Source organism: Streptomyces sp. NPDC051662, assembly GCF_040681655.1.
In the GTDB taxonomy this organism is placed as follows: Bacteria; Actinomycetota; Actinomycetes; order Streptomycetales; family Streptomycetaceae; genus Streptomyces.
In genome coordinates, this window is sequence record NZ_JBFAZD010000015.1 from 115,344 (window position 1) to 172,073 (window position 56,730).

The following is a 56,730-nucleotide window of genomic DNA, read 5'->3' on the forward strand; positions in this document are numbered from 1 at the left end:
GTGGAGAGGAGCTGGCATGAGTGAGATCACGGGTACAGCCGTTGCCCACGAGGCATATGCCTTTTGTTGCATGCGTTGTGGGCACGGCTGGGAGCAGGCGTACGACATAGAGCACCACGTCGACGGCTCGGGCCACAATTTCGTCGTCTACAAGTCCGAGGGCGTGCGGGTACCTTCCCCGCTGTCCAGCCCGAACTGCGTCAACTGTGGGGGGCATGTCGTCCGCATCATGCGTTCCGGCCAGGTCTCATCGATACGGGCGCTGATGGGGGAGCAGCACCACCCCGCGAAGGCGGGGCGCGCCGCGGCGGCCGAGGAGATACCGGCGGGGGCGGGCGAGGAGATACCCGCCGGAGCCGCCCCGTCGGGGGAGGACGGGGCGATCACGACGGGGGCGACGGCCATGGGGGCGGACAAGGCGGCCAGGCACCACCACTGGCACCTCTCCGACCTCCTGCACCCCTTCCACCACCGCACGTGACCCACCCGCGTCATCACGTACCACCGCATGTGAGCCCCGGGGCGCGGCCCTCGTAGGATCGCGTCCATGAGTGCGAAACAAGCCCCGCCGCCGCTGCCCGAACCCCTCAGGGTGCCGGTCGCGGACGCGCACACCCACCTGGACATGCAGGACGGCACGGTCGAGGACGGTCTCGCCAGGGCTGCTTCGGTCGGTGTGACGACGGTGGTCCAGGTGGGGTGCGACATCAAGGGCTCGCGATGGGCCGCGGAGACGGCGGCGGCGTACGAGAACGTCCACGCGGCGGTCGCGCTGCACCCCAACGAAGCGCCCCGCATCGTGCACGGCGACCCCGACGGCTGGTCGCGTCAGGGGGCCCGCGAGGGCGGCGGCGACACCGCGCTGGACGACGCGCTGGCCGAGATCGACCGGCTGGCCGCGCTGGAGCAGGTACGGGCCGTCGGCGAGACGGGGCTCGATCACTTCCGTACGGGTCCCGAGGGCGTGGCCGCCCAGGAGCGCTCTTTCCGCGCCCATATCGAGATCGCCAAACGCCATGGCAAGGCGCTCATGATCCACGATCGCGAGGCGCACGCCGATGTGCTGCGAATCCTCGCGGAAGAAGGCGCTCCGGAACGCACGGTGTTCCATTGTTATTCCGGTGACGCGGAAATGGCCGGGATATGTGCGGCGGCCGGTTATTACATGTCCTTTGCGGGCAATGTCACATTCAAAAACGCTCAGCCGTTGCGTGACGCGCTCACAGTAGCGCCATTGGAGCTTGTTCTCGTCGAGACGGACGCGCCCTTTCTGACACCGGCGCCGTACCGCGGCCGGCCCAACGCGCCCTATCTCATTCCGGTCACGCTGCGCGCGATGGCCGAGGTGCGGGGGATCGGCGAGGACGCCATGGCCGAGGCGGTTTCCCGCAATACGGCGCGAGCGTTCGGTTACTGACGCATCACGGGCCGGGGGCCCGGGCGGGGCTTCGGAACTGCGCGTCTCGCCGGCGGCGCCGTGGGCGGGAGGGCGAAGGGTAGCGTCGGCACGCAGCGTAGTCGAGTCGCTTTGGAGAGTGACGGAGCCTCCATTAGTCTCCGGGGGCACCGCGGCCGTGGGCATCAGGGCCGCGACGGACCGGACCGGATCTCGTGGAGCGTCGTGAGCAATGCGCAGGGCAGTCACCGAGCGGCACGGGGCGGGCTGGGCCGCCGTAAACCCGCCCAGCGAGCCACCCCGCCCGCCCAGCGAGCCACCCCGCCCAAGGCCGCACCGCCCGGACCCGCCGCCTACGGAGCCGCTTCGGCGCCCCGGGCCGTGCTGCCGGAGGCCGCTTCGCCCGAGGCGGCTCCGCCCGGACCGGCCGCCTCCCCGGAGACGCTGCGCCGGCTCGTCCCACAGGCGCTCGTCGTCGCCTTCCTCGCCGGTGGCACCTCGGCGTTCGTCGTCAACGACAAGGCCGTGGAACTCACCGTCGACGGCGGCGAGCCGCGCACCCTGCACACCTTCGCCGGAGAGGTGGAGGACCTGCTCGCGCACGAAGGCGTGACGGTCGGCGCGCACGACATCGTCGCCCCGGCGCCCGGCGCGGAGCTCACCAACGGCGACGAGGTCGTCGTCCGCTACGGGCGGCCCGTCCTGCTCACCCTCGACGGACACCGGCGCCAGGTGTGGACGACGGCCCGCACCGTCGAAGGCGCGCTGCGCCAGCTCGGCGTCCGCGCGGAGGGCGCGTTCCTCTCCGTCTCCCGCTCGGCCGCGATCTCCCGTACCGGACTGGCCCTCGACGTACGGACCGAACGGACCGTGACCTTCATGGCGGACGGCCGCGAGTACACGATCCGTACCAACGCGGCGACCGTCGCCGAGGCGCTGGCGCGGGCCGGCCTCGCGCTGCACGGGCAGGACACCACGTCCGTACCGCCGGACGCCTTCCCGCGCGACGGCTCGACGATCACCGTCATGCGGATCACCGACGGTGAGCAGGTACGCGACGAGCCCATCCCGTACGACACCGTACGGACCCGGGACCCCGGACTCTTCCGGGGAACGGAGGTCGTCGACCAGCAGGGCAGGCCGGGCGTGCGCCGGGTCACCTACGCGCTGCGCACGGTCAACGGCGTCAAGAAGAAGCCGCGGAAGATCCACGAAGAGGTGGTGCGCCGGGCGGTCACCCAGCGGGTGAGGGTGGGCACGAGGGCGGCGCCGGCCTCCGTGGCCGGCGCGGACGGGCTCAACTGGGCCGGGCTCGCCGCCTGCGAGTCGGGCGGCCGGCCGGGGGCCGTCGACGCGTCGGGGAACTACGGCGGGCTCTACCAGTTCGACACCGGCACCTGGCACGCGCTCGGCGGCAGCGGACGGCCACAGGACGCACCGGCCGAGGAGCAGACGTACCGCGCGAAGAAGCTCTACGTGCAGCGGGGGGCGAGTCCCTGGCCCCACTGCGGCCGTAGGCTGACCGGGTGAGCACCACTGAGCCCGACGCCCCTGAGCCCCATGACGCCGAGTCCGCCGCGCCCGACGCCCCCGACGGCCTTCTGGGGCCCGCGGACATCCGCGAACTCGCCGCGGCACTGGGCGTGCGCCCGACCAAACAGCGCGGGCAGAACTTCGTCATCGACGCCAACACCGTCCGCAGGATCGTCCGCACCGCCGCGGTGCGCCCGGACGATGTCGTCGTGGAGATCGGCCCCGGGCTCGGCTCGCTGACGCTGGCGCTGCTTGAGGCGGCGGACCGGGTGACGGCCGTGGAGATCGACGACGTCCTCGCGGGCACGCTGCCCGCGACGATCGAGGCGAGGATGCCGGCGCGCGCCGGACGCTTCTCGCTCGTGCACTCGGACGCGATGCGGGTCCAGGAACTGCCCGGCCCCGCGCCGACCGCGCTGGTCGCGAACCTCCCGTACAACGTGGCCGTCCCCGTGCTGCTGCACATGCTGGAGCGCTTCCCGACGATCGAGCGGACGCTGGTGATGGTCCAGGCGGAGGTCGCCGACCGGCTGGCCGCCGCGCCGGGCAGCAAGGTGTACGGGGTGCCGTCCGTGAAGGCCAACTGGTACGCGGACGTCAAGCGGGCCGGCGCCATCGGCCGTACGGTCTTCTGGCCCGCGCCCAATGTGGACTCCGGTCTCGTCTCGCTGGTACGCAGGGCCGAGCCGGTGAGGACGACGGCTTCCAGGGCCGAGGTCTTCGCGGTCGTCGACGCGGCCTTCGCGCAGCGCCGCAAGACACTGCGCGCGGCGCTGGCGGGCTGGGCGGGCTCGGCCCCGGCGGCGGAGGCGGCGCTCGTCGCGGCGGGCGTCTCGCCGCAGGCGCGCGGCGAGGCACTGACAGTCGAGGAATTCGCGCGGATCGCGGAGTCGCGGACCGTCGAGTCACGGATCGCGGAGTCGAAGGGAGCGGGCGCGTGAGCGCGGCCGAATCGGTACGGGTACGGGTGCCCGCGAAGGTGAACGTACAGCTGGCGGTGGGCGCGGCCCGTCCCGACGGCTTCCACGACCTGGCGAATGTCTTCCTCGCCGTGGGTCTGTACGACGAGATCACGGTCACCCCGGCCGACGAACTGCGGATCACCTGTACGGGCCCTGACGCGGCACAGGTCCCGCTCGACCGCACCAACCTCGCGGCCCGCGCGGCGCTGGCGCTGGCGGAACGCCACGGCATCGACCCGCGCGTCCATATCCATATCGCCAAGGACATCCCCGTCGCGGGCGGCATGGCGGGCGGCAGCGCGGACGGCGCGGGCGCCCTGCTGGCCTGCGACACCCTCTGGTCACTGGGCTCCTCGCGGGACGAACTGCTCGCCATCTGCGCCGAGTTGGGCAGCGACGTCCCCTTCAGCCTGATCGGCGGCGCGGCCCTGGGCACCGGCCGCGGCGAACAGCTCACCCCGCTCGATGTGGGCGGCGACTTCCACTGGGTGTTCGCGGTCGCCGACGGCGGCCTGTCCACGCCGACGGTGTTCCGCGAGTTCGACCGCCGGACGGAGGGCACACCGGTCCCCGCCCCGTCCGCCGACCCCGCACTCCTGGACGCCCTCCGCACGGGCGACGCCACCGCCCTGGCGGGCACCCTGTCCAACGACCTCCAACCCGCGGCCCTCACGCTCCGCCCCTCCCTCGCCGACACCCTCGCGGCGGGCATGACGGCGGGCGCCCTGGCATCCCTGGTCTCGGGCTCGGGCCCGACGACGGCCTTCCTGACGAAGGACCCGGACACGGCGGCGGAGGTGGCCCAGGCACTGCACGCCTCGGGAACCTGCCGCACGGCACGGGTGGCGTCGTCCCCGGCGCGGGGGGCGACGGTGGTGGAGCGGACCGGCGCCTGACGTCGGAGCGGCGGGTGGCGGTGGGTATCGGCGGGTATCGGAGCGAAAACGGCTCACTGTACGTGGACTTGGCCAACACCTACTGTGATGCGGCACACCGCGCTTTCACGGAGGGCTACGCGTATGGAACCGGAGCTGGCCGCTTTGGCGGGCACGGCGGGAACGACACTTGTCACCCTGCTGGCGACCGATACCTGGCAGAGCATGAGAGACGGACTGCTGCTGCTCTGGCGACGGGCACGGCCCGACCGGGCGCAGGCCATCGCCGGCGAACTCGACTCGTCCCGGGACGAACTGCTCCTCGCCCAGGGGGCGGGTGACCGGGAGACCGAGGCGGAGATCCGGGCGGAGTGGCAGGGCCGGGTGCGGCGGTTGCTGACCGCGCACCCCGAACTGGCCGAGGATCTGAGGGCGCTCCTGGCCGAACTGGCCCCGGGCGTCAGCGCCCGGCCGGTCCCGACCCAACAGGCCATCGCCTCCGGCGAGGCACGGATCTACCAGGCAGGCCGTGACCTCCGCCTCGATCAGCGGTGACCGGTCGCAACGACGGCCGGGCCGCAGACCATGGGCGGGTCTACCAGGCCTCGGGCGACCAGCACATCACCGAGCACCATCATCACAGCCCGTCGTGGTCCGGACCGGACTCGGTACGCCACCCCGCCGTGGGCCGGGCGCCCGCGATACTCCGTGACCGCGGTGAGCTCATGGAGCGCCTGCGGGCCGCTGTCACCGAAGGCGCGGGAAACGGGGTTCTCGTGCTCCACGGTCTCGGGGGCTGCGGAAAGACGGCCGTCGCCCACACGATCTTCCGGCACGCGGTGGACGAGGCCGGTCGGCTGGGCCTCTGGGTCAACGCCTCCGACCACGCCTCCTTACGCGCCGGCATGCTCGCCGTGGCCGCCGACCGGGGAGCGGGCGAGGGCGAGCTCATGGCCGCGCGCAACGGTCTTCGCGCGGCGGCGGACCTGGTCTGGGACCGGCTCGACGATTCCGGCCCGCCCTGGTTGTTGGTCCTGGACAACGCGGACGATCCGGCGGTGCTGCGCGACGGTGGCTGGTTGCGCACGAGTCCGCGCGGCACCGTCCTCGTGACCACCCGTCAGTCGGCGAGCCACTGGTGGCCCGCCGCCGAACTGCTCCACGTCGGTGTGCTGCCACGTCCCGAAGCCGCCCAGGTGCTCTGCGACCTCGCGCCGGGCACCGGGACCGCCGAGGAGGCCGGCGCCATCGCCGACCGGCTCGGGCGCCTTCCGCTCGCGCTGACCCTCGCCGGCGGATTCCTGGCCCACCAGGTGATCGATCCCTGGACCATGGCCGAGTACGGCCAGCGCCTCGAAGACCGTCAGGACCCCATCGAACTGATCGACCAGGGCGCGGGCACCAGCGGCAACGACTCCCGCCATCTGATCAGCGGCACCTGGCAACTGTCGCTCAACGCTCTCGTCAGACAGGGGCTGCCGGACGCCACCCCGCTGCTGAGACTGCTGGCCTGCTGGTCGAGCGACCCGCTCCCGCTCTCACTGCTCGGCGGCCTCGATCTCGGCCCGGAACTGCCGTCCGCGCGCGTCGAACTGACGCTGCGTGGGCTCCTCGACCACTCGCTCACCGAGCTCGTGGCCGACGGTGGCGTGCGCTGCCTGCGCACCCACGCGGTGCTGCTCGACAGCGTTGCCCGGGGGATGCCCGACGACCAGCGCGAACGGCTCGCCGCCACGGCCGCGGGCCTGCTGGCGTCGGCCCTTCCCGAATTGCCCGAGCGCGGGACACGGGACGCCCGGCTCAATCTCCTCACCTCGCACGTCCTCGTACTCCTTCGGCGCGTGCGGGACTGGTCCACCGTGCGACAGCCCACAGCGGAGGCAGCGACCGCGTGCGCTCTGCGGCTGGTGACGGCTCAGCACCGTGCCGGTGACTACGCGTCGGCGCTCGCCGTCGCGAACCAGGCTGTGGAACTCGCGAGGCCCCGGCTGGGTGAGAACCACCTCCTCGTGCTGAGACTCCGTCAACGCGTGGGGAAGTCCCTCGATCGTCTGGGACGCCTCGCCGAGGCGGCGGAGCTGCACCGCCGGGTGCTCGCCGATCTGGAGCGCGTCCACGGCGCGGACTCTCCGGACACACTGACGAGTTGCCTGCATGCCTCGCGCCCTCTCAGCTGGCTCGGTGACACGGCGGAGGCCGTGGCGCTGATGCGCCGGGCGGCGAGGGGCCGGACGGCGCTACTGGGCCCTTCGCATCCACTGACCCTGGAGGCGCGAGCGTGCCTGCTGGAGTTGCCGCCGGGAGCCGAGTTGGACGAGGAAGCCCCGGAAGGACCCGGTGTGGTCGCGGACTGCCGCCGTGAGCTCGGCCCCGATCACCCGATCACGCTCTCGGCCGAGCTCAACTGCGCCCACGCCCTGCTCAACACCGGCAGACCGGTGGAAGCGCTGCCACTGGCCCGCAGGGCGCTGGCCGCTCATGAGCTGCGTTATGGAGCCGAGTATCCGATCACCATGGCTTCCCGGAGCCTGCTGGGCGGTGTCCTCGCCGCGCTGGGCGAACTTTCGGAGGCTGTCGAACAGATCCAGACCGTCATCGAGGGGAGAGAGCGGGTACTCGGCCCGAGTCACCCGTGGACGGTGGTCGCCCGGGAGAAGCTCGCCACCTACCGGGACCTTCAGGGGAACTCATAGCGACGGGTCCGGGTCCGGCCCGGGTCCGGCCCGGGTCCGGTCCGGGTCCGGAAGGACCTGCGCGCGATCCGGCGGCGGGCGCACCTGGCGCGAACTCGTCACTCAGCGTTGCACCGCGATGTGTGCTGGGTCATAATCGCGCCAACTCACCTGGAGGAATCGCGTGATTCGAGCGTGGGAAGCAGACCCCTCTTCGCCGCTGGTGCGTCGTCTGGGCCGGTCCCCCGAGGAGTTGGGGACAACGGGCGGTGAGTCCGGCTGCCCGGATATCTGGGAGCTGGAGAACGGCGATGTCGCGGTGATCGGCAGGGATCTCACCGATTCCTACCGGGGGCGCCTTCCCGACGGGTTGAAAATCGCCCCGGACGAGCGGTTGGTCGTCATTCCGCGCACGACGGCCGTGGCCGCGAAGGGGGACCTTCCGGATGCGTAGCGCCCTGGCGGACGCGACCGGCGACCGGCTTGAGTTGGACGCGTACCTGGAAGACTTCGACAAACACTTCTGGCACGCGGGCGGCGCGGGCTTCTGGAAGCTCGAACGGCAGCAGACTTTCCGAGAGCCCGGGGTGGAGAGCTGGGAAGCGTTCTACCGCGGGGATTGGGGCAAGGCTCTTTCGCTCATCTCGGAGCAGCGGGGCCATTACGAGAGATACTTCCGCAAGATCGCGGACCACGGGTTCGGCCTCCACCGTGTCCGTGTGGTCGAGGAGCCCATCGCCCCCTATTTGCAGTGGGAACTCCACCTTCTGCACCTGAAGGAACAATGCGGAGAAGATACGCGGGTCGTGGGGTTGGGTGACATCGCATTACTTGAATCCGGTGACGCGTTACCGGAAATCGCCATCATCGGATCCTCCGTGCTGTACGAAATCATTTATGATGACGACGGAAACCTTGCCGGCGGCAGGAAATACACCGACAGTGGGGTGATCGCCGAGTGCAAGCGAATCATTCTGGATCTGCATGAATCCGGAGAGCGGCTCAACAGCTTCTTCGAGCGCCGCGTCGCCCCCCTGCCCGCCCCTGCCGTGCACCATATTCAAGCGTAGAGGCCGAGTGTCCGGTCTCGTGAAATATTGGGCGGATCGATGCGTGTCATCCTGGTGTCCTATTCGGCGCAAGGATTCGCGGTCCTGCAGGCTGTCTGTGAACGGGCCGGGCACACGCCCGTGGCGTACGTACACGCGCGGTCGCTGACGCCCGGCGGGCCGACCAGGTCCGGCGCGGGACGGGTGATCGGCGAGATCGCCGACCGGATTCCGCCGGGGGTCGACCTCTTTCTGCCCGGCAGCAAGAAGGTGCTGGCGAAGACCCTGGGCGGCTATGGCGCGGACCTCGTGATCTGTTACGGGTTCCCCTGGAAGTTCCCACCTTCCGCCTTGCGGGCCACGTCGCTGGGGGCCATCAACGTTCATACCTCGATGCTGCCGAAATATCGTGGTCCCATCCCCGTGAACTGGGCGATCAGGAACGGTGACCCGGAAATCGGAGTGAGTATCCACTGGATGGATGAGGAATTCGATTCCGGTGGAATCCTGATCCAGGAATCCGGAATCGCGCTGGATGACGATGTGCTTCCTGAGTGTATCTGGGGTGCGGTCGACGAATTCATTTCGCGCCTTCTCCCCACGGCTCTTGAGCGTGTGGGCGAAGGGTTTCCCGGTACCGCACAGTGCGCCGCACATGCCTCTTACGCGGGGTGGATGGAGCCCGGCTTCTCCCGTATCGACTGGGAGCACACCAGAAGCCGGATCCACCATCAGGTACGCGCCACACGATTCGGCAGTTCGGGCAGGTCCGGTCCGACCGCGTTGGTGGCGGGCGAGTGGATCAGGGTGTTGCGGACCTCCCTCGAACCCGCCGACGGCGTAGAGGTGACGTGCGCGGACGGTCCTCTCTGGATCGTGGAATCGATGCCTGCCTGAGCCCGCGCCAACTCGTCCGGCCGCACGGCGGATCCGGTGGCCGGGCGGGGAAAGGCCGGGGGCGGGCCGCCCGGACGCCCGGACGCCCGGAGCGGCGTCGCCGGCCGACCTCTCGCATACGCGTTACGGCGGTCTCAGTTGCGGAACCCGCCGTCCTTGGCGCCTGTGAGGAAGCTCTGCCACTGGGTGGCGGTGAAGTGCAGGGACGGTCGGGTCCGGTCTTTGCTGTCCCGCACGCTGCGCCCGCCGTTGGCTGTCGGGGCCACCTCGACGCAGTTGTTGTTCTGGCCCGAGTAGGACGACGTCCGGTAGGGGCCTACAACCTCAGGGGTCACGATGCTTCTTCCTTGGTGCCTGTGAGGAAGCTCTGCCACTGGGTGGCGGTGAAGTGCAGGGACGGTCGGGTCCGGTCTTTGCTGTCCCGTACGGCGCGGCCGCCGTTGGCGGTCGCGGCAATCTCGACGCAGTTGCCCTGCTGCCCGGAGTACGAGGACTTCTGGTACGGGCCTATGACGTCAGGGGTCACGATGTGTCTTCCTTGCTGCTCCGCAGTACGCCCCGGATGAGCCGTGCGCTCGCCTCGGGTGCCAGTGCAGCCGATCGTAGTTCGTCGAACATGTTGGCGTAAGCCGTCAAATCGTCATAAGCCTCAAGGATTGATGTCCCCCTCAAGTTCTCCAGGGTCACTGCTTGCACGGTCGGCTCGGAGTCGAAGCTGAAAGAAGCGAAGGCCGACGTCACGCCTGCTTTCAACCCTGCGGTGAACGGCAGGACTTGAACGGTTACGTTCTTCCGCTTTCCCACCTCAAGCGTGCGGGCCAGCTGTTCCCAGTGGACATCCGCGCTGACCAGGGTGTGCCTGATGACCGGCTCCCAAATGATGGCTGTGTAGGTGGCCCCGCCCTCCTCAATTTTCGCCTGCCGCTCCTGTCGCACTCTGACCAACTGCTCGACCAGTTCGGGGGTGACGTAGTCGTGGCCTGCCGCGATGACCGCCTCCGCGTAGGCGGGAGTTTGCAGAAGGCCCGGAAACAGGACCGGCTCCCACTCCCGGATGTACGTGGCGTCGTCCTCCAGAGAAATGTGTTCGAGGTAGTCCGCGTGGAGGTGTGCGGCGTGTTCGAGCCACCATCCTCGCCGACTCGACCCTTTGGCCAACTCCTCAAGGCGGGCGACCTTCTCGCGGTCGGTCACTCCGTAGGCGCCCATGAGCAGGCGGACGTCGATCACGCGGCAGGACACATGCCCGCTCTCCATGCGGCTGATCTTGGCCGTGGACGCGGCGATCACCTCGGCGGCCTGCGCCTGGTCCATCCCTGTCGCCTGCCTGTGCTGCCTGAGCGCCGTGCCGAGCCGCCTGCTGCGCACCGTCGGTTTACCGCCTGCGGGCATGGGTTTCCCCTCTCGTTGGGTGTGCCCAGTCTGCAACTTGAGCTGCCGTGAAGCTAGTCACTCGATAGCGTGACTGACGCAAGTTTGCATGAGATGGGGTTGTGCAGGTTGGAATTGCGGCTCTAACTTCAAGGTGCACGTCACGGCATTTCGGGCCGCATGGCGTCACTTTGACCACGCATCAGCTTGGGGGTACGTCATGCCCGCAGCCCATACGGCGGAGCCGCTCCGCGACACCTTCCGCATTCCGAAGCGCAGGAGACATGTGCCTGCTGTGCGGGCACGGGTCAGGGAGACCCTGGAGAAGTGGGGGCTCAACGACCTGGCTCGCGACGTTGAGTTGGCGGCCTGCGAGCTCGTCACCAACGCCGTCGTCCACTGTCGCCTCACTTTCGCCGAGATCGAGGTCACCGTCCATGTCGACGGCGAAGACGTGGTGTTGGAGATCTCCGACCCTGACCGGGACAGGTTCCCGGTCCTCCGCGTGGGCAGCCCCGGGGCCGAGGAAGGCGGACGTGGCCTGCTTCTCGTCGCGGCGCTGTCCAACACCTGGGGCTGCCGGGAACTGGAGTACGCGAAGTGCGTGTGGGCGCGGTTCGCCATCACCGGGGAGTCGGCATGAGACGCCTTCTGCGGCGCGTGTTCGGGCACCGCGAGCGCGTCGAGCCGACCGTACCCGTAGGCGTACACGCAGTCGTTCTGCCGACGCCGACGCCCACACCGGAAATGTGGGACGCGCTGCTCACGCTCGCCCGTCATCACCGTCGCCGACGGGCGCGGGGCCGAGTGGAAGGGAGGCGGGTATGGACGGGCTGACGATCGGGATGGTCGTGTACGACCGCGTGCACGACATGCCCGCACGCGTCATCGGCATCGGCGGGCACCTCGTCTACCTGGAGCGCCCCACCGGCCTGACCTGGGCCTCACGCTGGACCTCCGTTCGCCCGGCGACCGATTGGGAGCAGCGCCAGCTCAGAGCCATCGCCAAACTCCATGCACAACGCCGCCTCCCAGCACCTGCCCAGCGGCACGGGCCCGCGCGAGTCGCCGCGTGCGGCATCTGTCACGGCAACCGGCTGTTGCGGTCCCTGCGCCGGGGCAAGGCCGTGATCATCCCGTGCCGGTCCTGCCGGGCGACCGGATGGGCCCAGGTGCAGTGAAGGGCCTGCCGGACGTGGCACCGGCGTGTGTCCGGTGCCGCCGAGCTCCAGACCGAGGAGGTCACGGCCGCGGTTTGGCGCGACGCCGAGACCATCGCCGACGACACGCTGCGCAGCCGCGTCCTCCAGGCACTGAGCTGACACGACCGAGACCGTTATCGAGGGGAAAGAGACCGGGGGCGGGCCGCCGGATGGCCACGGGGTGGTCCGCCAGGGCGGTGCTGTCGTGGTGGCGATTACCCTGGGATGTCGATCCGTCCCCCCGTACAGGAGTGAAATGGCCGTCAATCTGGTCAATGTCGAGGCAGTCACCAAGGTGTACGGCACCCGTGCGCTGCTCGACGGTGTCTCTCTCGGCGTCTCCGAGGGGGACCGGATCGGCGTCGTCGGGCGTAATGGCGACGGTAAGACGACCCTCATCAGGCTGCTCAGCAGGCTGGAGGAGGCCGACAGCGGGCGGGTCACGCACAGTGGCGGGCTGCGGCTCGGGGTGTTGACGCAGCATGATTCGCTCGATCCCGAGGCCACGGTCAGACACGAGGTCATCGGTGATCTCGCCGATCATGAGTGGGCCGGTAACGCCAAGATCCGTGATGTCCTCACCGGGCTCTTCGGCGGGCTCGATCTGCCCGGGTTTCCGCAGGGGCTCGATACCGTCATCGCACCGCTCTCCGGTGGTGAGCGGCGGCGGATCGCCCTCGCCAAGCTGCTGATCGGCGAGCCCGAGCTGATCGTGCTGGACGAGCCCACCAACCATCTCGATGTCGAGGGCATCGCCTGGCTGGCCGAGCATCTGCGGGCGCGGCGGTCCGCGCTCGTCTGTGTGACGCACGACCGGTGGTTCCTCGATCAGGTCTGTACCCGGATGTGGGACGTCCAGCGCGGTGCGGTGCACGAGTACGAGGGCGGCTACTCCGACTACGTCTTCGCGCGCGCCGAGCGCGAGCGCATCGCGGCGACCGAGGAGGCCAAGCGGCAGAACCTGGTCCGCAAGGAGCTGGCCTGGCTGCGGCGCGGTGCTCCCGCGCGTACGTCGAAGCCGCGGTTCCGGGTCGAGGCGGCCAATGAGCTGATCGCGGACGTACCGCCGCCGCGTGACACCTCCGAACTGATGAAGTTCGCCAACGCCCGGCTCGGCAAGACCGTCTTCGACATGGAGGACGTGACCGTCCAGGCGGGCCCCAAGGTGCTGCTCACCCAGCTGACCTGGCAGCTCGGTCCGGGGGACCGGATCGGGCTGGTCGGGGTGAACGGCGCCGGCAAGACCTCATTGCTGCGGGCGCTCGCCGAGGCCGCCCGTACGCAGGGCGATGTCCAGCCCGCCGCCGGGAAGGTCGTGGTCGGCAGGACCGTCAAGCTGGCGTATCTGTCCCAGGAGGTCACGGAACTCAAGCCGTCGCTGCGCGTCCTCGAAGCCGTGCAGCAGGTACGGGACCGGGTCGACCTCGGCAAGGGGCGGGAGATGACGGCGGGCCAGCTGTGCGAGCAGTTCGGCTTCACTAAGGAGAAGCAGTGGACGCCGGTCGGCGATCTCTCCGGTGGTGAGCGGCGCCGCCTCCAGCTGCTCAGGCTGCTGATGGACGAGCCGAACGTCCTCTTCCTCGACGAGCCCACCAACGATCTCGACATCGAGACGCTGAACCAGCTGGAGGATTTGCTCGACGGCTGGCCGGGCTCGATGGTCGTCATCTCGCACGACCGGTTCTTCATCGAGCGGACCACCGACAAGGTGATGGCGCTGCTCGGTGACGCGAAGCTGCGGATGCTGCCGCGCGGGATCGACGAGTATCTGGAACGCCGCCGCCAGTTGATCGAGTCCGCGGTTCCGGCCGCGCCGGCCGCCGCCGAGGGCCGCTCCACGGGCACGGGTACGGGTACGGGTGCCGGTACGGGGTCCGTGTCGGCCAAGGACGGCCGCGCGGCGAAGAAGGAACTCCAGAAGATCGAGCGGCAGCTGGACAAGATGTCCAGCCGTGAGACGACCCTCCATCAGCAGATCGCCGACAACGCCACAGACTTTGAGAAAGTGGCCAAATTGGATGCGGAGCTGCGCGAACTGGTGGGTGAGCGGGATGAGTTGGAAATGCGCTGGCTGGAGCTCGCGGAGGACGCGTAGAGACGCTGTGCAGAGCGCGTAACGGGCGCATCACGGGCCGGTCCTCCCTTGGGAACAGGGGCGGACCGGCCCGTCCCGTAGGGCTGGCCGAGTGATAGAAAGAAGCCCCGCTCGACTGATATGACGATGCGGAAACCGCGCCCGATTCGCTCCATTCCGGTGGCCGGTAATCATCGGCCACCGGAATCGCGGGGGAGTCCGACCGGGTCGCGGACCGTACTAACAGGGGGAAAGCGCTGATGAGTCAGCCGCCCAGTCAGCAAACGCCGCAGGGGGGCTTCGGAGCTCCGCAGGACCCGCCGCAGGGTGGCGCGCCGGGGCAGGGGGGACCGCAGAGTCCTCCGCCGCCCGCGCAGCCGCCGCAGATGCCGCAGCCGCCGACGGGTCCGCCCGCCGCGCAGCCGGGTTACGGCTATCCACAGGCGGGACCGGGAGACCAGCAGCCGCCGGGTCCGTACAGTCAGCCGGGGCCGTACGGTCAGCAGCAGTCGGGACCGTACAGCCAGCCGGGGCCGTACGGTCAGCAGCAGCCGGGACCGTACAACCAGCCCGGGCCCTACGGTCAGCAGCAGCCCGGACCGTACAACCAGCCGGGGCCCTACGGTCAGCAGCCAGGACCCTACGGCGGCGGCTATCCGCCCCAGCAGTTCCCCGGCCCGCCCACCGCGCCCCCCGGCGGCGCCGGCGGTGGCGGCAGGAACCCCTTCAAGGGCAAGCCCGGTGTCATCGTCGCGGCGGCCGTCGCGGGAGCGTTGGTCATCGGCGGCGGAATCTGGTTCGCCGTCGGCGGTGACGACAGCGGCGACAAGCCGAACGTCAGCAAGAGCGGGGACGCCGAGCCGACCGGTTCGCCGAGCGTCGACCAGGGCGACGGCAGCGGCGACGGCCGTGAGGCCACCGACGATCTCAACGCCGGGCGCAAGGACGGCGAGGCCAGGATCGAGTGGCTCCAGACGAACGACGTGGACCTGCCGCGCAACGGCGCCGATGTGTACGGCCCCTGGTTCGCCGGCGACACCGTCGTCAAAGCCATGTACCGGCAGGTCGTGGGGTACTCCGCCGCCGACGGCAAGAAGAAGTGGACGCTGTCGCTGCCCGCCGAGATATGCGCGGCGCCCGTCGCGTCCACGGCCACCGGCAAGCTGGTGATCGGGGTCAAGAACGGCACCACGGAGAAGGCCGACTGCAACCAGCTCCAGCTGGTCGATCTGACGACCGGCAAGGGCGGTTGGAAGAAGGAGATACCCGAGACCGGGGCCTTCGACCTGCTCTCCGACATCACCATCGCCATCAGCGGCGATACGGTGACCGCGGCCCGCACCGGAGCCGTCAACGCCTTCCGGATGAGCGACGGCAAGGAGCTGTTCGGCAAGCTCCCCGGTAACTGCCAGCCGTACGCGCTCACGGGCGGCGCCAAGCTGATCGCCGCCGAGAGCTGCACCTCCGGCGGGAACCAGATCCAGGAACTCGACCCGACCACCGGTCGGGCCAAGTGGACCTACAAGCTGGCCGCCGACTGGGACACCGACAAGATCTATTCGATCAATCCGCTGGTCGTCTCGTTGAAGAACGACGAGAAGGACACCTGGAGCATCGTCGCGCTCAACGCGAACGGCACCCCCCGCTCGCAGATCCAGGGCGGCAATGACAAGTTCGCTCCGAACTGTGGCGGGAGCTTTATCGTCTTCGGTCAGAATCTGGAGGGTTGTGTCGGTGTCGCCGCCGACGCCAACACCTTCTACATGGCGACCGCGCCCGACAGCGGCAGCACCTCGCGCACCAATGAGATCGTCGCCTTCAGCCTGGACACCGGAAAGTCCACATGGCGTGCCAAGGCGCCCGAGGGCCGCACGATGACGCCGCTGCGCATGGAGGGCGGGAACGTCCTGGTCTATCTGGACGCCACATACGACACGGGCGGCGAGGTCGCGACCGTGGCCCCGACCGGTGGCGCCCCGACCACGCTCCTGCGGCACCCGGCGTCCACGGCGCAGATCGAGAACTCCTTCTACTCACCGAAGTACGCCTATGTGGACGGCCGTTTCTATGTGATGAGCGGCCGGGTCAGCGCGAGCAACGACGAAGAGGAACTGAAGACGAAGACGATGATGGCCTTCGGGAAATGACCCTGTCCGCTCCCGTCGTTCTTCTCGTCCCCGACCTTCTCGTCCCCGACGACTTTCCCGAGGTACGTACGTCATGACGCAGCCGCCCCAGCCACCCAACGAGCCCCCGCAGGGCGGGTTCGGCGCTCCGCAGGAGCCTCCGGCCGGTGGGTTCGGCGCCCCGCAGGACCCGCCCCCCGGTGGGTTCGGCGCTCCGACGCCGCCCCCGCAGGACCCCTCGTACGGCTATCCGCAGACACCGCCGCCCGGCGGGCAGCCGGGGTACGGGTATCCGAACCAGCAGCCGGGGTACGGATATCCGAACCAGCAGCCCGGGTACGGATATCCGAACCAGCCGCCGGCGTACGGGTATCCCGGTCAGCCCGGTCAGCCCGGTCAGCCGTCTCCGTACGGCTACCCGACCCCGCCCATGCAGCCGGGGGCCCAGCAGCAGTCCCCCTACCCGCAGGGCACCGCAGTCGGTGGCGGGGGCGGTGGCGGTGGCGGCAGGAAACTGACCCGCCAGGCGCAGATCATCATCGCCGCGTCCATCGCCGTCGTACTGATCATCGGCGGCGGCATCCTGCTCGCCTCCTCCGGTGACGACGGCGGGAAGAGTGACGCCAAGGGCGGCTCGTCCGGCTCCACCGAGGGCGGTACGGCAGGCACCGGCGGCGAGAAGGCCGCCGACGGCGCCGGCCAGGAGAAGGCGCCGGGCAACACCCGGTCCAAGACCGCCTTCCAGCTGCCGGTGCCCAAGGTCACCGACGTCACGACCGTCAAGGGCTCCTGGGTCACCGACAGCGCGTATGTGAAGACCGGCGTCAACGAGATCGTCGGCTACGACCTGGACAAGGGCACCCAGCTGTGGTCGATCCCGCTGCCGGGCCAGGTCTGCGCGGCCTCGGCGCATGTCTCCGAGGACAACAAGACGGCGGTCGCCTTCGCGGCGGCCAGGACGACGGCCGACAAGAGCTATCAGCAGTGCACGGAGATCGGCGCGATCGACCTGACGGCCGGAAAGCTGCTCTGGTCCAAGTCCGTCAAGGGCTCCAACGTGGGTGACGAGAAGGTCCGGTTCAGCGAGGTCACCCTCAGCGGTGAGACCATCGCGGCCGGTGGTACCGACGGCGGGGCGGCCTTCGAGCTGGCCGACGGCTCGGTCCTGTGGAAGCCCGAGGTCAGCGCCGAGGGCTGCTACGACATGGGGTACGGCGGCGGCGAAGGGCTCGTGGCGGCCCGTAAGTGCGGTTCGTACGACGATCCGCAGGTCTCCATCCAGAATCTGAACCCGGTCTCCGGCGCCCCGATCTCCACCTTCCAGATGCCGACCGGTGTGGAGTACGCGAGCATCGTCTCGACCGACCCGCTGGTCGTGGCGGCCGACGTCGGTGACACGGCCGGGGACGGCAGCGGGATCTCGGACTTCTTCTCGATCGACGCGAAGACCGGCAAGCTGATCGCCAAGATCCCGGCGGACGCCGACAAGTACGCGGCGAGGTGCCGCTCCACCGAGGTCGAGTCCTGCCAGATGCTGGCGGTGGGCAACGGCCGGCTCTATCTGCCGACCGAGGAGCACGAGGGCGGCGGGGAGTACGGCGACACCAACGAGATCGTCTCGTTCGACCTCGCCACCGGCAAGGGCACCTCGGACCGCGCCGACGCGGGTGACCGCTACACGATGGTGCCGCTGCGCATGGATGGCGGCAACATCATCGCGTACAAGCGGCCCCCGTACGACAAGGGCGGCCAGATCGTCTCCATCGACGGTGGCACGTTCAAGCAGACGGTGCTGTTGGAGAATCCGGCCGGCGAGGCCGTCCGTGACGTGGAGTCGGGCTTTCTGCCGGACTCCGCGGAACTGCTCTACCGGAACGGCCGGCTCTTCATGTCCGACACCACGCTGAGCAAGCCGTCGAATTCGTCGCTGGACGAGAAGTCGTATCTCGCGGTCTCCTTCACGACCACCTAGCGACTCGGTCAACTGCCGTCAGGGACACGGCATTTCGGGGCCCCGGCCGGTGGGCGACACCACGGGCCGGGGCCCCGCTCGTATCCGGACTGGCCGGTCAGTAGTCCTGAATGGCGGGGAATTCGGCAATCCGAGGGGCTTCTGACCGTTAGGGGGCGCGCGATGTCGAACAAGCGTGTAGCTTGCCGGGTCTAGAGGCCGGGGGCCGGGGGGCCGGGCAGGTACCGGGGGGACGGGGGGAGGGTTGCTCATGGGTGTGCGGATCATGGTGGTCGACGATCACAGACTGCTCGCCGAGGCGCTCGCCTCGGCACTGAAACTGCGCGGGCACCGGGTGCTCGCGGCGGCGGCGCCCACGGCGGGCGTCGCCGAACTGGTGGTGAGCAGGGCGCCCGAGGTGTGTCTGCTGGGCACGGCGGCGCCCGCCGAACCGGGCACGTTCGATCCGATCGTACGGATCAAACGGGAGCGCCCGCAGGTGGCGGTGGTGGTGCTCGGGCCGGTGCCCAGCCCGCGCGGGATCGCCGCGGCGTTCGCGGCCGGTGCCTCCGGTTACGTACGGCACGACGAGCGCATCGAGGGCGTGGAGCGGGCGATGGTCAAGGCGCGCGCCGGGGAGGCCGCGGTGGCGCCCCAGCTGCTCCAGGGCGCGTTCACCGAACTGCTCAATCCGGTGATCCAGCCCGACGACGAGGGCCAGCGGCTGCTGCGGATGCTGACCCCGCGCGAGGTGGAGGTGCTGGTACGGGTCGCCGAGGGCGAGGACACCCGGCTGATCGCCGCCGGGATGAGTATCGCGCCGAGCACGGCCAGGACACATGTGCAGCGGGTGCTGATGAAGCTGGGGGTGGGCTCCCGGCTGGAGGCCGCGGCGCTGGCCGCGCGTACGGGGCTGCTGGACCGGGCCGCGCCGCACCCGGACGCGGCCAGGAGGCCGGATCACCGCACTCGGCGTGGGTGACGTCCGGCCCCCGTGACGGCCGTTACTCGGCGGGCGGGGCGGCCGGTGCGGCCGGTGCGGGCGGGGCGGGCGGCGCCGTGGGGCGCAGCTTCAGCCAGACCAGGAAGAACAGCCCCAGGGCCAGCATCCCCAGCCCCGTCCACAGATTGATGTTGATGTCCTGCGCCTTCTTCAGATCGGCGTCGGACACGGTGATCCCGGCGATGGTCACGATGATCCCGTAGACCACGAAGAGCCCGCCGATGATGCGGCGGATGTCGAAGAGCCGGGCCGCGGTGGCGGACTTGGCCTCCAGTTCCTCGACGTCGTTGCGGTAGTCGCTCATGGTGATGTGTTCCTCTCGGCGCCGTCAGCGCCTCGGCGTCAGAACGTCAGGGCGTCAGGGCGTCAGAAGGAGAACGGCACGTAGCAGATGGCGGCGAGGATGATCGCGCCCCAGCCGAGCAGGGCCGGCCTGCGGTACCAGGCGTCGTCGCCCTCGGCCGGCAGTTCGTCCATTTCGGGCGAGCGCGTGCCGTACACCAGCCCGGCGAGCTTCTCGGCGGGCTTGGGCCGCGTCACGTACGAGACCACCACCATCACCAGGGCGCCGACGACGAACGCGACGATGGAGGAGACGAAGTTCGCGCCCTGGTCGCTCGGGATGTCGACGATCCCGCCCTTGTAGAGCCAGAAGTAGTTGACCATCGCGGCGACCGTGCCCGAGAGCAGCCCCCAGAAACCGGCGGCCGGGGTCGTCCGCTTCCAGAACATGCCGATGATGAAGACCACGAACAGCGGGACGTTGAAGAACGAGAACAGCGTCTGGAGGTAGTTCATGATGTTGCTGAAGCTGGAGGCGATGAACGCCGTACCCATACCGATCAGCACACCGACCGCCGTGACGACCCGTCCGGTCTTGAGGTAGTAGGCGTCCTCGCGGTCCTTCTTGAGATACGCGCCCCAGATGTCGTTGGTGAAGACGGTGTTGAACGACGAGACGTTGGCGGCCATACCGGCCATGAACGCGGCGAGCAGACCGGTGACCGCGATGCCGAGCACCCCGTTCGGCAGCAGATCGCGCATGAGGACCGGGATCGCGTCGTTGTACTGGAGGCCGCTGCCCGCCTTGCCCAGCGTCGGTTCCATGACCAGCGCGATCAGACCGGGGATGATCACGACCATGGGTATGAGGATCTTGGGGAAGGCCGCGATCAGCGGGGTGCGCTTGGCGGCGGAGAGGTTCTTCGCGGACAGCGCGCGCTGAACCTCGGCGAAGTTGGTGGTCCAGTACCCGAAGCTCATCACGAAGCCGAGGCCGAGGACGATCGTCAGCCAGTTCGCGCCGAGCGGGTTCGGCGAGCCGACGCCGGTGCCCTCCCAGGCGCTCAGGAAGGCGCCGCCGTGCGAGCCGGTGAGGGAGTCGGTCAGCCCGTCCCAGCCGCCGACCCGCTTGAGACCGACGATGGTCAGGGGTATCAGCGCGGCGAGGATGACGAAGAACTGGAGCACCTCGTTGTAGATCGCCGAGGAGAGACCGCCGATGGTGATGTACGCGAGGACGAAGAAGCCCGCGACGACGATCGCGACCCACTCGGGCCAGCCGAGCAGCGCCTCCAGGACGATCGCCATCGCGTAGAGGTTGACGCCCGCGATCAGCACGGACGACACCGCGAAGATGATCGACGAGAGCAGATGGGAGGACGGGCCGAAGCGGTGCAGCAGGAACTCCGGTACGGAGCGCACCTTCGACCCGTAGTAGAACGGCATCATCACCAGGCCGAGGAAGACCATGGCGGGGATGGCGCCGATCCAGTACCAGTGCACGGTATAGACGCCGTACTGGGCGCCGTTGGCCGCCATGCCCAGGATCTCGGTGGCACCGAGGTTGGCGGCGACGAACGCGAGGCCCGTCACCCAGGCGGGCAGGGAGCGCCCGGAGAGGAAGAAGTCCAGGCTGGTCCGCACGCTGGCACGGGCGGCGAAGCCGATGCCGAGGACCACTACGAAGTAGATCGCCAGGATGGTGTAGTCGAGCCCGTTGGTGGGGAGCCGGAGCCCTTCGGCCAGGTATCGCATGGGGGGTACCCGCTTCGTCGCAAGAAGATGACTCTGCCGGAACCTACGCTTGTGTGTTTAGAAAATGAACACTTCTGTTGGTTTTCTTTGTTTAATCGTGATCGGAGTCCGGGGCTCCCCGCACGTCTCGGGTCTCTCGGGCGTTGACGTCGACTGTTCGCTTATGATTTGTTGTGTTCGGTTCTGTTGGGGAGTGGTGTCGCGGCGCTAGGCCGTGGGCCGTGGAGGCAACCGATGAAGAAGACGGTGACGAGGCTCGCCGACGGCCGCGAGCTGGTCTACTACGACCTGCGGGACGACGCCGTGCGCGAGGTGCCCGACCGCAGGCCCCTCGGCCCGGTCGCCACCACCTCCGAGATCCGCCGGGACGCGCTGCTCGGTGACGCCGTCGCCATCGCCTCGCACCGCCAGGCCCGTACGTACCACCCGCCCGCCGACGCGTGTCCGCTCTGCCCCTCGCGGGACGGCCGGCTCAGCGAGATCCCGGAGCCGGAGTACGACGTCGCCGTCTTCGAGAACCGCTTCCCCTCCCTCGCCGGGGACTCGGGGCGCTGCGAGGTCGTCTGCTTCACCTCCGACCACGACTCCTCGTTCGCGGACCTCACCGAGGAGCACGCCGGGCTGGTGCTCGACGCGTGGACCGACCGCACCGCGGAACTGGCCGAACTGCCGCAGGTCGAACAGGTCTTCCCGTTCGAGAACCGCGGCGCGGAGATCGGTGTGACGCTCGGCCATCCGCACGGGCAGATCTACGCGTACCCCTTCGTCACCCCGCGCACCGCCCTGATGCTCCGCTCCGTACGGGAGCACCGGGCCGCGACCGGCCGCAACCTCTTCGACGACCTCGTCGAGCGCGAGCGGACCGAGGGCGGCCGGGTGGTGCTCGCGGGGCGGCACTGGCTGGCGTTCGTGCCGTACGCGGCGCACTGGCCGTACGAGGTGCACCTCTACCCCGTACGGCGGACCCCCGACCTCCGCGGGCTCGACGACGAGGCGCGCACAGAGTTCCCACAGATCTATCTGGAACTCTTGAGGCGCTTCGACCGGATCTTCGGCGAAGGCGAACCGCCGACGCCGTACATCTCCGCCTGGCACCAAGCGCCCTTCCGGGCCGAGGGGCGGCACGACTTCGCGCTTCACCTTGAGCTTTTCACCATCCGCCGCACTTCCGGCAAGCTGAAATTCCTCGCGGGTTCCGAATCCGGCATGAGTGTGTTCATCAACGACGTGCCGCCGGAGGCCGCGGCCGAGCGACTGCGAGAGGTAGCGAGCGAGTGAGCGAGACTGAGTCTTCCCCGGGGACGACGGCGACGGGGACGACAGGAACGGCGACGACGGGGACGACAGGGACGGCGGCGACGGCCCCCGTGGCCCGGAAGTACTTCGTCACGGGCGGTGCGGGATATGTCGGCAGCGTGGTCGCGGCACATCTGCTGGAGGCCGGTCACGAGGTGACCGTGCTGGACGATCTCTCCACCGGATTCCGCGAGGGCGTCCCGGCGGGAGCGGACTTCATCGAGGGCCGTATCCAGGACGCGGCCAAGTGGCTGGACCCGTCGTATGACGCGGTGCTGCACTTCGCGGCGTCCTCGCAGGTCGGCGAGTCCGTCGCCAAGCCCGAGAAGTACTGGGACAACAACGTCGGCGGCTCGATGGCGCTGCTCGCCGCGATGCGCGCGGCCGAGGTGCGCACGCTCGTCTTCTCGTCCACCGCCGCGACGTACGGGGAGCCGGTCTCCACCCCCATCACGGAGACCGACCCGACGGCGCCCACCAGCCCGTACGGCGCCACCAAGCTCGCCGTCGACCATATGATCAGCGGGGAGTGCGCGGCGCACGGTCTCGCGGCCGTCTCGCTGCGGTACTTCAACGTGGCCGGGGCGTACGGCAGTTGCGGTGAGCGGCACGACCCCGAGTCGCATCTCATCCCGCTGGTCCTCCAGGTCGCCCTCGGCGAGCGGGCGGCGATCTCGGTGTTCGGCGAGGACTACCCGACGCCGGACGGTACCTGCGTACGCGACTACATCCATGTCGCCGATCTCGCCGAGGCCCATCTGCGCGCGCTGGACGCGGCCACCGGCGGCGAGCATCTGATCTGCAACCTCGGCAACGGCGCGGGCTTCTCGGTCCGCGAGGTCATCGAGACCGTACGCGCGGTCACCGGGCACCCCGTCCCCGAGGTCGTGGCACCGCGCCGGGGCGGCGACCCCGCCGTCCTGGTCGCCTCCGCCGAGGCGGCCCATGACCGCCTCGGCTGGACCCCGAGCCGCGCCGATCTGGCGGGGATCGTCACCGACGCGTGGGCGTTCGCGCGCCGCGAGGAGAACCGAGGATGAGGGAGAACCAAGGGTGAACCAGAGCGGTACGGGCGCGGACGGAACAGACGGCGCGGACGGAACGGACGTCGGCGGAGAAGGCGTCGTCGAGACGGTGGCCGAGGAGTTCCGGCGGTTGTACGGAGCCGAGCCCGAGGGCGTCTGGGCGGCCCCCGGCCGAGTCAATCTGATCGGCGAGTACACCGACTTCAACGACGGTTTCGTGATGCCGCTGGCGCTGCCGCACCGGGCCGTCGCCGCGGTGTCCCGCCGTACGGACTCGGTCCTGCGCGTGCACTCCGCCGATGTCCCGCAGGGCGTCGTCCGGCTCGACGCCGAGACGCTCGTACCGCTCTCCGGCACCGGCTGGGCCGCCTATCCGGCCGGTGTCGTCTGGGCGCTGAGGCAGGCCGGGCACCCGGTCGCCGGCGCCGATATCCATCTGGCGTCGACCGTCCCGACCGGCGCGGGCCTCTCGTCCTCGGCCGCGCTGGAGGTCGTCACCGCGCTCGCGCTGAACGACCTGTACGAACTCGGCCTGTCAGCACCGGAGTTGGCTGTGCTCGCGCAGCGCGCTGAGAACGACTTCGTCGGCGTGCCGTGCGGGATCATGGACCAGATGGCCTCCGCGTGCTGCACCGACGGACACGCGCTCCATCTGGACACCCGCGACCTCTCGCAGCGCCAGGTGCCGTTCGACCTGGCGGCCCACGGCCTGCGGCTGCTGGTCGTCGACACCCGCGTCAAGCACGCGCTCGGCGACGGCGCGTACGCCGAACGGCGCGCGGGCTGCGAGGCGGGCGCGCGGGCGCTCGGGGTGCGCGCGCTGCGCGATGTGGCGTACGAGGACCTGCCCGGGGCGCTCGACCGGCTGGCCGCGGCGGGCGAGAGCGAGAACGTACGCCGCTACGTCCGCCATGTGGTGAGCGACGACCACCGCGTCGAACGGGTCATCGCGCTGCTGGACGCGGGCGATGTCCGCGCCGTCGGCGAGATCCTGGTCCAGGGCCACGCCTCGCTCCGCGACGATCTGCGGGTCTCCTGCGCCGAACTCGACCTGGTGGTCGGAACGGCCACGGCGGCCGGCGCGCTCGGCGCCCGGATGACGGGCGGCGGCTTCGGCGGCTCGGCGGTCGTCCTGGTCGAGGAGCCGGACGCGGAGGCCGTGACGAAGGCGGTCACGGAAGCCTTCACGGCAGCGGGCCACACGGCCCCGCGGGTCTTCCCCGCGATCCCGTCGAGGGGGGCGCACCGGCTGGTCTGAGGGCCGCCGGAGGAGCTGTCCCGGAGGGCGGGGCGTGCCGGGTCCGATCCGATCCGGTCCGGCCTGGTCCGGTCTGGCCTGGTCCGGTCTGGCCTGGTCCGGTCCGGTCCGGTCCCGGGGCAGTGTCCCGACGCGTCAGGTCAGCGTCTTGATCAGGATGTACTCCGTCACGCCCGGCGGGTAGTCCATGATCTCGCCGACGACCTGGTAGCCCCGCTTGCGGTAGAAGTCCGGGGCCTGGAAGTCCCAGGTCTCCAGACGCGCCCGCGCGCAGTCCCGTTCCGTCCTGGCCACCCGTTCCGCCTCGGCCAGCAGCCGGCTGCCCAGCCGGGCGCCGCGGTTCCGGTCGTCGACCCAGAGCAGATCCACATGGAGCCAGCGGGCCCAGGTACGGCCGGCCAGACCGCCGGCCAGCTCGCCCGTCGTATCGTCCAACAGCCAGACGTGGAGCGGGACTTGCTCACCCAGCGGACTGGTGCGCAGCGCGCGCATGACCGGTGAGCGGTCCGAGTTGGCCGCGCCCAGCCGTTCGCCGAGCGCGGCGTGCCGTTCCTTGTCGACTTCTGTCTCCATACGAAACATGGGGCCCACCATAAACACGGTGGCCAACGAGTTCTGCGAATTTCCTTCCGCTTCGGGCCCGCGCCCGTACGCTGGGAAAAAGCACCGGTGGGGGCCGGTGCTGTTCAGGGGTGGAGACAAGTCGGGTACGACGCCCGGGGTGGGGCAGCGGTCATCAGGCGGCGGCGGCCGTGCCGTTGATCTGTCGCCCCGCACACCGGGCGCCGTGCCCGCGATATCCGCCACCCGCGTTCAGGGGGTGTCCATTGGTACGTATCCGGGTTCTTGTGGTGGACGACCATCGCATCTTCGCCGAATCGCTCGCCGCCGCGCTCGCGGCCGAGCCCGACGTGGACGTGTCGGCCGCAGGCAGCGGCCCCGCCGCGCTGCGCTGTCTCGAACGCGCGGCGGCCGAGGGGCGCAGGTTCGATGTGATGCTCGTCGACGCCGATCTGGGCACGGTCCCGGGGGCGGCCGGCGGTTCGGTCAACGGCTCGCTCAACGGGACCGTGACGGCTTCCCTCAACGGCTCGCTCAACGGGGCGGTGAACGGGACGGTCAACGGGACGACGGCGGGCCCCGGACAGGGGCCGGGATCGGGATCGGGATCGGGGCCAGGACCGGGGCCGGGATCGGGGCCAGGACCGGGGCCGGGATCGGCCTCGGCCTCGGCAGGCGGGCCGGCTCAGGTGCCGGTCGCCCGCGCCGTGCCGGACCACGGCGAAGCCGCCCTGGTCGACGGCATCTCGCTGGTCGCCGGGGTCCGTTCGGGCCAGCCGTCCGTCCGTACGGTCGTGCTCGCCGAGAAGGACGACCCGCACCGCGCCGCCCTGGCGCTCCAGGCGGGTGCCTCCGGCTGGGTCGCGAAGGACTGCTCGCTGCAACGGCTGCTCGCCGTCATGCGGGGCGTCCTGCGGGACGAGACACATCTGCCGCCCGCGCTGCTCACGGGCGTCCTGCGGGAGCTGACGGCCGCGCGCAAGCACCGTACGGAGAGCGAGCGGCTGGTCGAGTCGCTGACGCCGCGTGAGCGCGAGGTGCTGCGCTGCATGGTCGCGGGGCTGGGGCGCAAGGCGGTCGCCGAACGTCTCTTCCTCTCCCCGCACACCGTCCGTACGCATATGCAGAACGTGCTCGGGAAGCTGGGCGTGCACTCCACGCTGGCCGCCGTCGCCCTGGCCCGCCGCGCGGGCGTCGGACCGGTCGATCTCGTACAGCCGCTAGGGAACGTTGTCGAACGGGGCGGTCAACTGGCGTAGCAGTCCGGCCAGTTCACTCCGCTGGGCGCGGGACAGCTCGGCGAGGATCGCGCGCTCCTGGGCGAGCAGCCCGGCGAGCGCCTGATCCGCGCGGTCCCGCCCCTCGGTGGTGAGCCTGACCAGTACCCCGCGCCGGTCGCTGGGGTCGGGCAACCGCTCGACCAGGCCCTTCTTGGTGAGCCGGTCGATACGGTTCGTCATCGTTCCCGAGGTGACCAGCGTCTGGGTCAGCAGCTGGCCGGGCGAGAGCTGATACGGGGCGCCCGCGCGCCGCAGCGAGGTCAGTACGTCGAACTCCCACGGCTCCAGACCGTGCTCCGAGAACGCGATACGGCGCGCGCGGTCGAGATGGCGGGCCAGCCTGCTCACACGGCTGAGCACCTCTAGTGGTTCCACGTCGAGGTCGGGGCGCTCTCGGCGCCATGCTGCGACCAGTCGGTCGACCTCGTCCTCCATGGCGATCAGTGTAGTGGGTGCCTCGACATGAAGTCTCTTGACGTCAAGATATATGGGGGTGCAGGCTGGGACCTGACCGCCGAGGGCCGCTCCGGCGGTGTACTCCGCGACCGCGATGGGGGCTCCACCATGCACTCCGCACCTCCTCCCTCTGCCTCTCCCTCTTCCGCCGAGCCGCCCGCTCCGGTCTGGGACCCGAAGCAGTACCTCAGGCACGCCGGCCATCGCGGCCGTCCGTTCCTCGATCTGCTGGCCCGTATCCCCGAGCCGCCCGCTGCTGACGGCGGAACCGTCAGGATCGCCGACCTCGGCTGCGGCCCCGGCAATGTCACCGCGCTCCTCGCCGACCGCTGGCCGGGCGCCCGGATCACCGGCTTCGACAACTCGCCGGAGATGCTGGACCGGGCCCGTGAGGAGTACGAGGGCCCCACCGCGGGCGGCGGCGCGCTGGAGTTCCTGGCCGGTGACGCCACGCACTGGACGCCCGGCGCACCGTACGGCCTGATCGTCTCCAACGCGGCCCTCCAGTGGGTGCCGAACCACCCCGACTCCTTGGCCGGCTGGATCGACGCGCTCGTCCCCGGCGGCACCTTCGCCTTCCAGGTCCCCGGCAACTTCACCGCGCCCAGCCACACCCTGCTCGCCGAATTGTGCGCGTCCCCGCGCTGGCGCGACCGGCTCGACCTCCCGGCCCTGCGGTCCGCCCGCGTCCTGGAGCCCGCGGACTACCTCACGCGCCTCTCGGACCTGGGCTGCGCGGTGGACGTCTGGGAAACGACCTACCTCCAGCTCCTCACCGGCGAGGACCCGGTGCTCGACTGGGTCAAGGGCACGGCCCTGCGGCCCGTCCTCACCGCACTGGAGGGCGACGAGGCGGCCACGGCGGAGTTCACGGCCGAGTACCGCGACCTGCTCCGCACGGCCTACCCCCCGAGCCGGCACGGCACGGTCTTCCCGTTCCGCCGGATCTTCGCGGTGGCTCACAAGGAGGGGTAGGCCGGCGGAGCGGCCGGACTCAGACCCGCCGCTTCAGCGCGTCGAGCGTGATGTCCAGGTCGATGGTGAACGGGACGCTGAGCTTGAGGCGGTCGTGGTGGATGCCCGTCAGCTTGTACGACTTGGACAGCGGGTCCAACTCGTAGACACGCACGACCGGATGCCGGTCGGTGCCGGCCATCTCGACCAGCCAGAAGTTCGGAATGCCCGCGCCGGCGTATTTCTGCGGCTTGCTCTCACGGTCACGCGCCTCGGAGTCCGGGGACACCACCTCGACGGCGAGCAGCAGATCGGCCGCCTCGAAGCGGGTCTGCTCCAGGTCGGTGGCTGCCTCGGCCCGGACGACGAGAACATCCGGCTCGGGGCCGTTGCGGCGATCGAGGATCACTGTCATCTCTCGCTCGACCTCGACATCCGATGGCGCGGAACGGCCCAGGCCAGTCACCAGCAGGTCGATCATTCGGGCATGAAAACGGCGCTGCGGACTCACGAAAACGAGGCTCCCGTCGATCAGCTCGGTGTGCGGCGGGAGTCCTGGCAGGGTGAACAGATCGTCCACGGTGTAGCCGTCCTGCGGGGGCACAGGCCACTGGTGTGCGGCCTTGACTGGCTCTGCGGTCATGATTCCTCCCATGGACGGAATGCTCGGCCCTGCTCCTCCACCGTAGCGGTGGAATACGACAATAGTCATCACAATGAGTGACTATGCCCCCCCGAGGCTGACCGCTGTGAGTGACGGCGCGGCCGACCCCCCTCAGATCTTCCGGTGGCCTATGAGCCGCGGCTTCGGTTCCAGGTTCTCCAGGCCGTGCCAGGCCAGGTTCACCAGATGCGCCGCCACCTCGGACTTCTTCGGGCGGCGCGCGTCCACCCACCACTGGCCGGTCAGCGCCACCATGCCCACCAGTGCCTGGGCGTACAGCGGTGCCAGCTTCGGGTCGAAGCCGCGGGCCTTGAACTCCATGCCGAGGATGTCCTCGACCTGGGTGGCGATATCGCTGATCAGCGACGCGAACGTGCCCGTGGACTGGGCGACCGGGGAGTCGCGGACCAGGATGCGGAAGCCGTCCGTATACGTCTCGATGTAGTCGAGGAGCGCGAACGCGGCCTGTTCCAGCAGCTCACGGGGGTGGCCGGCGGTCAGGGCGCTGGTGACCATGTCCAGCAGCTGGCGCATCTCGCGGTCCACGACCACCGCGTACAGGCCCTCCTTGCCGCCGAAGTGCTCGTAGACGACGGGCTTGGAGACCCCGGCCTTCGCCGCGATCTCCTCGACCGACGTGGCCTCGAAGCCCTTCTCGGCGAAGACGGTGCGGCCGATGTCCAGCAGTTGCTCGCGCCGTTCCGCACCCGTCATCCGGACCCTGCGGGTCCGCCGGCCTCCCGTGGTCCGGCCCTTGTCGGTGCTGCCCTTGCCGCTCGTACTGCCGTCGATCGCCACGGTGCCCATCATGCCTTGGCGGGTGCGCTCTTGCGGCGGGTGTCCAGCCGGGCGGCGCTCGGCCAGCGGACGTCGGACGCCCAGCCCAGCAGCTCGAACCAGCGGATGATCCGGGCGCTGGAGTCGAGCTGGCCCCTGAGCACGCCGTGCCGCGCACTGGTCGGGTCCGCGTGGTGCAGGTTGTGCCAGGACTCGCCGCAGGACAGCACCGCGAGCCACCACACATTGCCCGAGCGGTCCCGGGACTTGAAGGGGCGCTTACCGACCGCGTGACAGATGGAGTTGATCGACCACGTGACATGGTGCAGCAGCGCCACCCGTACCAGCGAGCCCCAGAAGAACGCCGTGAACGCGCCCCACCAGGACATCGTCACCAGCCCGCCCACCAGCGGCGGGATCGCCAGCGATACGACCGTCCACAGCGCGAACTGGCGCGAGACCGCGCGGATCGCCGGGTCCTTGATCAGATCGGGCGCGTACTTGTGCTGCGGGGTCTGCTCCTCGTCGAAGAGCCAGCCGATGTGGGCCCACCACAAGCCCTTCATCAGCGCGGGGAGCGTCTCGCCGAACCGCCACGGGGAGTGCGGGTCGCCCTCCGCGTCCGAGTACTTGTGGTGCTTGCGGTGATCCGCCACCCAGCGGACCAGCGGGCCCTCCACGGCGAGCGAACCGGCCACGGCGAGCAGGATCCGCAGCGGACGCTTCGCCTTGAAGGAGCCATGGGTGAAGTAGCGGTGGAAACCGATGGTGACGCCATGGCAGCCGATGTAGTACATCGCCACCATCAGACCCAGATCGAGCCAGCTCACGCCGCCCCAGGCCCACGCCAGCGGCACCGCCGCGAGCAGGGCCGCGAAGGGCACGACGATGAAGAGCAGCAGGGCGATCTGCTCGATGGACCCCTTGCTGTCCCCGCCGAGCGTGGCGGAGGGCAGCGGGGTGCCGTCGGCGCCCGAAGAGGTGGGGGGAGTGGAGGGATCGTCGATCACGTCGGGGGGTGTGGGCATGAGGGGGTCCCCTGGGGTGAGTAATAGGCCAGAAGTACGAATAGGGCAGAAGGTTGGATACGGGTGCGTAACCTACGGCATCGTAAGTATGGCAGCGCCATACGGCGCGGCAAGAGGCCTGTGGATAACACCAAGCGAAGGACACCTATCCTTGTTGTCGTCGGACAGCGCGGTCCGCGAGACCTTCTCCCGGAAGGTCTGACGCCTCCAGAACCCTCCAGACGTGCTTCAACACTGCAAGGAGCCGCACCTGTGAGCAGTGCCGACCAGACCCCATCCGCCAGCGCGGAGCTGCGCTCCGACATCCGCCGTCTCGGTGACCTCCTGGGCGAGACCCTCGTACGGCAGGAAGGCCCGGAACTTCTCGACCTCGTCGAGCGGGTACGCGCGTTGACGCGCGAGAACGGAGAAGCCGCCGCCGAGCTTCTCGGTGACACCGACCTGGAGACCGCCGCCAAGCTGGTGCGCGCCTTCTCCACCTACTTCCATCTCGCCAATGTCACCGAACAGGTCCACCGCGGCAGGGAGATGCGCGAACGCCGCGCCGCCGAGGGCGGTCTGCTCGCCCGCACCGCGGACCGCCTCAAGGACGCCGACCCCGAGCATCTGCGCGAAACCGTCAAGAACCTGAACGTACGGCCCGTGTTCACCGCGCACCCCACGGAAGCCGCGCGCCGCTCCGTACTCAACAAGCTCCGCCGCATCGCCGAACTCCTCGAAGCCCCCGTCATCGCCTCCGACCGGCGCCGGCACGACCTGCGGCTCGCCGAGTCCATCGACCTGATCTGGCAGACCGACGAACTGCGCGTCGTACGGCCCGAACCGGCCGACGAGGCACGCAACGCCATTTACTACCTCGACGAGCTGCACGTCGGCGCCGTCGGCGACGTACTCGAAGACCTCGTCGCCGAACTGGACCGCGTCGGCGTCGAGCTGCCCCCCGGCACCCGGCCGCTCACCTTCGGCACCTGGATCGGCGGCGACCGCGACGGCAACCCCAACGTCACACCCGAGGTCACCCGCGAAGTACTGATCCTCCAGCACGAACACGGCATCACCGACGCGCTCGAACTCATCGACTATCTGCGCGGCCTGCTCTCCAACTCCATCCGCTACACCGGCGCCACGGACGAACTCCTCGACTCCCTCCAGACCGACCTGGCGCGCCTCCCGGAGATCAGCCCCCGCTACAAGCGGCTCAACGCCGAAGAGCCCTACCGCCTCAAGGCCACCTGCATCCGCCAGAAGCTCGTCAACACCCGCGAACGCCTCGCCAAGGGCACCCCGCACGAGCCCGGCCGCGACTTCCTCGGCACCGCCGAACTGCTCGACGACCTCACCCTGATCCAGACCTCGCTGCGCCAGCACCGCGGCGGCCTCTTCGCCGACGGCCGTATGGACCGTACGATCCGTACGCTCGCCGCCTTCGGCCTCCAGCTCGCCACCATGGACGTACGCGAGCACGCCGACGCCCACCACCACGCGCTCGGACAGCTCTTCGACCGGCTCGGCGAGGAATCCTGGCGCTACACCGACATGCCGCGCGAATACCGCCAGAAGCTCCTCGCCAAGGAACTGCGCTCCCGCCGGCCGCTCGCCCCCACCCCCGCGCCGCTCGACGCCGCCGGCGAGAAGACCCTCGGCGTCTTCCACACCGTCCGCCAGGCCTTCGAACGGTTCGGGCCCGAGGTCATCGAGTCGTACATCATCTCCATGTGCCAGGGCGCGGACGACGTCTTCGCCGCGGCCGTACTGGCCCGCGAGGCCGGACTCCTCGACCTGCACGGCGGCTGGGCCAAGATCGGCATCGTGCCGCTGCTGGAGACCACGGACGAGCTGCGCGCCGCCGATGTCATCCTCGACGAGATGCTCGCCGACCCCTCCTACCGGCGGCTCGTCTCCCTGCGCGGCGACGTCCAGGAGGTCATGCTCGGTTACTCCGACTCGTCCAAGTTCGGCGGTATCACCACCTCCCAGTGGGAGATCCACCGCGCCCAGCGCCGGCTGCGCGACGTCGCCCACCGGCACGGCGTACGGCTGCGCCTCTTCCACGGCCGCGGCGGCACCGTCGGCCGTGGCGGCGGCCCCTCGCACGACGCGATCCTCGCCCAGCCCTGGGGCACGCTGGAGGGCGAGATCAAGGTGACCGAGCAGGGCGAGGTCATCTCCGACAAGTATCTGATCCCCTCCCTGGCCAGGGAGAACCTGGAACTGACCGTCGCCGCCACGCTCCAGGCCTCGGCCCTGCACACCGCGCCGCGCCAGTCCGACGAGGCACTGGCCCGCTGGGACTCGGCGATGGACACCGTCTCGGACGCCGCCCACGCCGCCTACCGCGCACTGGTCGAGGACCCCGACCTGCCCGCGTACTTCTTCGCCTCCACCCCCGTCGACCAGCTCGCCGACCTCCACCTGGGCTCCCGGCCCTCCCGGCGGCCCGACTCCGGCGCCGGTCTGGACGGACTGCGCGCCATCCCCTGGGTCTTCGGCTGGACGCAGTCACGGCAGATCGTGCCCGGCTGGTACGGGGTCGGCTCCGGCCTGAAGGCCCTGCGCGAGGCCGGACCCGACACGGCGCTCGACGAGATGTACGAGCACTGGCACTTCTTCCAGAACTTCCTCTCGAACGTCGAGATGACGCTCGCCAAGACGGACCTGCGCATCGCACGCCACTACGTGGACACCCTCGTACCCGACGAGCTGAAGCATGTCTTCGCCACCATCGAGGCCGAGCACGCGCTCACCGTCCAGGAGGTGCTGCGGATCACCGGCGGCGAGAAGCTCCTCGACTCCAACCCGGTGCTCCAGCAGACGTTCGCGATCCGGGACGCCTACCTCGACCCGATCTCCTACCTCCAGGTCTCGCTGCTCGCCCGCCAGCGCGCGGCGGCGGAGCGGCGGGAGGCCCCCGATCCGCTGCTGGCACGGGCGCTGCTGCTGACGGTCAACGGGGTCGCGGCGGGACTGCGCAACACCGGCTGACCGCGGTATGTACGCGTGACGCGACGACACCGCCCCCGGCCCGGGTTTCCGGGCCGGGGGCGGTGTCGTACGAACGAGGTGCCCGCCTCTGGGGGCGTGTCGGGGCGTTTCAGAGCTTGTCGGGGCGCGTTTCAGAGCGCGAAGAACGTGGCCAGCAGCAGCGCGGCACCCGCCAGCGCCGTCCCCCAGGCCGTCCGGGTCATCCGCAGACCACCACCGATGACGAGCGAGGCCAGCAGCAGTGCCCCGCCCAGCGGCACCCACGCGTACAGCTGCCCCGCCGCGTCCGTACGGAGCAGCTCATCGGTGCCCGGCTTCACCACCACCGGGAACCGCTCGCCCTTCTTGACGGCGACCGACTGCCCGATGGTCATCCCCGCGCGGGGACCGTCGGGGCCGTCGGGATCGTACGGCCCGGTGCAGGTCCCGTCCGCGCAGCGGGCCACCGTGAGCGTGCCGTGCTCACGGCCCTTGTCGAGCACCACATGGTGCGCGGAGTCCCAGGAGGTCCAGACGGCCGCGACGAGCAGCAGCACGGCGACGCAGCCCATCGCGGCCCGTCGGCCGAAGGAGAGCACACGGCCGGAGGAGTTCCGCTTACGCCGCGTCCGCGCTGTGGTCCGTCCCATAGGGCGGGATCTTTGGCCATGGGCATGCGCCCGGTCAACTCCTGTCAGGAGTTGTAGGTGCTCTGCGCGCGTTCGAGCCCCTCGATCACCAGCGCCTCCACCGCGTCCGCCGCACGGTCCACGAAGTACCCCAGCTCCTTGCGCTCCGCCGACGAGAAATCCTTCAGGACGAAGTCCGCGACCTGCATCCGGCCCGGCGGCCGGCCGATCCCGAACCGTACCCGGTGGTAATCGGGGCCCATCGCCTTCGTCATCGACTTCAGCCCGTTATGGCCGTTGTCCCCGCCGCCCAGCTTCAGCCGCAGCACGCCGTAGTCGATGTCCAGCTCGTCATGGACCGCGACGATGTTCGCCGTCGGCACCTTGTAGAAATCACGCAGCCCGGTGACCGGACCACCGGACAGATTCATGTACGAGGCGGGCTTGGCCAGCACGACCCGGCGATTCGCGGGACCCGGCGGCCCGATCCTGCCCTCGATCACCTGGGCCTGCGCCTTCTGCGCCCGCTTGAAGGAGCCGCCGATACGCTCCGCCAGCAGATCGGCCACCATGAACCCGACATTGTGCCGGTTGGCCGCGTAACCGGGCCCGGGATTACCCAGGCCGACGATCAGCCAGGGGGCGTTGGCATCCGTGGTCATCCGCGCTGCGTCTCCTCTGGATCGGATGAATCGGGGTACGGACAGGCGAACGGGGTGGCGGGCCGAGGCCCGCCACCCCGTGGGGCACAGCGTACGGATCAGCCCTCGGCGCCCTCGGCCGCCTCGGCCTCATCGGCGGCGGGCTCCTCGGCCTGCGCGGCCAGGACCTGGATGACGACCGCGTCCTCGTCCGTGACCAGCGTGGTGCCGGACGGCAGCGGGACGTTCTTGGCGACGATCGAGTCACCGGCGTCCAGACCCGCGACGGAGACCGTGACGGACTCCGGAATGTGGGTGGCCTCGGCCTCGACGGTCAGGGTGTTCAGCACGTTCTCCAGCAGGTTGGCGCCCGGGGCCAGCTCGCCCTCGGTGTGCACCGCGACCTCGACGGTGACCTTCTCGCCGCGCTTCACCGCGAGCAGGTCGACGTGCTCGATGTGACCCTTGAGCGCGTTGCGCTGGACGGCCTTCGGGATGACCAGTTCCTTGCGGCCCTCGATGTCCAGGGAGATCAGCGCGTTCGCCGTCTTCAGCGCCATCATCAGGTCGTGGCCCGGCAGGGTCACGTGGACGGTGTCGGCACCGTGGCCGTAGATGACGGCGGGAACCTTGTCGGCACGACGGGTACGGCGGGCGGCGCCCTTGCCGAACTCGGAACGGACTTCGGCGCTGATCTTCACTTCAGCCATGACGGCACTCCTCGTAGATGACAGGAAATCGGCCGTCACCCGGCCACGACAGGCCTGCTACGAAGAGCGCGTCGATAACGGACCGCCGCACATGAGTGCGGCCTCCCTCGCCGAGCAACTCAGTGAGTCTACCCGGCGGGGAGGCCGCCTCAGAAATCGATCTTCCGGGCCCGGGCCGGGGCGCGGAGCCCCGAAGTCCGGAGCCCCGAAGTCCGGAGCCCCGGGGTCCGGAGCCCCGGGGTCCGAAGCCCGGGGTTAAGCCTGCTCCTCGAAGAGGCTGGTCACCGAACCGTCCTCGAACACCTCACGCACCGCGCGGGCGATCGTCGGCGCGATCGACAGGACCGTGATTTTGTCGAGATCGAGATTGCCCGGGTCGGGCAGCGAATTCGTGAAGACGAACTCACTGACCTTCGAGTTCTTCAGCCGGTCGGCGGCCGGACCCGACAGCACACCGTGCGTGGCCGTCACTATCACGTCCTCGGCGCCATGCGCGAAGAGCGCGTCCGCCGCCGCGCAGATCGTGCCACCGGTGTCGATCATGTCGTCCACCAGGACACAGACCCGGCCGTTCACATTTCCGACGACCTCGTGGACGGTCACCTGGTTGGCGACGTCCTTGTCACGGCGCTTGTGCACGATCGCCAGCGGCGCCCCCAGCCGGTCGCACCAGCGGTCCGCGACCCGCACCCGGCCCGCGTCGGGCGAGACCACCGTCAGCTTCGACCGGTCCACCTTCCCGGCCACATAGTCCGCCAGCACCGGCAGCGCGAAGAGATGGTCCACCGGACCGTCGAAGAAGCCCTGGATCTGGTCCGTGTGCAGATCGACCGTCAGGATCCGGTCGGCCCCCGCGGTCTTCATCAGATCAGCGACCAGCCGGGCCGAGATCGGCTCCCGGCCACGGTGCTTCTTGTCCTGCCTGGCGTAGCCGTAGAACGGCACGATCACGGTGATGCTCCGGGCCGAGGCCCGCTTCAGCGCATCGATCATGATCAGCTGTTCCATGATCCACTTATTGATCGGAGCGGTATGGCTCTGGATCAGGAAACAGTCCGCGCCACGGGCCGACTCCTGATAACGCACATAGATCTCACCGTTGGCGAAATCGAATGCCTTGGTCGGCACAATCCCGACACCCAGCTGTTGCGCGACCTCCTCGGCCAGCTCGGGGTGGGCGCGGCCGGAGAAGAGCATCAACTTCTTCTCGCCGGTCGTCTTGATCCCGGTCACAGCACTGTCTCCTCAGACGTGTTGATGGCCGCTGCACCCGCGCGTCCCTGCGAGCCAGCCGAATCGTGCAGTTATCACGGTACGCCGTGATCGGCGCGTCTCTTTCCGGTCAGCTTTCGTTCTCGCCGCCGACCGAGGTGGTCCCGGCCGCCTGAGCCGCCTGCGCGGAGGCACTTCCCGGCCGCTTCCTGGCCACCCAGCCCTCGATATTCCTTTGCTGGCCCCGGGCCACGGCCAACGAACCGGGCGGTACGTCCTTCGTGATGACCGACCCGGCCGCCGTGTACGCGCCGTCCCCCACCGTGACGGGCGCCACAAACATGTTGTCCGAGCCCGTCTTGCAATGTGAGCCGACCGTCGTGTGATGCTTCGCCTCACCGTCGTAGTTCACGAACACGCTCGCGGCGCCGATGTTCGTGTACTCACCGATCGTCGCATCCCCGACATACGACAGATGCGGCACCTTCGTACCCTCACCGATCGTCGCGTTCTTCATCTCGACGTACGTACCCGCCTTCGCCTTCACACCCAGCCGCGTACCCGGCCGCAGATACGCGTACGGCCCCACAGAAGCGGCCTCGCCGATCTCCGCGCCGTCCGCCACCGTGTTGTCCACCCGCGCGCCCGCGCCCACCGCCGTGTCCCTCAGCCGTGAATTCGGCCCCACCTCGGCACCCTCGCCCAGATGCGTGGCGCCCAGCAGCTGCGTACCGGGATGCACCACCGCGTCCTGCTCGAACGTGACCGACACATCCACGAGGACCGACGCCGGATCCACCACCGTCACCCCCGCCAGCATCGCCCGCTCCAGCAGCCGCTCATTCAGCAGCCGGCGCGCCTCGGCCAGCTGCACGCGGTTGTTGATGCCCAGGATCTCGCGGTGATCGACGGCGACCGAGGCCCCGACGCGGTGCCCCGCCTCCCGCAGGATGCCGAGCACGTCGGTGAGATACTCCTCACCCTGGCTGTTGTCCGTACGCACCTTGCCCAGCGCGTCCGCCAGCAACGGCCCGTCGAACGCGAAGACACCCGAGTTGATCTCACGGATCGCGCGCTGCGTGTCGGTGGCGTCCTTGTGCTCCACGATCGCCGTGACCGCGCCGCTCGCCCCGTCCCTGACGATCCGCCCGTACCCCGTCGAATCGGGGACCTCGGCGGTCAGCACCGTCACCGCGTTGCCGTCGGCGGCATGCGTCGCGGCCAGCGCGTTGAGGGTCTCGCCGGAGAGCAGCGGGGTGTCGCCACAGGCGACGATCACGGTCCCGTGCGGCGTGGCCCCCAGCTCCTGGAGAGCGATCCGCACGGCATGCCCGGTGCCGTGCTGCTCAGCCTGGTAGGCGGTACGGACGCCGGCGTACTCGGCGGAGAGATGCCCCTCGACCAGCTCACGGGCGTGTCCGACGACCACCACAAGCTGCTCGGGGTTCAGCTCACGGGCGGCGGACACGACATGCCCGACGAGCGAGCGCCCGCAGATCTCGTGCAGAACCTTGGGGATCTTCGACTTCATGCGGGTTCCCTCACCCGCTGCGAGGACGACGACGGCGGCGGCCAGTGGGGTTTCCCCTGTTCGAGCGGAGCCGAGAACTTGGGGACGGTTGGCGCTCACGGGAATGCCCTTCGGCTTCGGGTGATGGACAACCGCAGGATACCGGTGGGTTTCGTGACGGAAACGAGGACGGGTCCCGACCGGCGAGGTCAGGACCCGAAGGGCGCAGCTCCCCCATCAGGACTCGAACCTGAACAGGCGCAGTCAAAGTGCGCAGTGCTGCCGATTACACCATGGGGGACGGCAGGCCACTGCGAACCGGACATTCGGCTATTCGGTGAGAGTGGCCGCTCCTACTATGCCGTACCACCAGCCCTCGATGCGACGGTAAAGCTCGGCGCCTTGGGCGACACGGACGACCAGGCAGCCCCTGTATGTCTCGCCGACATTCTTCCGTACCGTCTTCGGGTTGTGCTTCTTCAGGGTCGTCTTCTGGAAAGTGGACACATCGGCGCGGACCTGATCGGCCCAGTACTGCTCCGCGGCTTCCGCGTCGGCGGACTCATGGATCATCACGCGGTAGCGCACACGGTCGCGCCGCACTCCGAGCAGGTCGAGCCAGGCGAGGTACACCTGGATCATGCCGACGTCGCTGTTGACGAAGATGACGGTCTCGCGGCGGTCATATGGTTTGTCCTTGGTTCCCTCGGCCCAGTAGAGGCCGACGCCGAGCAGGAACAGTTCGCGGTCGGACATCGCCCCGATCTCGGCCGCCGCCGCGGCCTTCGTCTTCTCGCGCTGCTCGTCCCGTACCGCCAGCTCGTGGTCCCACCGCTTCCGCGCCGCCAGCTTCGCCTGCTCCGCCGGCTCGCGCCGTTCGGGTTTCGGTAGGTCCCGTACCCACAGTGAGATCGAACTCTTCGAACAGCCCAACTCGACCTGGATCTGGTCGTACGTGAGCCCCTTCAGGCGCAGCTCGCGTGCCTGCTCGCGGAGGTCGTCCTTCGCGTTCGGGCGTTTCGTCCACTCCGGGGGCGGTTCTCCCTGGACGAGGCGGCCGAGGATGTCGTTGTTGTGGATCTTCAGGCGGTCCCGGATCTGGCGCAGACTCAGACCCTCCCGGCGCAGCGCGATCGCCTGCTCCCGGAGTCTTTCGAAGTCCGCGTATTTGCTGTGAAGGCTTGCCATACGGAAATCGTCGTCCGGAATGCGGACGTCCGGCTCGAATGCGTGGGCGATTCAACAGTTCGAGTGATCGACGTACGTTCCCCGCGTGTCCCGTCGTGGTCCGTGCTGCCACGGTCGCCGGAAATTGAGGTGCGCGCGCCCGTAGGGTGGGAGACATGACCACAACGGGGGCACACCAGGACGCCGCGGGAGCGAACGCCCGCGGCTGGTGGTGGTGGGGACGGCGGCGCAGCGCCGTGCTGGACGTGGGGCTGGCGCTGGTGTCGGCTCTGGAGTGCGGGCTTGAGGGGAGCAGATTCGCGGACGTGGCCGGGCTGCCCGGGCCGGTGGGGGTGGTCTTCGGGCTGCTGGCCGGTGCGGCACTGCTGGTGCGGCGGCGGTGGCCGTTCGCCGTGGTGCTCGTCTCGATCGCGATCATTCCGGCGGAGATGGGTTATCTGATGGGCGTGGTCGGGCTGTACACGCTCGCCGCCTCGGAGGCCCCGCGCCGGATCCTCGGCGCGCTGACCGGCATGTCGCTCGTCGGCAGCCTGATCGTCACGTACGTACGGATGAGACAGAACGTGTCCGTCTCGGGGTTCGACGCGGCCGGGTGGTACGTGCCCCTGGTCGCGGTCCTGATGTCGCTGGGGCTGACGGCGCCGCCGGTGCTGTTCGGGCTCTACGTCGGGGCGCGGCGGCGGCTGATGGAGAGCCTGCGTGAGCGGGCGGACAGTCTGGAGCAGGAGCTGTCGCTGCTGGCCGACCGGGCCGAGCAGCGCGCGGAGTGGGCGCGTACGGAGGAGCGGACGCGGATCGCCCGTGAGATGCATGACGTCGTGGCGCACCGGGTGAGCCTGATGGTGGTGCACGCGGCGGCGCTCCAGGCGGTCGCGTTGAAGGATCCGCCGAAGGCGGTGAAGAACGCGGCGCTGGTGGGTGACATGGGACGGCAGGCGCTCACGGAGCTGCGGGAGATGCTCGGGGTGCTGCGGGCCGGGGAGAAGGTGGCGGCGCGCCAGGCGTCGGACGCGGTGTCGGCGAACGCTCCGGCGGCGGTGCCGCTGGCTGCCGTGGGCGCGGCTGCCGCTGCCGCCGCGGCTGCCGCTGCCGACGACGGTCCGGGTATGGGGGACATCGAGGCGCTGGTCGGGGAGTCCCGGGACACGGGGATGGTCGTCGAGCTGTCGGTGCAGGGTGAGTCCCGTTCGTACGCGCCCGAGGTGGAGCAGACGGCGTACCGCGTGGTGCAGGAGGCGCTGACGAATGTGCTGAAGCACGCGGCGGGCGCGAAGGTGATGGTCCGGCTGGCGCACCGTGACGAGGAGGTCGCGATGCAGGTGGAGAACGGGCCTTCGGACGGTGGTGCGCAGGATGTTCGGCTGCCGAGCGGCGGCAATGGTCTGGTGGGGATGCGGGAGCGGGTGACCGCGCTGGGCGGGGTGTTCGTCTCGGGTGAGACGGACGCGGGGGGCTTTCGGGTGTCGGCGGTGCTGCCGCATCGCCGGGTCGCCTGACGCCGTTCCGTCGCCTTCTCGCCTGGCCGCCCGGCCGCTTGGTCGCCGGGTCGCCTGCTCGCCTGGCCTCCTGGTCGCCGGGGCGTCGCCCGGTCGCCCGAGGCCGTCCCGTCCGGATGTGAGGCGTGTCTCGGCCTCGGCGCTCAGCCGGAGGTGAGGCGGGCCGGTTCCAGGCCCGTGAGCAGGGTGCCGAGCGCCCGGTCGAGGTCCGGGCCCAGGTACCAGTCCCCGGTGTGGTCGATGCTGAAGACGCGGCCCGTGCTGTCGATCGCGAGGGTGGCCTGTCCGTCGCCCTCTTCGCCGAGCGGGCTGATCTCCGTGTCCAGGGAGCGGCCGAGGTCGGCGAGCGTACGGGCGAGGTGGATGCCCGCCAGCGGGTCGATCCGTACGACGGCCGGGGCGATCTGCCGGCCGGGACCGGGGGCGATGACGCGCAGTCCGCCGAACTCCGCCCAGGCCTCGACGGCGGCGGGGAAGACGGCGTGCCGGTGGCCGGCGGGTGTGGTGTGCGCGCGCAGCGCGTCGGCCCACTCCTCGGCCTGCCGTATGTCCCAGCGTCCCGGCTGCCAGCCGGCCTCGCGCAGCGCGGCGTCGACGGGGGCGGGGAAGCGGGTGGTGTGCGGGTCGCGCATGCTCAGCCGTTCTCGGTGGGGTCGACGGGCCGTACGCCGAAGTGGGCGAGGAGTGGCGCGCAGGAGCGGCAGGGCGGGGCGTAGCTGCCGTGCAGCGGGTCGCCGTCCTCGCGGATGCGGCGGGCGGTCAGCTTGGCGTGTTTGAGGGAGCGGCGGGCCTCGCTGTGGGACAAGGGTTTTCGTCTGGCCCGTTTGGAGCGTCCGGCCTCGGCGGCGGTCAACTGGCGGGAGAGCAGGATCGCCTCGGGGCAGCGGCCGGTGAACCGTTCGCGCTGACCGCTGGTGAGGGTGTCGAGGAAGTCCTGTACGAGGGGGTGGAGTACGGGTGGCTGGTCGGCCTTGCCGGCGGTGCAGGTGAGGGTCTGGCCGCGGACGGAGAGCGCGGCGGCGACGGCGGGCAGGATGCCGTCCCTGCGCCGGTGGAGCACCGGTGGACGGTGTGGTTCGGCGCTGCTCCAGCTGAGGCGTGGGTCCCCGGACGCGTCGGTTGGTGCGGTGTGCATGTGCTGTCCCCTCCCGGTGCCGGCGGCCGGGCAGCCGCTCGTTCATGCCCCCGTATTCCTGCTGTCACGCCCCTGTTTGCCTGCACAGCCTGCCAAATGCGGCGGGCTGTCGGGAAGCTGGGGCGTGGATCGTGGCGTGGCGTCGGCGCTGGGTCACGCCTGCGTGACCGCCCGTCACGGGGTCGGACCTGCCTGTCGGAGTACGCCCGATCGGCGTAGCGGAGAAGGACGGCGACCAGGGTGCGGGCGCGTAAGGGACAAGGGCGGGATGAGGGCGGGAAGGCGCGGGGGAAGGTGCGGGGGAAGGCCGGGGGGGGCAGGGCGGGGGAAGGCGACAGAAGGCTCGGACAGGGCCCCGGGACGGGGGATACGGCCGGGGGAGGAGCGTCGGATCCCCTCTTGCACCACCGCATAGGCTGTCCTGCAACCAGGGCTGTGGAACCAGCCGGAAGCGCAGCAGGGGGCAACCGCCATGACGACAGGTCGGCTCGGGCAGCAAGCCGCGCCACCGAACGCGGCCTACGCCGGGCAGGTCGTGCATTTCCCGGATCCGGTCCGGGCCTCCCGTCACCCCAGAGGTGTACGGGTGGATGACGACGGCTATCCGGACTTCTCGCCGTACGCGCGTGCCGCCGCGGAGATAGCCGAGCCCCCGGCGGGGTTCGGCGTGGACGAGCTGCGGCTCACGGACTATGTGTCGGCCAATGCCGCGCTGGCCGCCGCGGGGCATGAACTGTGGGACACCGTCCCGTCGGTGGCCACACCGCACGGCTGGACGTGGCACCATCTGCGGGCCTCGCGCCGGATGGTGCTGGTGCCGGTGGAGGTGAAGGCGCTGCTGCGTCATCACGGTGGTCTGGCGACGACACGGGTGGATCACGGCAAGCGGGGGACGCGTCCTCTCCAGGAGACCCGGCCGGCCCATTTCGGGCTTCCGAAGGGCACGTTGCCGGTCAGCGAGCAGCAGTTGCTGGGGGTGGAGGAGGACCTCGGTTACCGGCTTCCCGGCGCGTACCGCTCGTTCCTGAAGGCGGCGGGCGGCTGCGCGCCGGTGGGCGCGGCGCTCGACGCGGAGCTGGGGCTGCTGGTGGACCAGCCGTTCTTCACCGTGCGGGATGTGGCCGCTGTCAATGACCTGGTGTACGCCAACAAGTGTCTGCGGGACCATCTGACCAAGGACTATCTGGCCGTCGGTTTCGTCCAGGGCGGCATTCTGGCGGTCAAGGTCAAGGGTGACCGGGTCGGTTCTGTCTGGTTCTGCGCGTACGACGACGCCAGGGACCAGGACGGCTGGAGCGTGGGGGAGCGGGTGGAGCGGCTGTTGCTCCCCTGCGGTGACGACTTCGACGCCTTCATGCTGCGCCTGGCGGGCAATCCGCCGGAGCTGGAGACCGTGGCGAACCTGATGGTGGACGGCGGCTTCGCGCGCGCCGTCCCGGTGGAGGGGTGAGCGCGATGGTGACCTTCGCGCAGGCGCAGGAGCGCGCGGAAGAGTGGGTCAACGCCGATCTGCCCGGTTATCAGCACCGTGAGGTGCGGGTGCGGGAGTTCGAGCTGGGCTTCGTGGTGTGGGCGGAGGACCGTGAGGGCGGTCCGAGGTCGGACGGTGGCCGGCAGCGGCTGGTGATCGCCAGGGACAGTGGTGAGGCGACGCTGTGGCCGGGGCTGCCGGTGGGGGAGGTGATCCGCCGGTACGAGGAGGAGTACGGGATGCCGGAGACGGCGCCGACCGCTCCGGAGGCGCCGCAGCGTATCGATCTGAACCAGACGTCGTTCCTGTTGACCCCGCCGGAATGGCTCCAGGACGCGGCGGACAAGCTCGGGATTCCGGACCGGCGGACGCCGGAGCCTTCGTCTTCCGCTTCGTCCTCGCCTTCCGCTTCCCCTTCGTCTTCGCCTTCCCCGTCGCCTGCTCCGGGTGGTTCGGGTACGGGCGGTTCGGGTGCGGCCGGTTCGGGTACGGGCGGGTCGCTCGGCGGCGGCAACGTCTCGCAGGGCAGCTCCGCCTGGTCCGGTGCGTACGAGCCCACCTCCAACGACGGGGTGCCCGCCGCGACGCCGGGTGCGCCGACCGGAGCCACGCCCTGGGCGGGGACCGACACCAACGGTGTGTCCGCCATGCCGGAGGACGGGTCCGTACCGCTGCCCGCGACGGTCTTCGCGCCCCCGCTCTCGGGGGCGGACGACGAGGACACGCCGCCACCGGTCGTGGCTACCGAGGCGCCGACCGCGCTGATGTCGGGTGGCAGCCAGTTGCCGCGCACGACGCTCGCTCGCGAACCGGCGGGACAGGGGCCGGGACAGGGGCAAGGGCCGGGGCCGGGGCCGGTGCCCGGGGGATCCGCCGTATCTGGTTCCGGCGCGGGACCGGCGGCCGGGGCCGTGGGCGGGCCCGGCTCCGGGGCCGGGACGGGAGCGAGGGCCGGCGATATCGCCGACGCGGCGACCAGCAAGGCGGCCGTACCGCCGCGTGGTACCCGCGGTGGTGGTGCGACGACTCCGCCGCCGCCGGGCGCGCCCGGTGTTCCCGGCGCGCGTCCGCCGGGTGCGACTCCGCCGCCGTCGGGTCCCGGCACGCCCGGTGTCCCGGCGGGTGGCTATCTGCCGACGCAACAGGCCCCGAGCCTGGGCGGCGCCGGCTCCAACGCACCGCGTCCGCCCGGACCTCCGGGACCTCCCGGACCTCCTGGTGCCCCTGGTGCGCCCGGTGCGCCCGGTACTCCGCAGCCTCCCGGTCCGCCCGGGGTTCCGGGTACGCCTCCGGGCGGGGTGCACCACGCCGCGACGATGTTCGCGGACCCGGACCAGGCCGCCCGGCCGCCCGGGCCACCACGGCCACCGGGTGCTCCGCAGCCGCCCAACCCGCCCGGTCCGCCGGGCGTGCCTCCCGGTCCGCCGAGTGTGCCTCCGGGTCCGCCGGGCATGCCTCCCGGCATGCCGCCAGGGGGCCCCGTACCCGGTGGTCACGCGCCCACGGGCCCCGGCGGTCCCGGTGGTCCCGGCGGCCCCGGTGGTCCCGTACCGCCGTCGGCCCAGCATCCTCAGCCCCCGGCGTACGGGTATCCGCAGCAGCCGGCCGGTCCGCCGACCGTCGGCCCCGGCTACCAGGCCGTGCTGCGCTACCGCGCGCCCGACGGTTCCGAGGCCCAGCTCATCCGCCGCTCCGCGCCCGGTACCCCGCACCCGGAGTGGCAGTTCCTGCACGAACTGCGCGCCATGAACGTGCCGCCGCAGCAGGTGCTCGAACTGCACACGGAGCTGGAGTCGTGCGAGCTGCCCGGCGGCTACTGTGCGCGGATGATCAGGGAGACCTGGCCGCAGGTACGGATCACCAGCGTCGCCCCGTACGGCCAGGACCATGCCAGCAGGCAGCAGGGCATGCAGCATCTGCTCACCCACCAGGGCGAGTTGCACCAGGTCGCGGACGGTCCCGCCCGGCCCGCGCCGGTGCGTGCGCCGCTGCCGCAGATGCCGCCCGCGCCGCCGATCCCTCCCGAGGGGGTCGCGCAGGAGCTCGTGGCCGCGTTCGGTCCACAGGGCATCTGCCGGTTCGACCAGCGGGCGGTGTCCCGTCAGGGTGTGCCGGAGATCGTGGCGCGCACGCTGGTGTGGGCGGGGCTGCCGTCCGATGTCGGGCCGTTCTTCTGGGCGCAGCCCGCCCAGCCGGTGGTGCCGACGCTGGCCGAACTGGCCGCGCAGCGGCAGGTGCGGTCGGCCCCGGACGCCGGTTCGTATCTGGTGATGGGCACGGACTTCGGCCGCGCGCTGTGTGTCCAGTACGGCACGGCGCACATCATGGCCGTACCGGTCGAGGCGGGTCCCGGCGGGCAGTCGGTGCCTCCGCAGTTCGTGAACACCGGGCTGCCCGAGTTCACGCGCTCGCTGGCGCTGCTCGGCCGGATGTGGCGGCTGAGGTTCGGGCTCAACCCGGAGCAGGCGGGCCGTTGGACCGTCGACTTCCAGGCGCAGCTCTCGGCGCTCGACCCGGCGGCGCTGTCGTCGCCGGAGAACTGGTGGTCGGTGCTGCTGGAGCAGATGTGGGACGGACTTCTCTGACGCTCTGACGCTCTGACGCTCTGACGACGCGTGGCCGCAGGGACGGCCGGGGCGCCCGCCGCGATGCGCGGTGGGCGCTCCGGCCGTTCCGCTTTTCCGTTTTTCCGCGTTTCCACCTTTTCGGGGTTGATACCGCATCCTTGACCGGGGTGGTTGGGCGGAGTGTCGTGGTATGGGCACTTCGGCTCGCTCCAGCAGGATTGTGCCGGATGGCGTTCTGTGTCGTGTCGGAGAAGGGCTTCAAGGATGGCTGCCGCACCGTTGTCGGCTCATGGCTTCGCGCCCGTACGTGGCCGTGGCTACCGCCCCGAGCAGGTCGAGCGAGAGGTCACGGCGCTGTTCCGGGACCGTGATGACGCCTGGGAACGCGTGGCGCGGCTCACCGTCCTCGCCAAGGAGATGGAGGGCGAGGCGGGGCAGCTCCGGGAGCGGGTGGCGGCGCTGCCGCCGCAGACGTACGAGGAGCTCGGCCACCGCGCCCAGCAGATCCTGGCCCTGGCGAACCAGGAGGACGAGACGCTACGGACCGAGGCGCGCGAGGAGGCCCAGGCGGTCATCGACACGGCGCGCGCGGCGGCCGATCAGCTGCGTGAGGCAGCGCGTCAACGGGCCGAGGCCGTACGGGCGGAGGCGGAGGCGTACGCCGGGCAGGTCCTGCGCGCCGCCACCGGCGCGGCCGAGGCGGCGAGGGCCGAGGCACGGCGCGAGGTCACGGCGCTCCGTGCGGAATCGCTTGCCGCGCTCAAGGAGGTGCGCCGGCGCACTCAGCGTGTGATCGACGAGCAGGAGCACAAGCAGGGCGAAGAGCTGGCGGCGGCGGAGCGTGAGTTCGCCGACCGGGACGCCGCGTCGCGGATCCAGCACGACGAGCTCATGGCGTACGCCCAGCTCCAGTTGATGGCGGCACAGCGCGCCTTCTCCGAGGCGGGCGAGCAGGCACGGCACGGCCAGGAGGACGCGGCGGCGCGAGCTGAGGAACTGCTCGCACGGGCGCGCGCGGACGCGGAGGGCGTCGTGCGCGAGACGGAGCGGCTGCTGCGGGAGCACGCGGCGGCGTGCGAGGAGATGCGGGCGCACATGGCGCACGTACGGACCACCTTGGCGGCGCTCACGGGTCGTGCGCCGACGGAGGAGTGATGTGGGCGGAGTGGTGACGAGGGCGGAGGAGTGATGAGGGCGGAGGAGTGATGAGGGCGGAGTGGTGATGTGGGCGGAGCGGTGACGAGGGCTGCTGTTCGGGAGCTTTGAGTTCCCACTCCGGTTCCGGTCCTGGAGTACCTATTCGGGATCCTTGAGGACGGGGAACCGGCGGGGGGCCACGAAGATGAGCACCAGCAGGGAGATGGCCGCCGCCCCCGCGGCGCCCAGGTAGACGTACTCCACCGCGCTGTCCATCGCCCGGCGCAGATAGTCCGCGGCCTCGGCGGTGAGCGTGGCCGGGCTCTCCAGGGCTTTGGAGACGGAGTCGAGATCGTCGGGGAGTCCGGGGGTGGGGGCGTTGGTGAGGCGGGCGGCCAGTACGCCGTTGGCCACCGCCCCGAACAGGGCGGCGCCCACGCTCTGGCCGACCTGGCGGCAGAACAGTATGGACGCCGTGGCCGTTCCCCGTTCCGACCAGCCCACGGTCGACTGCACCCCGATGATCAGGGGCAGTTGGAAGATCCCGAGCGCGGCGCCGAGCAGCAGCATGATCAGCGCGGGTTGCCAGGCCTGGCCGGGATAGGGGAGGAGCGGGAAGGCGAGCAGCACCAGCATGGCGAGGGAGATCCCGACGACGGCGGTCATCCGGAACCCGATTCGGTTGTAGAGGCGGTTGGAGAAGGCCGCGCTGACGGGCCAGCTCAGCGTCATGGCGGAGAGGACGAAGCCGGCGGCTATCGGGCCGAGTCCGAGCACGGACTGCGCGTACGTGGGCAGGAAGACGGTCGGGGCGATCATCAGCAGGCCGAGCGCGCCGAGGGCGAGGTTGACGGCCGCGATGGTACGGCGGCGCCAGACCCAGCCCGGGATGATCGGGTCCGTGGCGCGGCGTTCGATGACGACGGTGACGGCGGCGAGGACCGCGCTGCCGCCGAGGAAGGCGAACGAGGGCGCGGAGATCCAGGGCCAGGCGACGCCGCCCTGGACGAGGGCGGTGAGGAGCAGCGCGCCGGTGGCGAAGACGGCCAGGGCGCCGGCCCAGTCGACACGGCGGCGCGGCTCCCGGTCCGAGGCCGCGCCGGCGCCGTCGGTGCCTTTGGCGGTGGCTTTGGCTTGGGCTTTGTCTCGGGCTTTGGCTTCGGCTTTGTCTTTGGCGGTGGCCCGGGCGGTGGCGATGGCCCGGTTCGGTTCGTGCAGATATCTGACCACCAGCCAGAGCGCGACCGCGCCCACCGGCAGATTGATCAGGAAGATCCAGCGCCAGTCCGCGTATCCGGCGAGCACTCCGCCGAGGGCGGGGCCGGCGACGGACGAGGTGGCCCAGACCGTGGACAGTTTGGCCTGGATCTTGGGGCGTTCCTTGAGGGGGTAGAGGTCGGCGGCGATGACCTGCACCGTGCCCTGGAGCGCGCCGCCGCCGAGCCCTTGGACGACGCGGAAGGCGATCAGTGAGGCCATGTTCCAGGCGGTGGCGCAGAGCAGTGAGCCGATGAGGAAGAGGATGATGCCCGCGATCAGGACGGGCTTGCGGCCGAAGGTGTCGGAGAGCTTTCCGTACACGGGCAGGGTGACCGTCACGGCGAGCAGATAGCCGGAGAACAGCCAGGAGAAGACGGCGAATCCACCGAGGTCGCCGACGATCTGCGGGACGGCCGTGGAGACGATGGTGCCGTCGAGCGCGGCGAGTGCCATGCCGAGCATCAGGGCGGCGACGACCGGGCCGCGACCGCGCGCCGGGCCGTCCTTGCCGGGCGGTACGGAGGTGGTGGCCGCGGACGGCAAGGGCACTGGCGGCTTGGGCGCGGAGGGCGCGGAGGGCGCGGCCGACGGGTTCGGGGGTGGCCCGGGCGGTGGCCCGGATGGTGGCCCGGGTGGTGGGGCCGTGGCTTGGGTTTCGGGTATCGCTTCCGTACGTCCGGAGTCCTCGGTACTTCCGCCGACGCCGCTCACGGGATCCCTTCCCTATGCATGTATCTCCAGGGGAACACCCTCTCACCCGGACCTCGCGCGGGGGAGAGGGCCCGGGGCGGAGGTCCCCTAGGGGCTCCTCCTTACTTCCGGCCAGGGGTCGTTCGTCCCGGCGGAGGACGAGGGGACGGTGGCCGGTTCTTTACGTTGGTCCTACGTGGTCCTCCTGCGGCGAGAGCTCGTGAAGGGGGCTCACCGCAGCGGAGGGGTGGGGAAAACCCCAGGTGAAGACTGCGCTGTGCACCAGCGCGCCGGGGCCCCGGAACCAGCAGACTCAGAACACCGCCCGACGAACACTCGGTGCGTCAAGCGAAATAGGAGACTTACCGTGACAACGGCTGTGACCATTCCCAGGCACGGGGGTACTGGAGGGCGTACGGCCGTCGCGGCGCGAGCGCGGCAGGTCGTCAAGGCGTACGGCGTGGGGGAGACCCGGGTCGTGGCGCTCGATCATGTCGATGTGGACATCGACCGCGGGCAGTTCACCGCGATCATGGGCCCGTCCGGCTCGGGCAAGTCGACGCTGATGCACTGCCTGGCGGGTCTGGACACGGTGACCGCGGGCGAGATCTTTCTGGACGAGACCGAGATCACGAAGCTGAAGGACAAGAAGCTCACCCAGCTGCGCCGGGACCGGATCGGCTTTATCTTCCAGGCGTTCAACCTGCTGCCGACGCTCAACGCGCTGGAGAACATCACGCTGCCCATGGACATCGCGGGCCGTAAGCCGGACGCTCCGTGGCTCCGGCGGGTCGTGGAGACGGTGGGCCTGGCCGACAGGCTCTCGCACCGGCCGACCCAGCTGTCGGGGGGTCAGCAGCAGCGGGTCGCGGTGGCCAGGGCTCTCGCCGCCCGCCCTGAGATCATCTTCGGTGACGAGCCGACCGGGAACCTGGACTCGCGCGCGGGCGCCGAGGTGCTGGGCTTCCTGCGCAGGTCGGTCGATGAGCTGGGCCAGACGATCGTGATGGTCACGCACGACCCGGTCGCCGCGTCGTACGCGGACCGGGTGCTGTATCTCGCCGACGGCCGGATCGTGGACGAGATGTTCCGTCCGACGGCCGACGCCGTGCTCGACCGCATGAAGGACTTCGACGCCCGGGGGCGTACGTCATGACGGTGTTCAGAACCTCCATGCGCAACTTCTTCGCGCACAAGGGGCGGATGGCGCTCTCCGCGGTCGCCGTCCTGCTGTCGGTGGCGTTCGTCAGCGGCACCCTGGTGTTCACGGACACGATGAACACGACGTTCGACAAGCTCTTCGCCGCGACATCCTCGGATGTCACGGTCAGCCCCAAGGCGGCCAAGGGCGCGGACGAGATGTCCCAGACCGGCAAGCCCGAGTCGCTGCCCGCCTCGGTCGTCGAGACGGTGCGGACGGCGGACGGAGTGAAGTCCGCCGAGGGCGCTGTCAGCAGCATGAGCGTGACGGTCGTGAACGCCGACAACGAGAACGTGGGCGCGAGCAGCGGTGCGCCGACGATCGCCGGCAACTGGACGCGTAACGACCTCCGTTCGATGGAGATCACCTCGGGCCACGCGCCGCGCGGGCCCACCGACGTGATGGTCGACGCCGACACCGCCGAGAAGCACCACCTCGCGATCGGTGACGAACTGCGCACCATCGCGGTCACGGGTGACTTCCGGGCGAAGATCTCGGGTATCGCCACGTTCACCGTCACCAACCCCGGTGCGGCGGTCATCTTCTTCGACACGGCGACCGCACAGCGTGAACTGCTCGGGGACACCGGCCGGTTCACCCATGTCAATGTCACCGCGGCCGAGGGCGTCGGTAACAGCGTGCTGAAGCAGGATGTGGCGGCCTCTCTCGGCGGCGGCGCGTACAAGCTCCAGACGCAGAAGGAAGCCGCGGACGCGAACCGCGCGGATGTCGGCTCCTTCCTCGATGTGATGAAGTACGCGATGCTCGGCTTCGCCGGGATCGCCTTCCTCGTCGGCATCTTCCTGATCGTCAACACGTTCTCGATGCTGGTCGCGCAGCGGACCCGCGAGATCGGTCTGATGCGGGCCCTCGGCTCCAGCCGTAAGCAGGTCAACCGCTCGGTGCTGCTGGAGGCGGTGCTGCTGGGGATCTTCGGCTCGATCGCCGGGGTCGCCGCCGGGGTGGGGCTGGCAGTCGGTCTGATGGAGCTCATGTCCTCCATGGGCATGGATCTGTCCACCCAGGATCTGACGGTGAAGTGGACGACTCCGGCGATCGGGCTGGTGCTCGGTGTCGTCGTCACCGTCGTCTCCGCGTACATTCCCGCCCGTCGGGCCGGGAAGATCTCGCCGATGGCGGCCCTGCGTGACGCGGGTACCCCCGCCGACGGCCGGGCCGGTTGGGTCAGGGCGGCCATCGGTCTGGTGCTCACCGGGGCCGGTGGCGCCGCGCTCCTCATATCGACGCGGGCCGATGAGGCCGGCGAGGGTTCGGTCTTCCTCGGGGCGGGCGTGGTCTGCACGCTGATCGGCTTCGTCGTGATCGGTCTGCTGCTCGCCGGTGGTCTGGTCCGGGCGCTCAGCGCGGTCGTGCTGCGGATGTTCGGCCCGGTCGGCCGGATGGCCGAGCGCAACGCGCTGCGTAATCCGCGGCGTACGGGAGCGACGGGCGCCGCGCTGATGATCGGGCTGGCGCTGGTGGCCTGTCTGTCGGTGGTCGGTTCCTCGATGGTCGCCTCCGCGACCGACGAGCTGGACAAGTCGGTCGGCGCGGACTTCATCGTCCAGTCCGACAACGGCCAGCCGATCATGCCGCAGGCGCAGGCGGCGCTGGAGAAGGCGCCGGACATCGCGCATGTCACCGAGTACAAGTGGGTCGACGTCAAGCTGACCGCCCCGGACGGAAAGACGGAGTCCGACGGCATCGTCGCCGCCGACCCGACCTACGCCCAGGATCTGCGCCGCGAGACCGTCGCGGGTGAGCTGTCCGCCGCGTACGGCAAGGACGCGATGTCGGTGGGCGACGCCTACGCGAAGGAGCACGGCGTCAAGGTCGGTGACCGGATGTCGGTCGTCTTCCCGGGCGGGAAGAGTGCCGAGCTGACGGTAGCGGCGATCACCTCGGACAAGGCGAATGTCGACAAGGGCGCGATGTACACCAACATCACGACAGCCCAGCGCTATGTGCCGGCCGACAAGATGCCCAAGAACATGATCATGTTCGCGGCGGCCGAGGACGGCAAGGAGAAGGAGGCGTACGCCGCCCTCAAGGACGCGCTCGTGGCCTACCCGCAGTACACGGTGCAGAACCAGACCGACTTCAAGCAGGACTTGAAGGACCAGATAGGCCAACTCCTCAATATCGTCTACGGCCTGCTGGCGCTCGCGATCATCGTCGCGGTGCTGGGAGTGGTGAACACCCTGGCGCTGTCGGTGGTGGAGCGGACCCGTGAGATCGGTCTGCTGCGGGCGATCGGGCTCTCCCGCCGCCAACTGCGCCGCATGATCCGGCTGGAGTCGGTGGTCATCGCCCTCTTCGGTGCCCTGCTCGGACTCGGGCTCGGTATGGGCTGGGGCACCTCGGCCCAGAAGCTGCTGGCCCTGGAGGGTCTCGGCGTCCTGGAGATACCGTGGCCGACGATCCTGACGGTCTTCGTGGCCTCGGCTTTCGTCGGACTCTTCGCCGCCCTGGTCCCGGCCTTCCGGGCCGGTCGGATGAACGTACTGAACGCGATCGCCACCGAGTAGAACGGTACGGTGGAGGCTCCGGCCTCGGTGGGCGTTCCTCCAACGTCCATCGGGGCCGAAGTTCGCTATCACCGCGTCGCGGTTGTTGTCCGTCAGAGTGGGTGAGAGTCGGGCGAGTTCACCCTTACGAGGGGTTGTAGCGGCATGTAGTCGACCGGACACTGAGAGCGACGGGCTCTCTCGATCGGACGATCCGGTCGACTTCCGGGGCCCGCTCACCCTGAGAGAAGGGACCGCTGTGTCCACACTCAACGCACCGGAAACCAATGCAGAGGTAGCCGCCCAGGCCGATGGACTCGCGGTCACCGGCGGCAATATCGCCGATCTGTGGCGAGGCTGGGTCGTCTGGGGCGCGTACAACGGCTGGGTCAACTTCCCCATCACCTGGAACGTCATCAACCCGAACTCGACGGTCATCGTCACGGCCTCCGAGGTCGACGCCAACGGGGTCCGGTTCATCGGCGCCGCGCCCGTCACGGTGACGGGGATCGCCCCCGCCTCCGGAATCGTGACCGTCAAGATCAATATCGCCTGGAACAGCCCGATCCGTATCCGCACGGATGTGGTCGTTCTCAACTGAACCGGGGTTCGCCCACGGCGCGGGTTCCGGCGTCCGGGCCTTGGCTAATGTGCACGGATGACCATCGAGCTGACCCTGCTGCCGCGTGTCGCCTATCGAGGACATGAGGTCACCGCGCCCCGGCTCCGCGGTCTCCTCGCGCTCCTCGCGGCCGACTTGCGCACGGGCTGCAGCACCGAGCGGCTGGTGGCGGGGCTGTGGCCGGACGAGTTGCCGGAGCGGCCGGGAAAGGCGGTGCAGGTCCTCGTGTCCAGGGCGCGGGCGCGGCTGGACGCCGACGTCCTCGTCAGCACGGCGACCGGATACCGGCTCGCGCTCGCCGAGGACCAGGTCGACAGCGCCGCCCTGCTGCTGCACGCCGCCGCCGGCGCGGACCGGGCCAGGGCCGGGGACCACGCGGGTGCGCTGGCCGAGGCCGAGGCCGGGCTCGCGCTGTGGGAGGGCGCTCCAGTCGGGGACGGCGACACCGACGACCCCGTGGCCGCGCTGCGCACCGAGCGCGCCCCCGTCCGCGACGCGCTCGTACGCACGCGGGCGCTCGCGCTCGCCCGCCTCGGACGACACGCGGAGGCGGCGGGGCCGCTGGCCATGGCCGCCTCGGCGCATCCGCGCGACGAGGAAGTACTCGCCGAGCTGCTGCGCGGCGAGGCGGCGACGGCGGGCCCGTCCGCCGCGCTGACACGGTACGAGACGTACCGCCGTGAGCTGCGCGACCAGCTCGGCACGGATCCGGGCGCCGGTCTCAGGGCCGTACAGCAGGAGCTGCTGCGCGGCGAGCCGCCCGTCGCCAGGCACGGCGTGCCGCACGAGCCCAACCCGCTCCTCGGCCGGGACGAGGACATCGCGGCGGTGGAGCGGCTGTTGCGCTCCTCCCGCGCCGTCACCGTCGTCGGCCCCGGCGGCCTCGGCAAGACCCGGCTCGCGCACGCCGTCAGCCGCCGGGCCGAGGAGCGCGTGGTGTATTTCGTGCCGCTCGCCGGCGTCACGGCGGACGAGGACGTGGCCGCGGAGGTGGCCTCCGCGCTCGGCGCCGGCGAGGGGCGGCCCGGTGCCATGAGCGGCCATGTCCCGGCCGACCCGGTCTCCGGCATCCTGGGCGTGCTCGGCACCGGGCCCGCGCTGCTGGTCCTGGACAACTGCGAACAGGTCGTCCGGGGCGCCGCCGACCTCGTGCGGGCCCTCGTCTCGTCCTCGAAGGACCTGCGGGTGCTCACCACCAGCCGGGCCCCCCTCGGCCTGACCTCGGAGGCGGCGTACGCGCTGCCGGAACTCGGTCTCGACACCTCCATCGAGTTGTTCACCCAGCGGGCCCGGGCCGCCAGGCCCGGTGTGCGACTGCCGCCGGACGCGGTGGCCGAGCTGTGTCGCCATCTCGACGGGCTGCCGCTCGCCGTGGAGCTGGCCGCGGCGCGGGTGCGGGTGCTCTCCGTACCGGAGATCGCCCGCCGTCTCGGCGACCGGTTCGCGCTGCTGAGCGGCGGGGTACGGGGTGTGCCGGAGCGCCACCGCACGCTGCACGCGGTCGTGGAGTGGAGCTGGAACCTGCTCGCGGACGGCGCCCGGGCGGCGCTGCGCACCCTGTCCGTCTTCCCCGGCGGCTTCTCGGGCGAAGCGGCGGAGCGGGTCCTCGGCGAGGACGCGCTGTTCCTCCTTGAACAGCTGGCCGGTCAGTCGCTGATCACCGTCGCCGACACCCCGGTCGGCGTCCGGTTCCGGATGCTGGAGACCGTACGGGAGTTCAGCGCGGCCCGGTGTGCGGAGGCGGGCGAGGACGAGGAGGCCGTCGGCCGGTTCCTCGTCTGGGCGCGGGACTTCGGGGTCGCGCACCACGGTGGGCTCCTCGGACCGGAACCGCGGGCCGCCCGGGAGCCGATCAAGGCCGAGCAGGACAATCTCGTGGCGGCCCTGCGGCAGGCCCTGGCCCGTACGGACGGTCCCACCACCGCCGCCGTCACCGCCGTCCTCGCCGCCCTGTGGTCCACCGACTCCAACCACCCCCGCCTGGCCGCCCTCGCCGCGGAGACCGGCCCGCCGCTCTCGCACTTCCACCCCGAGCCCGAGTACGTCGAAGTGGCCCGGGCCGCGGCCGTGTTGTGCACGGCGAGCCTGTTCATGGACTACGGACCGCACGTCGCACGCCAGCTCGTCACCCTGCGGCGGCTGCCCCCGGCCCCGCCGGACACGCTGCTGCGCGCCACCGCGGTGGTGCTGAGCGCGGTCCCCGACATGCTCCCTCCCGACTACGAAGTGCTGCACAGGCTCTGCGGCAGCGAGCGGCCACTGGTCGCCGGCATCGCCGAGTGCGCGGCCACCTATGTGTGGGAGTACGAACACGACATCGACCGCGCGCTCTCCTCGGCCCGCCGGATGATCGCCGCACTGGGCCCGATCGACGACCCGTCCATGCAGGTCATGGGCTACTCCCGGGTGAGCGAGCTGTGCTTGAAGACGGGGCGGGGCGACGCCGCGTACGGATACCTCAAGGCGGCGCTCAAGGCGCTCCCGCGGCTCGGCGACGAGCATGACTACATCGGCGTCCGCAGTGGCCTCGCCCTTGCCTGCCTGCAGCGCGGCGACGCCGACGAGGCCGAGTACTGGCTGCGGCAGGCGGAGGGCGACGGCACGTCGCAGCAGGACGTTTTCTACAGCCCCGACCTCGGTGTGCGCGCCGAGATCGCGCTCGCCCGCGGGCTGACGGAGGTCGGGCTCGGCCTGTGGCGCGGCGCCGTGGAGCGGCTGCCCGAGGCTGGTGCGATGCACGGCGGCGACCCCTGGACCGACCCGTGGGCGCTGCAGATCCAGTCGGCGGCGGTGACAGCCCACGCACACGCCGGCCGCCTTGACCTCGTCGTGGAGCCGGTGGACCGGCTGCGGCGGCTCCTGCCGAGGCTGATCTCCGGCCCGGACCGCACGTCCATGGAACTCCCCGTGATCGGGACGGTGCTGCACGCGCTCGGCAGGGCGGGGCTCGCGTCCGGCGACGCCTCGGCGGTACGGATGATCGCGCTGGCCGAACGGCTGCGGGTGCTGCGTGAGTTCCAGCCGACGATGTCGGGAGCCCTTGCCCGGGAGGCGGCCGAGGACGCCGACAGGGTGGCGTACGCCGAGGCGGTGTCGGAGTACGCCGGGCTGGAGCGGGACGAGTTGCGGACGGCGGTCAGGGCGCTCATGCCGGTCACTTCGGATCGCGGCTGAACAACGACGTCGACCACCAGTAGCCGAGCACGGCCACGCCGACGCACCAGCCGATCGCGAGCCACCCGTTGTGGCCGATCTCGCTGCCGAGCAGCAGCCCGCGCAGGGTCTCGATGGCCGGGGTGAACGGCTGGTACTCGGCGATCGGCCGGAACCACCCCGGCATCGCCTC

50 protein-coding genes and 1 tRNA gene (1 of these 51 cut by a window edge) are annotated in these 56,730 nt (G+C 70.3%); 30 read left to right on the forward strand and 21 right to left on the reverse strand.

Annotated elements, in window-relative coordinates; genetic code table 11:
* Positions 1 to 16: 16 nt before the first annotated feature.
* The 10 genes from AB0M67_RS24725 to AB0M67_RS24770 all read left to right on the forward strand — a co-directional run bounded on the left by AB0M67_RS24725 (position 17) and on the right by AB0M67_RS24770 (position 9,384).
* Positions 17 to 481 carry a hypothetical protein gene (locus tag AB0M67_RS24725; RefSeq protein ID WP_365748752.1) on the forward strand — a complete coding sequence of 155 codons (465 nt, stop codon included), beginning with the start codon at positions 17 to 19 and terminating at the stop codon, positions 479 to 481.
* 66 nt (positions 482 to 547) lie between these two features.
* Positions 548 to 1,417, forward strand: a complete 870-nt coding sequence (locus AB0M67_RS24730) for a TatD family hydrolase (protein ID WP_365748753.1) — start codon at positions 548 to 550, stop codon at positions 1,415 to 1,417.
* Between the two features lie 363 nt (positions 1,418 to 1,780).
* Positions 1,781 to 2,926 carry a ubiquitin-like domain-containing protein gene (locus tag AB0M67_RS24735; RefSeq protein WP_365748905.1) on the forward strand — a complete coding sequence of 382 codons (1,146 nt, stop codon included), beginning with the start codon at positions 1,781 to 1,783 and terminating at the stop codon, positions 2,924 to 2,926.
* A 71-nt stretch (positions 2,927 to 2,997) separates the two neighbouring features.
* Positions 2,998 to 3,870 (forward strand): 16S rRNA (adenine(1518)-N(6)/adenine(1519)-N(6))-dimethyltransferase RsmA, encoded by an 873-nt coding sequence (gene rsmA / locus AB0M67_RS24740; protein ID WP_365748907.1) that lies wholly within the window; start codon positions 2,998 to 3,000, stop codon positions 3,868 to 3,870.
* A complete protein-coding gene (locus tag AB0M67_RS24745; RefSeq protein ID WP_365748754.1) occupies positions 3,867 to 4,787 on the forward strand; it encodes a 4-(cytidine 5'-diphospho)-2-C-methyl-D-erythritol kinase in 921 nt (306 codons plus the stop codon). The genes rsmA and AB0M67_RS24745 overlap by 4 nt, the downstream gene beginning before the upstream one ends.
* A gap of 123 nt (positions 4,788 to 4,910) precedes the next feature.
* Complete coding sequence (locus AB0M67_RS24750) at positions 4,911 to 5,321, forward strand: hypothetical protein (RefSeq protein WP_365748756.1); 411 nt, start codon at positions 4,911 to 4,913, stop codon at positions 5,319 to 5,321.
* On the forward strand, positions 5,318 to 7,459 hold the full coding sequence (locus tag AB0M67_RS24755) for a tetratricopeptide repeat protein (RefSeq protein WP_365748758.1): 2,142 nt from the start codon (positions 5,318 to 5,320) through the stop codon (positions 7,457 to 7,459). The genes AB0M67_RS24750 and AB0M67_RS24755 overlap by 4 nt, the downstream gene beginning before the upstream one ends.
* A gap of 163 nt (positions 7,460 to 7,622) precedes the next feature.
* Entirely contained in the window at positions 7,623 to 7,892 is a 270-nt protein-coding gene (locus AB0M67_RS24760; protein WP_365748760.1) for a hypothetical protein, read from the forward strand.
* On the forward strand, positions 7,885 to 8,508 hold the full coding sequence (locus AB0M67_RS24765) for a DUF6879 family protein (RefSeq protein WP_365748762.1): 624 nt from the start codon (positions 7,885 to 7,887) through the stop codon (positions 8,506 to 8,508). Before AB0M67_RS24760 ends, AB0M67_RS24765 begins: the two co-directional genes overlap by 8 nt.
* A gap of 39 nt (positions 8,509 to 8,547) precedes the next feature.
* Positions 8,548 to 9,384, forward strand: a complete 837-nt coding sequence (locus tag AB0M67_RS24770) for a formyltransferase family protein (RefSeq protein ID WP_365748764.1) — start codon at positions 8,548 to 8,550, stop codon at positions 9,382 to 9,384.
* Between the two features lie 134 nt (positions 9,385 to 9,518).
* On the opposite strand, the gene AB0M67_RS24775 is transcribed toward AB0M67_RS24770, so the two are convergent.
* From AB0M67_RS24775 to AB0M67_RS24785, 3 genes are read right to left on the reverse strand one after another with little or no spacing between them, the layout of a single operon-like run.
* Positions 9,519 to 9,719, reverse strand: coding sequence for a DUF397 domain-containing protein (locus AB0M67_RS24775; RefSeq protein WP_365748766.1), 201 nt, complete (start codon positions 9,717 to 9,719; stop codon positions 9,519 to 9,521).
* Positions 9,716 to 9,910, reverse strand: a complete 195-nt coding sequence (locus tag AB0M67_RS24780) for a DUF397 domain-containing protein (protein WP_365748768.1) — start codon at positions 9,908 to 9,910, stop codon at positions 9,716 to 9,718. The genes AB0M67_RS24775 and AB0M67_RS24780 overlap by 4 nt, the downstream gene beginning before the upstream one ends.
* A complete protein-coding gene (locus AB0M67_RS24785; protein ID WP_365748770.1) occupies positions 9,907 to 10,776 on the reverse strand; it encodes a helix-turn-helix transcriptional regulator in 870 nt (289 codons plus the stop codon). Before AB0M67_RS24785 ends, AB0M67_RS24780 begins: the two co-directional genes overlap by 4 nt.
* A gap of 199 nt (positions 10,777 to 10,975) precedes the next feature.
* Between AB0M67_RS24785 and AB0M67_RS24790 the strand changes: the two genes are divergently transcribed.
* The 6 genes from AB0M67_RS24790 (at position 10,976) to AB0M67_RS24815 (ending at position 19,090) form a co-directional block, all read left to right on the forward strand.
* On the forward strand, positions 10,976 to 11,398 hold the full coding sequence (locus tag AB0M67_RS24790) for an ATP-binding protein (protein ID WP_365748772.1): 423 nt from the start codon (positions 10,976 to 10,978) through the stop codon (positions 11,396 to 11,398).
* A 181-nt stretch (positions 11,399 to 11,579) separates the two neighbouring features.
* A complete protein-coding gene (locus AB0M67_RS24795) occupies positions 11,580 to 11,936 on the forward strand; it encodes a hypothetical protein (RefSeq protein WP_365748774.1) in 357 nt (118 codons plus the stop codon).
* Positions 11,937 to 12,213: 277 nt separating this feature from the next.
* Positions 12,214 to 14,052 (forward strand): ABC-F family ATP-binding cassette domain-containing protein, encoded by a 1,839-nt coding sequence (locus tag AB0M67_RS24800; protein WP_365748776.1) that lies wholly within the window; start codon positions 12,214 to 12,216, stop codon positions 14,050 to 14,052.
* A 239-nt stretch (positions 14,053 to 14,291) separates the two neighbouring features.
* Positions 14,292 to 16,178 carry a PQQ-binding-like beta-propeller repeat protein gene (locus tag AB0M67_RS24805; RefSeq protein ID WP_365748778.1) on the forward strand — a complete coding sequence of 629 codons (1,887 nt, stop codon included), beginning with the start codon at positions 14,292 to 14,294 and terminating at the stop codon, positions 16,176 to 16,178.
* A gap of 73 nt (positions 16,179 to 16,251) precedes the next feature.
* Complete coding sequence (locus tag AB0M67_RS24810) at positions 16,252 to 18,129, forward strand: PQQ-binding-like beta-propeller repeat protein (protein ID WP_365748780.1); 1,878 nt, start codon at positions 16,252 to 16,254, stop codon at positions 18,127 to 18,129.
* Between the two features lie 250 nt (positions 18,130 to 18,379).
* Positions 18,380 to 19,090 (forward strand): LuxR C-terminal-related transcriptional regulator, encoded by a 711-nt coding sequence (locus AB0M67_RS24815; RefSeq protein ID WP_365748782.1) that lies wholly within the window; start codon positions 18,380 to 18,382, stop codon positions 19,088 to 19,090.
* 22 nt (positions 19,091 to 19,112) lie between these two features.
* On the opposite strand, the gene AB0M67_RS24820 is transcribed toward AB0M67_RS24815, so the two are convergent.
* Both AB0M67_RS24820 and AB0M67_RS24825 read right to left on the reverse strand, forming a co-directional pair.
* Positions 19,113 to 19,415 (reverse strand): hypothetical protein, encoded by a 303-nt coding sequence (locus AB0M67_RS24820; protein ID WP_365748784.1) that lies wholly within the window; start codon positions 19,413 to 19,415, stop codon positions 19,113 to 19,115.
* A 62-nt stretch (positions 19,416 to 19,477) separates the two neighbouring features.
* A complete protein-coding gene (locus AB0M67_RS24825) occupies positions 19,478 to 21,148 on the reverse strand; it encodes a sodium:solute symporter family protein (protein WP_365748786.1) in 1,671 nt (556 codons plus the stop codon).
* Positions 21,149 to 21,382: 234 nt separating this feature from the next.
* Between AB0M67_RS24825 and galT the strand changes: the two genes are divergently transcribed.
* The 3 genes from galT (at position 21,383) to galK (ending at position 24,727) form a co-directional block, all read left to right on the forward strand.
* Positions 21,383 to 22,426 carry a galactose-1-phosphate uridylyltransferase gene (gene galT, locus AB0M67_RS24830; RefSeq protein ID WP_365748788.1) on the forward strand — a complete coding sequence of 348 codons (1,044 nt, stop codon included), beginning with the start codon at positions 21,383 to 21,385 and terminating at the stop codon, positions 22,424 to 22,426.
* Positions 22,427 to 22,515: 89 nt separating this feature from the next.
* Complete coding sequence (gene galE, locus AB0M67_RS24835) at positions 22,516 to 23,484, forward strand: UDP-glucose 4-epimerase GalE (RefSeq protein ID WP_365748908.1); 969 nt, start codon at positions 22,516 to 22,518, stop codon at positions 23,482 to 23,484.
* Between the two features lie 94 nt (positions 23,485 to 23,578).
* On the forward strand, positions 23,579 to 24,727 hold the full coding sequence (gene galK, locus AB0M67_RS24840; protein ID WP_365748910.1) for a galactokinase: 1,149 nt from the start codon (positions 23,579 to 23,581) through the stop codon (positions 24,725 to 24,727).
* Positions 24,728 to 24,862: 135 nt separating this feature from the next.
* On the opposite strand, the gene AB0M67_RS24845 is transcribed toward galK, so the two are convergent.
* On the reverse strand, positions 24,863 to 25,309 hold the full coding sequence (locus AB0M67_RS24845) for a GNAT family N-acetyltransferase (protein ID WP_365748790.1): 447 nt from the start codon (positions 25,307 to 25,309) through the stop codon (positions 24,863 to 24,865).
* 245 nt (positions 25,310 to 25,554) lie between these two features.
* Here AB0M67_RS24845 and AB0M67_RS24850 point away from each other — a divergent pair, with 245 nt between their 5' ends.
* Positions 25,555 to 26,547 carry a response regulator transcription factor gene (locus AB0M67_RS24850; protein ID WP_365748792.1) on the forward strand — a complete coding sequence of 331 codons (993 nt, stop codon included), beginning with the start codon at positions 25,555 to 25,557 and terminating at the stop codon, positions 26,545 to 26,547.
* Here the strand turns inward: AB0M67_RS24850 and AB0M67_RS24855 are convergent.
* Positions 26,509 to 27,003 (reverse strand): MarR family transcriptional regulator, encoded by a 495-nt coding sequence (locus tag AB0M67_RS24855; protein WP_365748794.1) that lies wholly within the window; start codon positions 27,001 to 27,003, stop codon positions 26,509 to 26,511. The two genes, AB0M67_RS24850 and AB0M67_RS24855, sit on opposite strands and share 39 nt — an antisense overlap.
* A 129-nt stretch (positions 27,004 to 27,132) precedes the next feature.
* Here AB0M67_RS24855 and AB0M67_RS24860 point away from each other — a divergent pair, with 129 nt between their 5' ends.
* Positions 27,133 to 27,999 carry a trans-aconitate 2-methyltransferase gene (locus AB0M67_RS24860; protein ID WP_365748912.1) on the forward strand — a complete coding sequence of 289 codons (867 nt, stop codon included), beginning with the start codon at positions 27,133 to 27,135 and terminating at the stop codon, positions 27,997 to 27,999.
* A gap of 19 nt (positions 28,000 to 28,018) precedes the next feature.
* Here the strand turns inward: AB0M67_RS24860 and AB0M67_RS24865 are convergent, their stop codons facing one another.
* From AB0M67_RS24865 to AB0M67_RS24875, 3 genes are all read right to left on the reverse strand, one after another.
* Positions 28,019 to 28,621, reverse strand: a complete 603-nt coding sequence (locus AB0M67_RS24865) for a Uma2 family endonuclease (RefSeq protein WP_365748796.1) — start codon at positions 28,619 to 28,621, stop codon at positions 28,019 to 28,021.
* A 132-nt stretch (positions 28,622 to 28,753) separates the two neighbouring features.
* Positions 28,754 to 29,449 carry a TetR/AcrR family transcriptional regulator gene (locus AB0M67_RS24870; protein ID WP_129767038.1) on the reverse strand — a complete coding sequence of 232 codons (696 nt, stop codon included), beginning with the start codon at positions 29,447 to 29,449 and terminating at the stop codon, positions 28,754 to 28,756.
* Positions 29,449 to 30,447 (reverse strand): fatty acid desaturase, encoded by a 999-nt coding sequence (locus AB0M67_RS24875; protein WP_365748799.1) that lies wholly within the window; start codon positions 30,445 to 30,447, stop codon positions 29,449 to 29,451. Before AB0M67_RS24875 ends, AB0M67_RS24870 begins: the two co-directional genes overlap by 1 nt.
* Before the next feature lie 252 nt (positions 30,448 to 30,699).
* On the opposite strand from AB0M67_RS24875, the gene ppc reads away from it, so the two are divergent.
* Positions 30,700 to 33,429 carry a phosphoenolpyruvate carboxylase gene (ppc, locus tag AB0M67_RS24880; protein ID WP_365748801.1) on the forward strand — a complete coding sequence of 910 codons (2,730 nt, stop codon included), beginning with the start codon at positions 30,700 to 30,702 and terminating at the stop codon, positions 33,427 to 33,429.
* A gap of 131 nt (positions 33,430 to 33,560) precedes the next feature.
* Here ppc and AB0M67_RS24885 read toward each other — a convergent pair whose 3' ends face one another.
* The 7 genes from AB0M67_RS24885 to AB0M67_RS24915 form a co-directional block, all read right to left on the reverse strand.
* Positions 33,561 to 34,058, reverse strand: coding sequence for a hypothetical protein (locus AB0M67_RS24885; RefSeq protein ID WP_365748803.1), 498 nt, complete (start codon positions 34,056 to 34,058; stop codon positions 33,561 to 33,563).
* 44 nt (positions 34,059 to 34,102) lie between these two features.
* Positions 34,103 to 34,699, reverse strand: coding sequence for an aminoacyl-tRNA hydrolase (gene pth, locus AB0M67_RS24890; RefSeq protein ID WP_365748805.1), 597 nt, complete (start codon positions 34,697 to 34,699; stop codon positions 34,103 to 34,105).
* 98 nt (positions 34,700 to 34,797) lie between these two features.
* The gene (locus AB0M67_RS24895; protein WP_365748807.1) at positions 34,798 to 35,388 is read right to left on the reverse strand and encodes a 50S ribosomal protein L25/general stress protein Ctc; all 591 of its coding nucleotides are present in this window, start codon (positions 35,386 to 35,388) and stop codon (positions 34,798 to 34,800) included.
* A 255-nt stretch (positions 35,389 to 35,643) separates the two neighbouring features.
* A complete protein-coding gene (locus AB0M67_RS24900; protein ID WP_249952647.1) occupies positions 35,644 to 36,621 on the reverse strand; it encodes a ribose-phosphate diphosphokinase in 978 nt (325 codons plus the stop codon).
* Between the two features lie 109 nt (positions 36,622 to 36,730).
* Positions 36,731 to 38,176 (reverse strand): bifunctional UDP-N-acetylglucosamine diphosphorylase/glucosamine-1-phosphate N-acetyltransferase GlmU, encoded by a 1,446-nt coding sequence (gene glmU, locus AB0M67_RS24905; RefSeq protein ID WP_365748914.1) that lies wholly within the window; start codon positions 38,174 to 38,176, stop codon positions 36,731 to 36,733.
* Positions 38,177 to 38,339: 163 nt separating this feature from the next.
* Positions 38,340 to 38,411: transfer RNA gene (locus tag AB0M67_RS24910), tRNA-Gln, on the reverse strand.
* Positions 38,412 to 38,440: 29 nt separating this feature from the next.
* A complete protein-coding gene (locus tag AB0M67_RS24915; protein WP_365748808.1) occupies positions 38,441 to 39,298 on the reverse strand; it encodes a hypothetical protein in 858 nt (285 codons plus the stop codon).
* A 155-nt stretch (positions 39,299 to 39,453) separates the two neighbouring features.
* Here AB0M67_RS24915 and AB0M67_RS24920 point away from each other — a divergent pair, with 155 nt between their 5' ends.
* Entirely contained in the window at positions 39,454 to 40,794 is a 1,341-nt protein-coding gene (locus AB0M67_RS24920; RefSeq protein ID WP_365748810.1) for a histidine kinase, read from the forward strand.
* Positions 40,795 to 40,937: 143 nt separating this feature from the next.
* Here AB0M67_RS24920 and AB0M67_RS24925 read toward each other — a convergent pair whose 3' ends face one another.
* Together AB0M67_RS24925 and AB0M67_RS24930 are read right to left on the reverse strand one after the other, a co-directional pair.
* Positions 40,938 to 41,426 carry an SUKH-3 domain-containing protein gene (locus AB0M67_RS24925; protein ID WP_365748812.1) on the reverse strand — a complete coding sequence of 163 codons (489 nt, stop codon included), beginning with the start codon at positions 41,424 to 41,426 and terminating at the stop codon, positions 40,938 to 40,940.
* Between the two features lie 2 nt (positions 41,427 to 41,428).
* The gene (locus AB0M67_RS24930) at positions 41,429 to 41,929 is read right to left on the reverse strand and encodes a YwqJ-related putative deaminase (RefSeq protein WP_365748814.1); all 501 of its coding nucleotides are present in this window, start codon (positions 41,927 to 41,929) and stop codon (positions 41,429 to 41,431) included.
* A 472-nt stretch (positions 41,930 to 42,401) separates the two neighbouring features.
* Between AB0M67_RS24930 and AB0M67_RS24935 the strand changes: the two genes are divergently transcribed.
* The 3 genes from AB0M67_RS24935 to AB0M67_RS24945 all read left to right on the forward strand — a co-directional run bounded on the left by AB0M67_RS24935 (position 42,402) and on the right by AB0M67_RS24945 (position 47,122).
* The gene (locus AB0M67_RS24935; RefSeq protein ID WP_365748816.1) at positions 42,402 to 43,379 is read left to right on the forward strand and encodes an SMI1/KNR4 family protein; all 978 of its coding nucleotides are present in this window, start codon (positions 42,402 to 42,404) and stop codon (positions 43,377 to 43,379) included.
* Positions 43,380 to 43,384: 5 nt separating this feature from the next.
* Positions 43,385 to 45,985: an SUKH-4 family immunity protein gene (locus AB0M67_RS24940; RefSeq protein WP_365748818.1), complete on the forward strand. Its 2,601-nt coding sequence runs from the start codon at positions 43,385 to 43,387 to the stop codon at positions 45,983 to 45,985.
* A gap of 246 nt (positions 45,986 to 46,231) precedes the next feature.
* Positions 46,232 to 47,122 (forward strand): cellulose-binding protein, encoded by an 891-nt coding sequence (locus tag AB0M67_RS24945; protein WP_365748819.1) that lies wholly within the window; start codon positions 46,232 to 46,234, stop codon positions 47,120 to 47,122.
* A 141-nt stretch (positions 47,123 to 47,263) separates the two neighbouring features.
* Here the strand turns inward: AB0M67_RS24945 and AB0M67_RS24950 are convergent, their stop codons facing one another.
* The gene (locus AB0M67_RS24950) at positions 47,264 to 48,826 is read right to left on the reverse strand and encodes an MFS transporter (RefSeq protein WP_365748916.1); all 1,563 of its coding nucleotides are present in this window, start codon (positions 48,824 to 48,826) and stop codon (positions 47,264 to 47,266) included.
* Between the two features lie 595 nt (positions 48,827 to 49,421).
* Between AB0M67_RS24950 and AB0M67_RS24955 the strand changes: the two genes are divergently transcribed.
* From AB0M67_RS24955 to AB0M67_RS24970, 4 genes are all read left to right on the forward strand, one after another.
* A complete protein-coding gene (locus tag AB0M67_RS24955) occupies positions 49,422 to 50,210 on the forward strand; it encodes an ABC transporter ATP-binding protein (RefSeq protein WP_249952640.1) in 789 nt (262 codons plus the stop codon).
* On the forward strand, positions 50,207 to 52,783 hold the full coding sequence (locus tag AB0M67_RS24960) for an FtsX-like permease family protein (RefSeq protein WP_365748821.1): 2,577 nt from the start codon (positions 50,207 to 50,209) through the stop codon (positions 52,781 to 52,783). Before AB0M67_RS24955 ends, AB0M67_RS24960 begins: the two co-directional genes overlap by 4 nt.
* A 238-nt stretch (positions 52,784 to 53,021) precedes the next feature.
* A complete protein-coding gene (locus tag AB0M67_RS24965; protein WP_365748823.1) occupies positions 53,022 to 53,363 on the forward strand; it encodes a hypothetical protein in 342 nt (113 codons plus the stop codon).
* 57 nt (positions 53,364 to 53,420) lie between these two features.
* Positions 53,421 to 56,558, forward strand: coding sequence for a BTAD domain-containing putative transcriptional regulator (locus AB0M67_RS24970; protein WP_365748825.1), 3,138 nt, complete (start codon positions 53,421 to 53,423; stop codon positions 56,556 to 56,558).
* Here AB0M67_RS24970 and AB0M67_RS24975 read toward each other — a convergent pair.
* Positions 56,539 to 56,730 carry the final stretch of an ABC transporter permease gene (locus AB0M67_RS24975; RefSeq protein ID WP_365748827.1) on the reverse strand. Its footprint extends 600 nt past the window's final position, so the window shows 192 of its 792 coding nt (coding positions 601-792); its start codon lies beyond the right edge, outside the window; its stop codon occupies positions 56,539 to 56,541. The two genes, AB0M67_RS24970 and AB0M67_RS24975, sit on opposite strands and share 20 nt — an antisense overlap.

Coding starts and splice junctions, on each gene's coding strand:
- AB0M67_RS24860 (WP_365748912.1), top strand. CDS start 27,133: ATGCACTCCGCACCTCCTCCCTCTGCCTCTCCCTCTTCCGCCGAGCCG.
- AB0M67_RS24915 (WP_365748808.1), bottom strand. CDS start 39,298: ATGGCAAGCCTTCACAGCAAATACGCGGACTTCGAAAGACTCCGGGAG.
- AB0M67_RS24810 (WP_365748780.1), top strand. CDS start 16,252: ATGACGCAGCCGCCCCAGCCACCCAACGAGCCCCCGCAGGGCGGGTTC.
- AB0M67_RS24725 (WP_365748752.1), top strand. CDS start 17: ATGAGTGAGATCACGGGTACAGCCGTTGCCCACGAGGCATATGCCTTT.
- AB0M67_RS24815 (WP_365748782.1), top strand. CDS start 18,380: ATGGGTGTGCGGATCATGGTGGTCGACGATCACAGACTGCTCGCCGAG.
- galT (WP_365748788.1), top strand. CDS start 21,383: ATGAAGAAGACGGTGACGAGGCTCGCCGACGGCCGCGAGCTGGTCTAC.
- AB0M67_RS24870 (WP_129767038.1), bottom strand. CDS start 29,449: ATGGGCACCGTGGCGATCGACGGCAGTACGAGCGGCAAGGGCAGCACC.
- AB0M67_RS24730 (WP_365748753.1), top strand. CDS start 548: ATGAGTGCGAAACAAGCCCCGCCGCCGCTGCCCGAACCCCTCAGGGTG.
- AB0M67_RS24795 (WP_365748774.1), top strand. CDS start 11,580: ATGGACGGGCTGACGATCGGGATGGTCGTGTACGACCGCGTGCACGAC.
- AB0M67_RS24820 (WP_365748784.1), bottom strand. CDS start 19,415: ATGAGCGACTACCGCAACGACGTCGAGGAACTGGAGGCCAAGTCCGCC.
- AB0M67_RS24885 (WP_365748803.1), bottom strand. CDS start 34,058: ATGGGACGGACCACAGCGCGGACGCGGCGTAAGCGGAACTCCTCCGGC.
- AB0M67_RS24855 (WP_365748794.1), bottom strand. CDS start 27,003: ATGGAGGACGAGGTCGACCGACTGGTCGCAGCATGGCGCCGAGAGCGC.
- AB0M67_RS24945 (WP_365748819.1), top strand. CDS start 46,232: ATGGCTGCCGCACCGTTGTCGGCTCATGGCTTCGCGCCCGTACGTGGC.
- AB0M67_RS24950 (WP_365748916.1), bottom strand. CDS start 48,826: ATGCTCGGCATGGCACTCGCCGCGCTCGACGGCACCATCGTCTCCACG.
- AB0M67_RS24925 (WP_365748812.1), bottom strand. CDS start 41,426: ATGCGCGACCCGCACACCACCCGCTTCCCCGCCCCCGTCGACGCCGCG.
- AB0M67_RS24875 (WP_365748799.1), bottom strand. CDS start 30,447: ATGCCCACACCCCCCGACGTGATCGACGATCCCTCCACTCCCCCCACC.
- AB0M67_RS24805 (WP_365748778.1), top strand. CDS start 14,292: ATGAGTCAGCCGCCCAGTCAGCAAACGCCGCAGGGGGGCTTCGGAGCT.
- AB0M67_RS24750 (WP_365748756.1), top strand. CDS start 4,911: ATGGAACCGGAGCTGGCCGCTTTGGCGGGCACGGCGGGAACGACACTT.
- AB0M67_RS24765 (WP_365748762.1), top strand. CDS start 7,885: ATGCGTAGCGCCCTGGCGGACGCGACCGGCGACCGGCTTGAGTTGGAC.
- AB0M67_RS24865 (WP_365748796.1), bottom strand. CDS start 28,621: ATGACCGCAGAGCCAGTCAAGGCCGCACACCAGTGGCCTGTGCCCCCG.
- AB0M67_RS24920 (WP_365748810.1), top strand. CDS start 39,454: ATGACCACAACGGGGGCACACCAGGACGCCGCGGGAGCGAACGCCCGC.
- AB0M67_RS24790 (WP_365748772.1), top strand. CDS start 10,976: ATGCCCGCAGCCCATACGGCGGAGCCGCTCCGCGACACCTTCCGCATT.
- AB0M67_RS24930 (WP_365748814.1), bottom strand. CDS start 41,929: ATGCACACCGCACCAACCGACGCGTCCGGGGACCCACGCCTCAGCTGG.
- AB0M67_RS24785 (WP_365748770.1), bottom strand. CDS start 10,776: ATGCCCGCAGGCGGTAAACCGACGGTGCGCAGCAGGCGGCTCGGCACG.
- AB0M67_RS24895 (WP_365748807.1), bottom strand. CDS start 35,388: ATGGCTGAAGTGAAGATCAGCGCCGAAGTCCGTTCCGAGTTCGGCAAG.
- AB0M67_RS24940 (WP_365748818.1), top strand. CDS start 43,385: ATGGTGACCTTCGCGCAGGCGCAGGAGCGCGCGGAAGAGTGGGTCAAC.
- AB0M67_RS24970 (WP_365748825.1), top strand. CDS start 53,421: ATGACCATCGAGCTGACCCTGCTGCCGCGTGTCGCCTATCGAGGACAT.
- AB0M67_RS24935 (WP_365748816.1), top strand. CDS start 42,402: ATGACGACAGGTCGGCTCGGGCAGCAAGCCGCGCCACCGAACGCGGCC.
- AB0M67_RS24845 (WP_365748790.1), bottom strand. CDS start 25,309: ATGTTTCGTATGGAGACAGAAGTCGACAAGGAACGGCACGCCGCGCTC.
- AB0M67_RS24770 (WP_365748764.1), top strand. CDS start 8,548: ATGCGTGTCATCCTGGTGTCCTATTCGGCGCAAGGATTCGCGGTCCTG.
- AB0M67_RS24800 (WP_365748776.1), top strand. CDS start 12,214: ATGGCCGTCAATCTGGTCAATGTCGAGGCAGTCACCAAGGTGTACGGC.
- pth (WP_365748805.1), bottom strand. CDS start 34,699: ATGACCACGGATGCCAACGCCCCCTGGCTGATCGTCGGCCTGGGTAAT.
- AB0M67_RS24960 (WP_365748821.1), top strand. CDS start 50,207: ATGACGGTGTTCAGAACCTCCATGCGCAACTTCTTCGCGCACAAGGGG.
- AB0M67_RS24825 (WP_365748786.1), bottom strand. CDS start 21,148: ATGCGATACCTGGCCGAAGGGCTCCGGCTCCCCACCAACGGGCTCGAC.